40 protein-coding genes (2 of these 40 cut by a window edge) are annotated in these 57,671 nt (G+C 63.8%); 23 read left to right on the top strand and 17 right to left on the bottom strand.

Annotated features, from left to right (window positions below; translation table 11 throughout):
- The 3 genes from PAQ31011_RS19450 to PAQ31011_RS19440 form a co-directional block, all read left to right on the top strand.
- Nucleotides 1-214, top strand: partial view of a FecR family protein gene (locus tag PAQ31011_RS19450; protein ID WP_174990202.1) — the 3' end only. It extends 812 nt beyond the left edge of the window; 214 of the gene's 1,026 nt are visible here — the last part of the coding sequence; its start codon lies beyond the left edge, outside the window; its stop codon occupies nucleotides 212-214.
- Nucleotides 215-378: 164 nt separating this feature from the next.
- Complete coding sequence (locus PAQ31011_RS19445) at nucleotides 379-12,660, top strand: filamentous haemagglutinin family protein (RefSeq protein ID WP_150577371.1); 12,282 nt, start codon at nucleotides 379-381, stop codon at nucleotides 12,658-12,660.
- 190 nt (nucleotides 12,661-12,850) lie between these two features.
- A complete protein-coding gene (locus tag PAQ31011_RS19440) occupies nucleotides 12,851-13,498 on the top strand; it encodes an RNA polymerase sigma factor (protein WP_174990201.1) in 648 nt (215 codons plus the stop codon).
- 49 nt (nucleotides 13,499-13,547) lie between these two features.
- Here PAQ31011_RS19440 and PAQ31011_RS19435 read toward each other — a convergent pair whose 3' ends face one another.
- Nucleotides 13,548-14,183, bottom strand: coding sequence for a trimeric intracellular cation channel family protein (locus PAQ31011_RS19435; protein ID WP_039399799.1), 636 nt, complete (start codon nucleotides 14,181-14,183; stop codon nucleotides 13,548-13,550).
- 357 nt (nucleotides 14,184-14,540) lie between these two features.
- Here PAQ31011_RS19435 and macA point away from each other — a divergent pair, with 357 nt between their 5' ends.
- The 6 genes from macA to PAQ31011_RS19405 all read left to right on the top strand — a co-directional run bounded on the left by macA (nucleotide 14,541) and on the right by PAQ31011_RS19405 (nucleotide 21,401).
- Nucleotides 14,541-15,746: a macrolide transporter subunit MacA gene (gene macA, locus PAQ31011_RS19430; protein ID WP_150577369.1), complete on the top strand. Its 1,206-nt coding sequence runs from the start codon at nucleotides 14,541-14,543 to the stop codon at nucleotides 15,744-15,746.
- 96 nt (nucleotides 15,747-15,842) lie between these two features.
- Nucleotides 15,843-17,858 carry a MacB family efflux pump subunit gene (locus PAQ31011_RS19425; RefSeq protein ID WP_150577509.1) on the top strand — a complete coding sequence of 672 codons (2,016 nt, stop codon included), beginning with the start codon at nucleotides 15,843-15,845 and terminating at the stop codon, nucleotides 17,856-17,858.
- A gap of 20 nt (nucleotides 17,859-17,878) precedes the next feature.
- A complete protein-coding gene (locus PAQ31011_RS19420; RefSeq protein WP_425495121.1) occupies nucleotides 17,879-19,327 on the top strand; it encodes an efflux transporter outer membrane subunit in 1,449 nt (482 codons plus the stop codon).
- 62 nt (nucleotides 19,328-19,389) lie between these two features.
- Nucleotides 19,390-20,217 (top strand): AraC family transcriptional regulator, encoded by an 828-nt coding sequence (locus PAQ31011_RS19415; RefSeq protein WP_150577367.1) that lies wholly within the window; start codon nucleotides 19,390-19,392, stop codon nucleotides 20,215-20,217.
- An 82-nt stretch (nucleotides 20,218-20,299) separates the two neighbouring features.
- A complete protein-coding gene (locus PAQ31011_RS19410; RefSeq protein ID WP_150577366.1) occupies nucleotides 20,300-20,725 on the top strand; it encodes a cupin domain-containing protein in 426 nt (141 codons plus the stop codon).
- A gap of 109 nt (nucleotides 20,726-20,834) precedes the next feature.
- Nucleotides 20,835-21,401, top strand: a complete 567-nt coding sequence (locus PAQ31011_RS19405; RefSeq protein WP_150577365.1) for a YdeI/OmpD-associated family protein — start codon at nucleotides 20,835-20,837, stop codon at nucleotides 21,399-21,401.
- A gap of 61 nt (nucleotides 21,402-21,462) precedes the next feature.
- Here PAQ31011_RS19405 and PAQ31011_RS19400 read toward each other — a convergent pair whose 3' ends face one another.
- The 3 genes from PAQ31011_RS19400 to PAQ31011_RS19390 all read right to left on the bottom strand — a co-directional run bounded on the left by PAQ31011_RS19400 (nucleotide 21,463) and on the right by PAQ31011_RS19390 (nucleotide 24,104).
- Complete coding sequence (locus PAQ31011_RS19400; RefSeq protein WP_246179670.1) at nucleotides 21,463-22,518, bottom strand: alpha/beta hydrolase; 1,056 nt, start codon at nucleotides 22,516-22,518, stop codon at nucleotides 21,463-21,465.
- The gene (locus PAQ31011_RS19395; protein WP_150577364.1) at nucleotides 22,475-23,056 is read right to left on the bottom strand and encodes a TetR/AcrR family transcriptional regulator; all 582 of its coding nucleotides are present in this window, start codon (nucleotides 23,054-23,056) and stop codon (nucleotides 22,475-22,477) included. Before PAQ31011_RS19395 ends, PAQ31011_RS19400 begins: the two co-directional genes overlap by 44 nt.
- 157 nt (nucleotides 23,057-23,213) lie before the next feature.
- Nucleotides 23,214-24,104 carry a serine hydrolase domain-containing protein gene (locus tag PAQ31011_RS19390; RefSeq protein WP_150577363.1) on the bottom strand — a complete coding sequence of 297 codons (891 nt, stop codon included), beginning with the start codon at nucleotides 24,102-24,104 and terminating at the stop codon, nucleotides 23,214-23,216.
- Nucleotides 24,105-24,509: 405 nt separating this feature from the next.
- Here PAQ31011_RS19390 and PAQ31011_RS19380 point away from each other — a divergent pair, with 405 nt between their 5' ends.
- Nucleotides 24,510-24,947 carry a GNAT family N-acetyltransferase gene (locus tag PAQ31011_RS19380; protein ID WP_150577362.1) on the top strand — a complete coding sequence of 146 codons (438 nt, stop codon included), beginning with the start codon at nucleotides 24,510-24,512 and terminating at the stop codon, nucleotides 24,945-24,947.
- Between the two features lie 58 nt (nucleotides 24,948-25,005).
- Here PAQ31011_RS19380 and PAQ31011_RS19375 read toward each other — a convergent pair whose 3' ends face one another.
- Both PAQ31011_RS19375 and PAQ31011_RS19370 read right to left on the bottom strand, forming a co-directional pair.
- Complete coding sequence (locus PAQ31011_RS19375) at nucleotides 25,006-26,667, bottom strand: ABC-F family ATP-binding cassette domain-containing protein (protein ID WP_150577361.1); 1,662 nt, start codon at nucleotides 26,665-26,667, stop codon at nucleotides 25,006-25,008.
- A 105-nt stretch (nucleotides 26,668-26,772) separates the two neighbouring features.
- Nucleotides 26,773-27,330 carry a sugar O-acetyltransferase gene (locus PAQ31011_RS19370; protein WP_150577360.1) on the bottom strand — a complete coding sequence of 186 codons (558 nt, stop codon included), beginning with the start codon at nucleotides 27,328-27,330 and terminating at the stop codon, nucleotides 26,773-26,775.
- A 96-nt stretch (nucleotides 27,331-27,426) separates the two neighbouring features.
- Here PAQ31011_RS19370 and PAQ31011_RS19365 point away from each other — a divergent pair, with 96 nt between their 5' ends.
- Nucleotides 27,427-28,065, top strand: coding sequence for a LysE family translocator (locus PAQ31011_RS19365; protein WP_150577359.1), 639 nt, complete (start codon nucleotides 27,427-27,429; stop codon nucleotides 28,063-28,065).
- Between the two features lie 16 nt (nucleotides 28,066-28,081).
- Here PAQ31011_RS19365 and PAQ31011_RS19360 read toward each other — a convergent pair whose 3' ends face one another.
- Nucleotides 28,082-29,665: a sensor histidine kinase gene (locus tag PAQ31011_RS19360; protein ID WP_150577358.1), complete on the bottom strand. Its 1,584-nt coding sequence runs from the start codon at nucleotides 29,663-29,665 to the stop codon at nucleotides 28,082-28,084.
- A 48-nt stretch (nucleotides 29,666-29,713) separates the two neighbouring features.
- Nucleotides 29,714-30,316 carry a response regulator transcription factor gene (locus PAQ31011_RS19355; protein WP_150577357.1) on the bottom strand — a complete coding sequence of 201 codons (603 nt, stop codon included), beginning with the start codon at nucleotides 30,314-30,316 and terminating at the stop codon, nucleotides 29,714-29,716.
- 833 nt (nucleotides 30,317-31,149) lie between these two features.
- Between PAQ31011_RS19355 and PAQ31011_RS19350 the strand changes: the two genes are divergently transcribed.
- The 7 genes from PAQ31011_RS19350 to PAQ31011_RS19320 all read left to right on the top strand — a co-directional run bounded on the left by PAQ31011_RS19350 (nucleotide 31,150) and on the right by PAQ31011_RS19320 (nucleotide 40,481).
- Nucleotides 31,150-34,509, top strand: a complete 3,360-nt coding sequence (locus PAQ31011_RS19350) for an autotransporter outer membrane beta-barrel domain-containing protein (protein WP_174990199.1) — start codon at nucleotides 31,150-31,152, stop codon at nucleotides 34,507-34,509.
- A 335-nt stretch (nucleotides 34,510-34,844) separates the two neighbouring features.
- A complete protein-coding gene (gene cyoA / locus PAQ31011_RS19345; protein ID WP_246179693.1) occupies nucleotides 34,845-35,819 on the top strand; it encodes a ubiquinol oxidase subunit II in 975 nt (324 codons plus the stop codon).
- A 3-nt stretch (nucleotides 35,820-35,822) separates the two neighbouring features.
- Complete coding sequence (cyoB, locus tag PAQ31011_RS19340; protein WP_150577355.1) at nucleotides 35,823-37,829, top strand: cytochrome o ubiquinol oxidase subunit I; 2,007 nt, start codon at nucleotides 35,823-35,825, stop codon at nucleotides 37,827-37,829.
- On the top strand, nucleotides 37,829-38,464 hold the full coding sequence (gene cyoC / locus PAQ31011_RS19335) for a cytochrome o ubiquinol oxidase subunit III (protein WP_150577354.1): 636 nt from the start codon (nucleotides 37,829-37,831) through the stop codon (nucleotides 38,462-38,464). The genes cyoB and cyoC overlap by 1 nt, the downstream gene beginning before the upstream one ends.
- Nucleotides 38,461-38,832: a cytochrome o ubiquinol oxidase subunit IV gene (cyoD, locus tag PAQ31011_RS19330; RefSeq protein ID WP_150577353.1), complete on the top strand. Its 372-nt coding sequence runs from the start codon at nucleotides 38,461-38,463 to the stop codon at nucleotides 38,830-38,832. Before cyoC ends, cyoD begins: the two co-directional genes overlap by 4 nt.
- Nucleotides 38,833-38,834: 2 nt before the next feature.
- Entirely contained in the window at nucleotides 38,835-39,761 is a 927-nt protein-coding gene (locus tag PAQ31011_RS19325; RefSeq protein ID WP_150577352.1) for a LysR family transcriptional regulator, read from the top strand.
- A 153-nt stretch (nucleotides 39,762-39,914) separates the two neighbouring features.
- A complete protein-coding gene (locus PAQ31011_RS19320; RefSeq protein WP_150577351.1) occupies nucleotides 39,915-40,481 on the top strand; it encodes a hypothetical protein in 567 nt (188 codons plus the stop codon).
- Here PAQ31011_RS19320 and PAQ31011_RS19315 read toward each other — a convergent pair.
- The 3 genes from PAQ31011_RS19315 to hpnC all read right to left on the bottom strand — a co-directional run bounded on the left by PAQ31011_RS19315 (nucleotide 40,382) and on the right by hpnC (nucleotide 43,692).
- Entirely contained in the window at nucleotides 40,382-41,593 is a 1,212-nt protein-coding gene (locus PAQ31011_RS19315; RefSeq protein ID WP_150577350.1) for an NAD(P)H-dependent flavin oxidoreductase, read from the bottom strand. The genes PAQ31011_RS19320 and PAQ31011_RS19315 overlap by 100 nt on opposite strands.
- Nucleotides 41,594-41,707: 114 nt before the next feature.
- Complete coding sequence (locus tag PAQ31011_RS19310) at nucleotides 41,708-42,658, bottom strand: DMT family transporter (protein WP_246179669.1); 951 nt, start codon at nucleotides 42,656-42,658, stop codon at nucleotides 41,708-41,710.
- A gap of 179 nt (nucleotides 42,659-42,837) precedes the next feature.
- Nucleotides 42,838-43,692, bottom strand: a complete 855-nt coding sequence (gene hpnC, locus PAQ31011_RS19305) for a squalene synthase HpnC (protein ID WP_150577349.1) — start codon at nucleotides 43,690-43,692, stop codon at nucleotides 42,838-42,840.
- Nucleotides 43,693-43,921: 229 nt separating this feature from the next.
- On the opposite strand from hpnC, the gene hpnD reads away from it, so the two are divergent.
- The 4 genes from hpnD (at nucleotide 43,922) to PAQ31011_RS19285 (ending at nucleotide 49,004) form a co-directional block, all read left to right on the top strand.
- Nucleotides 43,922-44,770 (top strand): presqualene diphosphate synthase HpnD, encoded by an 849-nt coding sequence (hpnD, locus tag PAQ31011_RS19300; RefSeq protein ID WP_150577348.1) that lies wholly within the window; start codon nucleotides 43,922-43,924, stop codon nucleotides 44,768-44,770.
- A complete protein-coding gene (gene hpnE / locus PAQ31011_RS19295) occupies nucleotides 44,770-46,023 on the top strand; it encodes a hydroxysqualene dehydroxylase HpnE (RefSeq protein WP_150577347.1) in 1,254 nt (417 codons plus the stop codon). The genes hpnD and hpnE overlap by 1 nt, the downstream gene beginning before the upstream one ends.
- A 206-nt stretch (nucleotides 46,024-46,229) precedes the next feature.
- Nucleotides 46,230-48,194: a squalene--hopene cyclase gene (gene shc / locus PAQ31011_RS19290; RefSeq protein WP_150577505.1), complete on the top strand. Its 1,965-nt coding sequence runs from the start codon at nucleotides 46,230-46,232 to the stop codon at nucleotides 48,192-48,194.
- Nucleotides 48,195-48,308: 114 nt separating this feature from the next.
- Entirely contained in the window at nucleotides 48,309-49,004 is a 696-nt protein-coding gene (locus tag PAQ31011_RS19285; RefSeq protein ID WP_150577346.1) for a phosphorylase, read from the top strand.
- 141 nt (nucleotides 49,005-49,145) lie between these two features.
- Here the strand turns inward: PAQ31011_RS19285 and PAQ31011_RS19280 are convergent, their stop codons facing one another.
- The 5 genes from PAQ31011_RS19280 to PAQ31011_RS19260 form a co-directional block, all read right to left on the bottom strand.
- Nucleotides 49,146-50,348 (bottom strand): glycosyltransferase, encoded by a 1,203-nt coding sequence (locus PAQ31011_RS19280; RefSeq protein WP_150577345.1) that lies wholly within the window; start codon nucleotides 50,346-50,348, stop codon nucleotides 49,146-49,148.
- A complete protein-coding gene (gene hpnA / locus PAQ31011_RS19275; protein ID WP_150577344.1) occupies nucleotides 50,345-51,340 on the bottom strand; it encodes a hopanoid-associated sugar epimerase in 996 nt (331 codons plus the stop codon). The genes PAQ31011_RS19280 and hpnA overlap by 4 nt, the downstream gene beginning before the upstream one ends.
- Nucleotides 51,341-52,462, bottom strand: a complete 1,122-nt coding sequence (hpnH, locus tag PAQ31011_RS19270) for an adenosyl-hopene transferase HpnH (RefSeq protein WP_150577343.1) — start codon at nucleotides 52,460-52,462, stop codon at nucleotides 51,341-51,343.
- 23 nt (nucleotides 52,463-52,485) lie between these two features.
- The gene (ispH, locus tag PAQ31011_RS19265; RefSeq protein WP_150577342.1) at nucleotides 52,486-53,445 is read right to left on the bottom strand and encodes a 4-hydroxy-3-methylbut-2-enyl diphosphate reductase; all 960 of its coding nucleotides are present in this window, start codon (nucleotides 53,443-53,445) and stop codon (nucleotides 52,486-52,488) included.
- 360 nt (nucleotides 53,446-53,805) lie between these two features.
- Nucleotides 53,806-54,456 carry an MlaC/ttg2D family ABC transporter substrate-binding protein gene (locus PAQ31011_RS19260; protein ID WP_150577341.1) on the bottom strand — a complete coding sequence of 217 codons (651 nt, stop codon included), beginning with the start codon at nucleotides 54,454-54,456 and terminating at the stop codon, nucleotides 53,806-53,808.
- 253 nt (nucleotides 54,457-54,709) lie between these two features.
- Between PAQ31011_RS19260 and hpnN the strand changes: the two genes are divergently transcribed.
- Nucleotides 54,710-57,346: a hopanoid transporter HpnN gene (gene hpnN / locus PAQ31011_RS19255; RefSeq protein WP_150577340.1), complete on the top strand. Its 2,637-nt coding sequence runs from the start codon at nucleotides 54,710-54,712 to the stop codon at nucleotides 57,344-57,346.
- A gap of 104 nt (nucleotides 57,347-57,450) precedes the next feature.
- Here the strand turns inward: hpnN and dxs are convergent, their stop codons facing one another.
- Nucleotides 57,451-57,671 carry the 3' end of a 1-deoxy-D-xylulose-5-phosphate synthase gene (gene dxs / locus PAQ31011_RS19250; RefSeq protein WP_150577339.1) on the bottom strand. 1,684 nt of this gene lie beyond the right edge of the window, so the window shows 221 of its 1,905 coding nt (coding positions 1,685-1,905); its start codon lies beyond the right edge, outside the window; its stop codon occupies nucleotides 57,451-57,453.

Raw genomic sequence — 57,671 nt, 5'->3', positions numbered from 1 at the left:
GCTGATCTTCCGCGACACGCCGCTGTCCGACGTCATCGGCGAGATCAACCGCTATCGTGCGGGACGTGTGGTGGTGTTCGACAGCCACCTCGCGCAGAGCCGCCTGAGCGGGCGATTCCGTATCGATCGTCTCGACGAAGTCTTTGCGCAGATGCAGGAAGTGCTCGGTGCGCGTGTGACGCAGTTGCCGGGCGGCGTGGTCGTCGTGGGCTAGCAGAAGTTATAGGTCGGAGCGCGGCACGGGTTCGGAGGCGCAACAATTTCGAGTGCGGCTTTGCGGGTTTCGGAAATGAGCGTCGTCATCAAAGGGAAGGCCGCTTGCATCGATGCGATGGCAGCGGTCACTAACCGATTGCCGATTGCCACTGCAAACCCGACATGCAACCGAACCCTTTGCTTTCGCTCGCTCCGCCTGCTTCCGACGCCGCTGCCAACCCCAGTGCCGACGCGCCACGCAAGCCTCACCGGCTCGATCGCGTCATTCGCACGCTTCACCGCAAACCGCTCGTTCAGGCTGCCGCACTGACCCTGCTTGCCTCGTCGGCGGCGCATGCACAACAGGCGTTCAGCAGCGCGTGGTTCGCCGCACGCGGCGCAGCGCAAGCGACGGCAACGCAAACGGGTCGCCTGCCGAACGGCATGCCGGTGACGACGCTGATGGATCCGGCGGCGCAGCAGCAACAGGCCAACGCGCAGTTGCAACGCTCGATTGCGAACCTGAGTTCGGCGGCGCAGAACATAGCAGCGATGCAGGCGACGCAGGCGAATGCGCGCGCGGCCGCAGCTAACACCGACGCCACCATCCCCGACGGCCTTGCCGAAGGCGGTCTTAAAGTCGATACGAACAGCCTGACGAAAGGCTGGATCAACGCCAACGCGCCGACGCAATCTACCTCCAGCGGTAAGACCAACGTCAACGTCCAGCAGACGGCTGACAAGGCGATCCTGAACTGGGAGACGTTCAACGTCGGGCGCAACACGTCGGTCAACTTCGCCCAACAGAGCGACTGGTCTGTGCTCAATCGGGTGAATGATCCGAACGCACGTCCTAGCCAGATTCAGGGGCAGATTCACGGCGACGGCACGGTGCTGATCCTGAACCGCAACGGCGTGATCTTCGGCGGCACGAGTCAGGTCGATACACGCAATCTGGTCGTTGCTGCGGCGAAGATGACCGACGCGCAGTTCACCACCAATGGGCTTTACGGTGCGAACGGCACGACGCCGACATTCACCGATGCGCTCGGCAAAGTCGAAGTGCAAGCCGGTGCGAACATCGTCACGCGCACGCCGACGTCGGTCACGCAGGGCGGCGGTTACGTCATGCTGGTCGGACGTGAAGTCAGCAACGCGGGCACCATCGTCACACCGCAAGGACAGGTTGCGCTGGCTGCTGGCGACAGCTTCGTGATTCGCAAGGGCGTGGGGACGGATGCCAACACGCCGTCGACGACGCGAGGCAACGAAATCGCGCCGCAGTTCGTCACGCAAAGCGTGGCGGGCAAAGTCGTCAACACGGGCCTGCTGATGGCACCGGAAGGCGATATCACGATGGCCGGACGCGACGTGCAGCAACTCGGCACGGCGGTGTCGACGACGACGGTCAACACGCGCGGCACGATTCACCTGCTGAACTCCGCCAGCGACACGCTGGGTAAGGTGACGCTGGGCAATGGCGCGCTGACGTCGGTCCTTATCAGCGATAACGGTGCCACCGCACTCGACAGTCAGCGCACGGCACTGATGCAGGACTCGACGGCGCAGAACTTGCTGCGCGCGGGCGCGTCCTCCGGTCTGTTCGACAACCTCTCGAAGCTCTCGGATCGCCGCGATCAGTCGCGTGTGGAGATCGTCAGCGGCGGCAACGTCGAGTTTCAGGGCAACTCGCTCACACTTGCCACGGGCGGTCAGCTCGCCGTGAGCGCGACCGGTCGAAGCTTCGTCGCAAACGGTGCGCAGCTCGATGTGTCGGGCGCAGTCGGCGTGTCGCTGTCGATGGACAGCAACAACGTGAAGGTCAACGTTCAGGGCAACGAGCAGCGCGACGCCCCGGGCAATCGCGATAACGCGGCGCTGAACAACGCGAACGTCTACATCGACCGTCGTCGTCTGGTCTACGTACCGGCAAGCGTCGGCGGCTATGCGAACGAGCGCTGGTACACGCCGGGTGGCCTGCTCGAAGTCGGCGGCTATCTCGCCAATCAGGCGCACAGCATCGGCGAATGGGCAGCGCAGGGCGGCACGATCACGCTCGGCGGTAATGAGGTCGTGACGCAGACCGGTGCGGCCATCAACCTCTCGGGCGGCACGTACAACGTGCAGACCGGGTATCTCAATCAATCGTGGCTGCGTGGTGCCGACGGTCAGCTTTACAACGTCAACACCGCGCCGACGAACGTCCTCTACACCGGCGTCTACAACGGCTTCGAGGTGACGCACCCGCGCTGGGGAACGAGCGCGACCGAGTCCTACGCCAGCCCGCTGATCGCGCCGACCAGGGTGCTGCAAAACGGTTACACCGTAGGCCGCGACGCTGGCCGTCTGAACATTTCCGCACCGACCGCCGTGCTCGAAGGCGATGTGATTGCGAACGTCTACACCGGTCCGGTGCAGACGCAAGCGCGCCCGTCGGGCCTCACGGATAGCTACGCACTGAGCCAGTTCGCCGTCGCCCGCGCCGGTTCGCTCGCGCTGGGGCAGTACGGGGGCGCGGGGCGCACCGGTGCGTTCACGACCGATGTCGAGATCGGCACGTTCGACGACATCACATCGCGAATGGGCGTGACGGACGCCCTCGATGCCTCACGTGCAAACACCCTCTGGCTCGACGCGTCACGCCTGAACCGCACCGGCTTCGGCGAACTCGATCTCGTCTCAGCGGGCAATATCGCGGTCAAGCGCGACCTGACGCTTGATAACGGCGGCAAGCTGAGTCTTGTGGCTCCCGATGTGGACGTAAGCGGGACCATCACCGTGCCGTCGGGCACGGTCACCATCGCCAACACGTACCTGCGCGCAACCGATACGTATCCGATTGCGCTCTCGAAGCCGGACGGCACCGCGTCGCTGACGCTCGAACCCGGCGCGAAGATCGACGTGCGCGGCCTCTGGGTCAATGGCAGCACCGATCCCGATTCGCTATCGAAGACGGCGTTCCTGAACGGCGGCAACGTCACGTTCGATTCCACGCGCGACGTGACGATCAGCGAGGGCAGCACGATCGACGTCTCCTCGGGCGGTGCGGTGCTGGCGAACGGCAAGACGAAGGGCGGCACGGGCGGTAACGTCACGTTGATCGCCGGGGATTCGGCGTCGAACGTCAACATCAGCGCAGGCACGCTCATTCTGAACGGCAAGATCGTGGCGTATGGCGTGAACGGTGGCGGCAAGCTTACCGTCTCGACGCCGGACGCCATCATGATCGGCTCGAACGCGGAACTCGCCGGTGGCGTGCTCGCATCAGGTACGACGTCCAATGTCGCGGTCAAGCTCGCCGAGCCGTACACTGTACCGGCGGGCACGCCGCTGCCGTTCTCGTCGGTCGATGCGCACACGAAGCTGGTCATGGACGTGCCGTTGCCCGTCAACGTCACGGTCGACACGGGCCCGACGCTGCCCACCGCCGCGCCGTGGGTTGTCCCGACCGGCACGCAGGTGCTGGCTTACAAGACCGACGGTGGCTTCGGCTACACCTACTACAACCCGGGGCAGACGGTGCCGCAGGGCACGCGTGTCTTCACCGTCACCGGCTACAACAATAACAACGGCATTCCCGCCGGGACGGTGATTCCGTCCAGCGTCTTCCCCCAAGGCTTCGCGATTCAGCCTTACCGCGTGGTGTACACGGCGGGCACTATCAACACCGTGGACGTGACCTATCCGACCGGTTCGGTGGTCCCCGCGGGCACGAAGTTCTCCCGCGACGTGGCCGTCGCCCCGGTGCCGATGTTCAACGCCGGGGACTCGGGCAGCAACACGCCGTTCTTCGCGGCTGGCTTCGCCAACTACGACATCACGGGCGGTCAGGGTGTGCGTGTCGACAACGGCGTGGCGCTCGCCCCGGTGATGCCTGTGTATCGCTTCGGCGTGAACAGCTTCACTGCGCCGACCGGTACGGATCCCGCAAGCGCGTTGGCGCTGGTCTTGCCGCCGCTCTTTGCCGAGAACGCACAGTCGGCCACGCTGACGCAACGCGCCGGCGCCAGCATCGCGCTGCGCTCAAGCACCAAGGATTATCAGGGCAACAAGGCGGGCGGCGACGTGTCGATCGGACGCGGCGCATCGGTCGTCGTGGACCCGGCACAGAACATCACGCTCGACTCGTTCGGCCAGATCACGGTGGACGGCTCGCTCACAGCGCGCGGCGGGAAGATCGCGCTGATCTCCGAGGCGGACAACGTCTTGCCCAGTGCGCGCAACTTCGACGCCGTTGGCAAGAACCTCGGCATGTCGATCTGGCTCGGCCCAACGGCCAGCCTCGACGTCTCCGGATTCGGCTACACCGCCATTGACGCTTCCGGCCGTACCTACGGCAAGGTGTCCGACGCGGGCAGCATCGCGCTGAACGGCGGGCCGTCGTTCGTGATCGTGCGTCCCGGGGCCGAGCTGAATGCCGACGGTGCGGCCATCACCGTGGACACCGCGACGGTGTCCGGGCAACCGTCGAACGCCGCTGGCCGCACGACGCTCGCCTCCAATGGCGGTGCGATCTCGCTGAGCACGACCAGCGGTCTGATGCTCGACGGCAACGCACACGCCTTTGCCGGTGGTGCGGGGGCGCTGGGCGGCGATCTGTCGCTCTCGCTCGTCTCCGCACAGTTTCAGGATCCGGCAGGCCAGATTCCGGGCAATGTACTTCCGCCGTCGCAATTCACCGTGACGCAGGCACGCAGCACACCGGTCGTGCTCGCGGGCCCGTCGGCCGTGTCGACGTTGGCGTTCGGTCAGGCGACGGTAAGCGCCGATCAGATCCGTGAGGGCGGCTTCGCATCCGCTTCGCTGTCGTCGACGGACTTTCTGACCTTCAAGGGCGATGTGTCGCTTGCGCTCGACAAGCGTCTTTCGATCATGGCCAACGCCATCACGTCGGGCACGCCGATGGCCGGGACACAGACGCCGACGACCAACACGGTCCGTCTGTCTGCCCCCTATGTGAGCTTCTCTGCCACGCCGTCGGTGTATCGCGACGGCTATCGTTCCGGTGCGATCGGCAATGCGTTTCCGAACAGCGTGCCGACCAGGGCGACGTTCGAAGTCGACGCCGATCTCATCGACATTCAGGGGCCGATCAGCTTCGGCGCGAACACTTCGTATTGGGACAACACGATCTTCCAGAACGTCTACACGCCTTCGCAAGGGTTCAAGACGGCTCGCTTTGTGAGTCAGGGCGACATTCGCTTTCTGCCGACGCCTGCGTTACAGGGCGGCACGTCCGTCATCTCCGGCTGGGATATGACTTTCCTGGGCGCGCAGATTTACCCGACGACCGGGGCGACGGCCCAGATCGTCGCCGGGTCGGGCAATCTCAGTTACGACGCAACGCTCACTTTCGGCCGCACGACGGCTGACGTGCCGGATGTCCCGATGTCGGTATTCGGCACGCTGTATGTTGCCGCACCGAACATCATGCAGGGCGGTGTGCTGCGCGCGCCCTTCGGCATGTTGATCTTCGGGCAGACCAATAATGCCCCGGGATCGGTGCCCGGTGCGAAGCGTGTGGAGTTGCTCCCGGGCAGCATGACCTCCGTGTCGACGAGCGGCCTGACGATGCCCTACGGCGGTACGTTCGACGGCGTGACTTACAACTACAACGGTGCGAGCATCGCCGCGCTGGGCGCAGGCGGTTTCACGATGGGCGGTGCCGGCATCAGCTCGGGGATTCGCCTGGAAGGAGAGTCGGTGGCCGTGGACAGCGGTGCGGTGCTCGATCTCTCGGGCGGTGGCTCGCTCACCGGCGCGGGCTTCGTGACGGGCCGGGGCGGCTCGGTCAACGTGCTGAACACGCCGCTCGTCAACGCGAATCCGACCATGACGCTCAGCAAGGCGGGCAACAAGGTCTACGCGATTGTGCCGGGCTACGCGTCGGACTACGCACCGGTCTCGCCCGAGAACGGCGCAGGCGATCCAGCCATCGGACAACGCATCACCATCGGCGCGGGCGTGCCCGGACTACCGGCGGGCACCTACACATTGCTGCCGTCGAACTACGCGCTGCTGCCGGGCGCATTTCGCGTGGAAATCGGCGGCACGGGACAGAACCTTCCCGCCACCGCGACGGCGGCGGGCAACGGCACCTATCTGACGTCGGGTTACACGAGCATCGCGAACACGTCGGGGCGCAGTCAGTTGCCGAGCACGGTACTCGTGACGTCGGCCGACGCCGTGCGTAGGTACTCTCAGTTCAACGAGCAGAGCTACACCGATTTCCTCACGAGCCAGGCGGCGCAGTTCGGCAACATCGCTCCGCTGTTGCCGCGTGACGGCAAGGCGCTCGACATCCAGTTCGATACGCCGTCGCAAGTGCCGACGACGCCGGCCTTCACGTTCGACGGCACGGCGCGCTTTCAGGCCGCGCCGGGTGGCGTCGCCGGGCAGGCGGCCGTGGAGCGCATCGGTGAAATCACGGCAGGCAATCGCACGGCGGGCTTCACGGGTGTGTCGGTGTCGGCCGATGCCTTGAGCGCCATCGACGCGCCGCGTCTGAGCATCAACGGGACGGCCGCAGTCAATCTCGGGCAGCAGTACGTGTTCATCGGACGCGGCAACTCAGACCTTTTCCTGCGCGACGGCATCAAGTTGTCCGCTGGCGAGATCTATCTGATCGGCACAAACATCACACTCGGCAACAACGTCACGCTGACGACGATTGGCAAGGGACCGGCACCGTTCGACACGGCGACGACCGGCCTGCCATACGCGCCTATCTCCAACACGGTGCTGGCGCTGTCGAACGGCGACATCGAGTTCTCGGGGCAGCAGGGCAGCAACGGCACCATCACGATCGGGGCCGGATCGGGCCTGTTCTCCGAGGGCACGCTGGCGTTTTCGACGAACGGTGCTTCGAAGCTCGACCCGACGGCGCGCTTCGGCGCACGCAACATCTCGCTGGCCGTGGGATCGCTCAACGTCGGCGACGCAGCGCAGGTCATGGCAGCGGGCAATCCGGCGGGCATGCTGTTCAATCAGGCGATGCTCTCGACGCTGATGCAGGGCGACCCGACGAGTGGTGCACCGGCGTTGGAAAGGATCACGCTGGGCGCTGCGAATGCGATCAACGTGTTCGGCAGCAGCAGCCTCGACACGCGTGGGTCCGGCGTGGAGGTGCTGCTCAAAGCCCCGGCCATCTATGGCTACGGCGGCAGCGCGGATCACGCGACCGTGGCGGCCGACCGGTTGACGTGGAACGGTGTGGCGGGTGCATCGGCACCGGCCATCGCAGCAGGTGGCCCGGGCACCGGGTCCGGCACACTGAGCCTCGTTGCCAAGGAAATCGACCTCGGCCAGTACTCGTCGACGGACACGACCAACGTCACGCGCACGGTCTACGGTTTCGGCAACGTCGATCTGACGGCCAGTGACCGCATTGTCTCGGCGGGCCACAGCACGCTCTTCGTCTATCAGGCCCCCAGCACGCAGAGCGGTGCGGTATTCGGCCAGAGCGGCACGGGCGGTAACCTTACGCTCGCGACGCCGTTGCTGACCGGCACGCAAAAGTCCGTCACCGGTTATGTGACGGGCGGCGCGCTGAACGTCGTTGCGCCGGACGGCACGACACCGAGCGCGGCGACGTCGACCATCGCAGGCGCGGAGATCGATCTGACGGGCGACAGCGTGCGACTCGGCAGCACGGTGCTGCTGCCCAGCGGCAAGCTCGCCGTGAACGCCACGAACGACATCGTGCTGACCGACGGCAGCCGCATCGACCTGAGCGGACAGAAGTCGACCCTTCAGGACGCGACTGTGTACGGTTTCGGCGGCACGTTGCTGCTGACGAGCGCGCAGGGCAACGTCACCCAATCGACGGGTTCGGTGATCGATGTCTCGGCGCAGAACAACAACGCGGGCGACATCGTCATCGATGCGGGCAACGGCACGGTTGCGCTGAACGGACAGTTGCGCGGCGCGGCCAACACGGGCTATCTCAGCGGCGACTTCGGCGCGTCCGCAGGCCGCTTCGCGGACTTTGCTGGCCTCAATGCGTCGCTTACGACGGGAGGCTTCTTCGATGCGCGTAGCTTCGTGCAGAAGCATGGCGATCTGAGCGTCGGCGATGGCGTCAAGGCGCACAACGTCAACATCTCGGTCGACGGTGGCAGTCTGACGGTCGGCGGGACCATCGACGCTTCGGGCAGTGCGCCGGGCACGATTCGTCTGTCGGCGGCTAACGGGCTGACGCTGGGTAGAGCGTCCGTGCTTGATGCGCACGGCACGAATCTGCAAGTCGACAGCTACGGCGCACCCATCGAAGCGAAGAATCGCGGTCACATCGAGCTGACGACCTCGGGCGGCACGATGACGCTCTCGCCGGGCGCGACACTCGATGTGAGCACGCCGGGCGCTACGAACTACGGCGAGATCATCCTGAACGCCGTGCGCACCGCCGAAACGTCGGGCGACATCGCTATCAACGCCTCGGGGCCGCTCAACATTCGCGGTGCGAACAGCGTGGCCCTCAATGGCTTCTGGACGTACAACCTGCCGGCGGGCAGCGTGATTTCGCAGGCAACGCTCGACGGCTACGACGCGGCCAGCACCTCGTTCATGAATGCAGCGGCGGGCAACGGCGCGCTGGCGGCACGCATGGCGGGTTTGTCTGCGCTGGGCAGCGCTTACCACCTGCGTCCGGGCGTGCAGATTGCCTCCGTCGGTGATCTCTCGACGATCGGCAACATCGATCTCGCCAAGTACCGCTACGGTCCGAACGCGAATCGCGATCCGAATACGGCGTCGTACGGGGCAGGCGAGCCGATGGATCTGGTGGTGCGCGCGGGCGGCAACCTCACCATTGGCGGCAGCATCTCGGACGGCTTCCGTGCCTCGGCCGGCGCACCGGCGCAGTTCTCTCCCATCGATGTGACGACCGCACCGTACTTCAAAAAGCAGACCAATGTGGTCGGCGGCAACACCTATACCTACTGGTTCGACGAGAACAACGACCTCTATCTGGCGAACGCGTGGACGGTCCCGAACAATGCGTTCTACAACTGGTGGACGATCAACTGGTGGGGGCCGTTCGTCGACAACCACGGCAACTCATACAACCCGGGCGACACGATTCCGGCAGGTACCACGCTTAGCGCGAGCAACAGCTACGGTTTCGGGTTCGAAGTGGGCAATATGCCGGTGCTCTCCGCACTGACCAGTCCCGCCGTCGCCCCCAGCCCGGCCACGTCACCGGGTGCGGCGATGCTCGCGGCAGGCTCGCTCTCGACGTCGTTGCGTCTGGTCGGCGGGGCCGACCTCGCGTCAGCCGACCAGCGCGCGATGCAGACGACGCGCGCCCTCGCCGGACAAGGCAACGTCACGCTGAGCGACGCGTCGTACAGCAACAGCCAGCGCGCCACGACGTTCAGTCTGCTGCGCACCGGCACCGGCAATCTGGACATCCTCGCCGGTGGCAGCTTCAGCGAAGCCACGCCGTTCGGCGTGTACACGGCGGGGACGACGTCTGCGCCGATACTTGCGGCGAACGGCACCGATCCGTACAACCTGCCGAACACGTCGTCGGCGGGTGGGGTGAATGTCTGGTATCCGGAGCATGGCGGCGACGTGCTGATCTCGGCGCAGCAGGACGTGACCGGCAACATCCAGATGAACGACAACGCGTCGCGCTACGTCGACAGCAACATCACGTCGAACTGGTTGTGGCGGCAAGGCGGGGCGGGGCTGACGACCGATCCGACCGCGTGGGGCATCAACTTCGGTGCGATGGTGAAGGTGAACCCGTACAACACGACGCCGGGCATCGTCGGCTTCCAGGGCATCGGCACGCTGGGCGGCGGCAATCTGACCGTGATCGCCGGGCGCAATGCCGGGGTGATGGCGTCGAACAGTGTCACCCAGTCGACGGGCCTTGATCTGGCGGTTGCCTCGACCGGCCGCGTGCTGGCCGACGGCACCGTGGTGCAGACGGGCGGCGGCGACCTGACGGTGAAGGTCGGCGGCACGCTCAACGGACGTCCGTCGGTGGGGCAGTCCGACCGTCCCGGCGATTACTTCGGTTCGGTGACGGCGCTGCGCGGCGACACGACCATCGACGCGGGCTCGATCGGTGCGACCGCACCGTACGGCAACGGTGCGTACTGGAAGTCGTACGATCCACGGGCGCAGCCCATCACGACGATCAAGGGCGTGACGGTGACGCGCGGGCCGATGATCGTGCCCGGCGACGGCGTAGTGAACGTGAGCGCGCGCGGCGACCTCGTGCTCGGTGGCGTGGGCGACGCAGGCATGACGCTCAGCACGGATGTGGACGGCTCGTACTACACGAGCGCGAACGGCACGGTGAGCAAGGGCGGCAACACGCGCTTCACGCTCTATCGTCCGGAGACGGGCATTCGTCTGTTCACGGCGGGGGGCGATGTGGTGCCGCTCGACGGGGGCGTCGGCACCGACGGCACCATGTCCACCAACGGCACTTCGTTTCTGCCGGGCAGCCTGAGCGTGGTGGCCGCCAATGGCGATATTCGCTTCAACACAGCGCTCTCGCCGAACGATCCACGCGGCAACATCGAGCTGATCGCGTCGCCGGTCGGCCAACTGGACATGCTCGCCGCCGGATCGATTTACGGACAGGGCGCGACGGTCGCAATGTCCGGTGCCGACATGGCGAGCCTCGCCACGCCGCAGCATCCGTTCTTCCAGGCGCTCAAGGTGTCGAGCCTGAACAGCGCATCGGTGGACGCCGCCATTCTGCGGACCAACAACAACCCGCTCGCTTATGGCGAAGACACCGTCACGTCGCGGTTGCATGCACAGGACGGCGTTGCGGCGCGCGTCTACGCGGGGATCGATATCGACGATCTGAGCCTGGGTGTGACGACGAAGGTGTTCAACGATCCCGTGGCAGGTTTCATACCGACGCACAGCACGTGGTACATCGCCGCCAAGCCGTTCGATGTGATGGCCGGGCGCGACATCATCGGCGTGGGGGCGACGCCCGACACGTTCATGAACCTGACGGGCAGCGATATCAGCCGGATGCAGGCCGGGCGCGACATCCTCTTCCAGTCGGCGAACATCGTCGGACCGGGCCTGTTGCAGATGCAGGCGGGACGCAATCTGTATCAGGGCTACTACGGCATGCTAACGAGCGTGGGCGACGTGATTCATCCGTCGAATACGGCAGGGGGCGCGGACATTTCGGTGCTCGCCGGCGTGGGCGCGAACGGTCCCGACTATGCGAGCTTCGCCAAGCTGTACTTCGATCCGGCGAACCAGTTGTCGGCCGGGGCGACGCTCGCGGGCAGTGGCAAGGTGGCCCACGCCTACGGGGACGAGCTGGTCAAGTGGCTGACCGATCGCTTCGGCTATACGGGGACGGCGAGCGACGCGTTGGCGTATTTCCTTGCACTGCCGTCGCCGCAGCAGGGCGCGTTCGTACGGCAGGTGTACTTTAAGGAGCTGCTTGCTGGTGGACGCGAATACAACGACACCAGCAGCTCGCGCTACGGCAGCTATCTGCGTGGGCGCGACGCCATCGCGACACTGTTCCCGTCGCTCGATGCGCAGGGGCAGCACATCGACTACAACGGCGCGATCACGATGTTCAGCAGCGTGACGGGGATGAACAACGTGAATGGCGTGAACATCCCGATCACGGCCGACGCCGGGGTGCGGACCAACTTCGGCGGCAGCATCCAGATGCTGAACCCGGGCGGGCGCACGCTCGTCGGCGTCGAAGGTGTGACGCCAGGTGCGACGGCCGGTGTCGTCACGCAGGGCGAGGGCGATATCGCGCTCTACAGCCGCGACAGCATCCTGCTGGGTCTCTCGCGCATCATGACGACCTTCGGCGGCAGCATTCAGGCTTGGTCGGCCGAGGGCGACATCAACGCGGGGCGCGGTTCGAAAACCACGGTGCTCTACACACCGCCCAAGCGCGTGTACGACAACGTGGGCGATGTGACGCTTTCGCCGGCGGCCCCGTCGAACGGTGCCGGTATCGCCACGCTCGCCCCGTTGCCGGAAGTGCCGCCGGGCGACGTCGATCTGGTCGCGCCGCTGGGCACGATCGATGCGGGCGAGGCCGGGGTGCGGGTGTCGGGTAACGTCAACTTCGCGGCGCTGGCGGTGGTCAATGCGGCCAACGTGCAGGTGCAGGGCAAGTCGACGGGCCTGCCAGTGATCGCGGCGGTCAACGTCGGTGCACTCACGAATGCGAGCGCCACGGCGTCGCAGGCGGCGAACGCGGCGCAGGACGCCATGGCCCGCGAGCGCGTCTCGCAGCGCCAGAACGCCCCGTCGATCTTCTCGGTGCGGATGCTGAGCGCCGGTGACGGGAGCGGCCCGGCGGCCGATCAGAAGGGCGCTGCGGCGGGTGGTGCCACACCGGCGAAGGTCAGTTACGACCCGTCCAGCGCATTCCAACTGGTTGGGAATGGCGAGTTGACCGAAGCTCAGAAGATGCAGCTCACGCGGGAGGAAAAGGCACATCTGTGACACGCGTTGGCCCGTTACAAAAAATAGTCTGCGGATTTGCCCTCCGACATCCGTCATGTCTATGAGGCTAGCAAATGCAGCGAGGGCCGACGCAAGCGTTCATGGGTATCGGGGGGCACACAATGTTCGCGCAGTGGTATTACGGGGAAAGCAGAAAGGGCGAGTGCGGCAAGGCACCGGGAGCGACGACGTGGATCTGACCAATGTCAGTGTCGAAGCTGCGGTGCGTGCCGCGCAGGCGCAGGAAAGCAGCGTGGGCACGGCCACGCAGGTGTTGAGGGAGTGTCTGGAAGCGAACTACGACCGGTTGCTGCGCCGTCTGTCGCGCAGCATCGGCTGCCACGATACGGCCAGCGACAGCCTGCACGAGGCGTGGGTGCGCCTGGGCAGCGCCACGTTGCCCGAGGCCGTGCACAAGGGCGAGACGTATGTATTTCGGATGGCTTACAACCTCGCCGTCGATCAGATGCGGGGTCGGCGGATGTGGGAGTCGCTGGCGGACGAGAACGAGGTGTTCGACGTGCTGCCCGACCATGGCCCCGGCCCTGAGGCGGTTGCGGGCGCACGCTCCGAGCTGGCGGCGCTCGCACGGGCCCTTGGCGAGATGTCGGGGCACCATCGCCGGGTGCTGGTCGAGTTGCGCATCGACGATCTGACGCGCGAGGAAGTCGCCGCCCGTCACGGCCTGTCGCTGCGCAAGGTCGACACGTTGCTGCGCCAGACGCTCGATTACTGCGCCGAGCAGACCGGCCGTCAGGCCGCTGGCGGGATCACGGAGTCGCGTCGTCCGGCGCGGCTGCCGGAGGTGTCGGAAGTGGCGGAAGCGTTCAAGCCCTGAACATCGCATGATGGATGTCCGGCGCGCGCCCGTTGCGCCGGCTAAGGCCTTAGTGCAACGGCTCCGACGGCGCTTCGTCCTCGAACGTGCGAAAGCGCCAGCCGAACCACACCGCCAGCATGCGGATGACGAAGCCCGCAACGAAGCCCACGCCCGTCGCAACGCCGTTCGGCACGCCGAAATGCAGCATCGCCACGTACATCGCGCCCGCGATGCACGCCACACTGGCATACATCTCGCGGCGCAACACCAGCGGCACTTGTCCGCACAGCAGATCGCGCAGCATACCGCCGCCAATCCCCGTCAGCACCCCGGCGAGCACCACGATGACCGGGCTCGTGCTCACGGTCATGCCGATATCGCACCCCAGAATCGTGAAGGCGGCCAGACCGATGGCGTCGACCGTAATGAACGTCATGCGCAGCCGGTGAATGTGGCGCGCAACGATGGACGCGAGCGTGGCCGCGCCGAGCGTGAGCAGCAGGTACTCCGGGTGCGCGATCCAGACGAGCGGATGGCGGCCGAACAGCACGTCGCGAATGGTGCCGCCGCCAAGCGCCGTCACCATGCCGACGAAGGCGAGCCCGAAGCGGTCCATGCCGCGCTGCATCCCCATAATGGCCCCCGACATCGCTTCCGTGACGATGGCGATGAGGTACAGGGCGTAGAAGATTTCTGTTTTCATGATGTCCCTTGCAATGCCGGGCGAATATATCACTTCATGTGCTTTTTCCCGTGTTTTACCGCGCAAAGGGGACTGAAACTGTGATTTGTACAAGTTTTCAGCACCGGTTGCGGGTGCGACACTGCCTGCAACGAAACGACAGACGCGGGAAAGCCGCCCCACCCGTCATGCAAACCCCTTAAAATCTCATCCTTTTGTGCTCCGAAGCGTGCCCGTCGCGCCCGGTGCGGCGAACTGGCAGGTAGATCGACCGATCTTCCGGTCGACAGACCGACCGGCCCACCGGCCCGAATGCGCTACGAGTGAAGCCCTTTTGACGTGTCCCGGACGTGTCTTTTTGATCGCCAACTTCGTTCCATGATCCAGTTCATTCGCCGCCGGCCCTACCTCGTTACCAGCCTCGTTGTGCTCGTCGTTCTCGTGGCGCTCGGTCTGCGCAGTCTCGCGACCCCGAAGGTGCCGCAGTACCTGAGCGCCAAGGTCGAGCGCACCGACCTCGAAAACACCGTGCTCGCCACGGGCACGCTGGGCGCGTTCCAGCAGGTCGACGTGGGCGCGCAGGTCAGCGGGCAGTTGAAGTCGCTCAAGGTCAAGCTGGGCGACAAGGTGACGAAGGGGCAGTGGCTCGCGCAGATCGACCCGGTGCTCGCGCAGAACAGCCTGCGCCAGGCCGAGGCCGAAGAGCAGAACCTTCAGGCGCAAAAGCGCTCGACGGCGGCGCAACTCAAGCAGGCCGAACTGACGTTTGCCCGTCAGCGTCAGATGCTGCCGGACGACGCAACGTCCCGTCAGGACTTCGAATCGGCGCAAGCCAATCTGGACGTGCAGCGCGCCTCGCTGAACGGACTCGACGCACAGATTCGCAAGGCGAGCGTAGCCATCGAATCGGCGAAGGCGAACGTGGGCTATACGCGCATCGACGCGCCGATCGACGGTCAGGTCGTCGCCATCGTCACGCAGGAAGGCCAGACCGTGATCGCGCAGCAGCAAGCGCCGGTGATTCTGAAGCTGGCCGACCTGGACACCATTACCGTGAAGGCGCAGGTCTCGGAGGCCGACGTCATCCGTATCTCGCCGGGACAGACCGCTTACTTCACGATCCTGGGCGATCCGGACAAGCGTTACTACGGCAAGCTGCGCGCCATCGAACCGGCTCCGCAGAACTTCCTCGATACGCAAAGCACGCTGGGCGGGGGCGCGACGCGCAACAACACGGCCGTGTTCTACAACGCGCTGTTCGAAGTGCCGAATCCTGACCATCGTCTGCGCATTTCGATGACGGCCCAGGTCAACGTGCTGCTCGGCACCGCCAAGCAGGCGCTCAGCGTGCCGGTGGCGGCGCTGGGCAAGAAGGTCGGCGCGGACCGTTACGAAGTGCGCGTGCTGCCCGCCGAGGGCAAGGGCGATGGCCGTGCGGTGACGCGTCAGATCGTCACGGGACTGAACAACAACGTGCGGGTCGAGGTGAAAGTAGGTCTGACGGCTGACGACCGCGTCGTGATCGGCGAGGCGGGCGACAGCACGCAGGCCTCGACGGACGCCTCGCCCGGTGCGTCCCAATAACGGGAGGCGAGCGCCATGACTCAAACAGCCGATACGTCTTCTGTGCCACAAGCGTCGCAAGCGGGCGCGCAGGTTGACGACGTTCGTCCGCACCCGATGCTGGAACTCACGGGCATTACCCGGCGTTTTCCGGCGGGCGAGCGTGACGTGACCGTGCTGCGCGACGTCAATCTCACCATCGAAGAAGGCGAGATCGTCGCGATCATGGGGGCGTCCGGCTCGGGCAAGTCGACGCTGATGAACATTCTCGGCTGTCTCGATCATCCGAGCGACGGCAGCTATCGCGTTGCGGGGCGCGAGACGCGCGATCTCGATGCGGATGCGCTGGCGCAACTGCGTCGGGAGCACTTCGGCTTCATCTTCCAGCGCTACCACCTGCTGCCGCACCTCGACGCGGCGTCGAACGTGGAGATGCCGTCGGTGTACACCGGCACGCCGCATGCGGCGCGTCGGGCGCGCTCGGTGATGCTGCTGGAGCGGCTTGGACTGGCCGACCGTACGGAGCATCGGCCGAGCCAGTTGTCGGGCGGTCAGCAGCAGCGCGTGAGTATTGCGCGCGCGCTGATGAACGGCGGCGACGTGATTCTGGCCGACGAGCCGACCGGCGCACTCGATACGCGCAGCGGCCGCGAAGTCATCCGCATTCTCAAGGAACTCAACGCGCTGGGGCACACGGTCATCATCGTGACCCACGATGAGAAGGTCGCCGCGCACGCGCGCCGCATCATCGAGATTCGCGACGGCGAGATCGTGGCCGACCGTGAGAACACGCCGGTGGAGATCGAAGCGGATGCGCCGTCGCCGGAAGAGGCCGCCGAGGAAGCTGTGGTTGCTTCGACTGCCCCGGCTGCCGATCCTGCGTCGGTGAACGCCAGTCACGGCGGTGCGATTCCGCCGCGCCGCTGGACCGGAGGCATCGACCGCTTTGCCGAAGCGTTCCGCATGGCGTGGATCGCACTGATCTCGCACCGTCTGCGCACGTTCCTGACGATGCTCGGGATCATCATCGGGATTACGTCGGTCGTCTCCATCGTGGCCATCGGGGAAGGGGCGAAGCGTTACATGCTGGCCGAGATCGGCAGCATCGGCACGAACACGATCAACATCTATCCCGGCAAGGACTGGGGCGACAACCGGGCGACGGCGATTCAGACGCTCGTGCCTGAGGACGTTCACGCGCTCTCAGAGCAGATTTACGTGGACAGCGCGACGCCCGAGACGGCCCGCAGTCTGCTGCTGCGTTACCGCAATGTCGACGCGAGCGCGATGGTCACCGGTGTGGGCGAGCACTTCTTCCAGGTGCGCGGCATGAAGATCGGGCAGGGCATTGCGTTCGGTGCGGACGAGGTGCGGCGTCAGGCGCAGGTGGCCGTGATCGACCAGAACACCCGTCGCAAGCTTTTCGGTGCGAACCCGAATCCGCTGGGCGAAGTGATCTTCGTGGGCAATCTGCCGTGCGTGGTGATCGGTGTGACGGTGGAGAAGAAAAGCGCGTTCGGCGACACCAAGAGCCTGAACATCTGGGTGCCGTACACCACGGCGGCGGGGCGTCTGTTCGGTCAGCGCAACGTCGACAGCATTACGGTGCGTGTGCGTGACGGTCAGCCGAGCAAGGCCGCCGAGAAGAGTCTGGAAACGCTCATGACGCAGCGTCACGGCCGCAAGGACTTCTTCACGTACAACATGGACAGCGTGGTGAAGACAGTCGAGAAGACGAGTCAGTCGCTCACGCTGCTGCTGTCGCTGATCGCGGTGATTTCGCTGGTCGTGGGCGGTATCGGCGTGATGAACATCATGATCGTGTCGGTGACGGAGCGTACGCGGGAGATCGGTATCCGCATGGCGGTCGGGGCGCGTCAGAGCGACATCATGCAGCAGTTCCTGGTGGAAGCCGTCATGGTGTGTCTGATGGGCGGCGCGATCGGGATTGCGCTTTCGTTCGGGGCGAGCTTCCTGTTCTCGCTGTTCGTCGAGAAGTGGAAGATGGTGTTCTCGATGGGCTCGGTCGTCACGGCGTTCCTGTGTTCGACGCTCATCGGCGTGGTGTTCGGGTTCATGCCAGCGCGCAATGCCGCGCGGCTCGATCCGGTCGAAGCGCTTGCACGCGATTGAGGTATTGCCAGATGACCAGAATGAAATCTACAACTTGCCATTCGTTCGCTTCGTCCGATTTGTTCGACACGTCGACGGTGCTGCGTCGTACGGTCCTCGCGCTGGCGAGCGCCGCAGTGCTGCTGACGGGCTGCGCCGGCGTGCGTCACGATCCGCTGCCGGCGGTGCCGGTGCCCGCGCAGTGGGCGACGTCGACTGCCGCTGCCGGCAACGCCGCAACGATTGCTCCCGACTTCTGGCGCGCATTCGGTGACCCGGTGCTGGACCGTCTGATCACCGATGTGCTGGCCGTCAACAACGATCTGGCCGCTGCGGGGATCCGCGTCTATCGTGCGCAGTTGCAGGCCGGCCTGGCGGACACGAATCTCACGCCGTCCGTCACGGTTGGTGGAAACGCCTCCGTACAACGCACGCTCGACACGCATGTGATGGGACGCAAGAGCAATCTGAGCGCGTCCGCATCGTACGAGCTGGACCTGTGGGGCAAACTCGCGGCCCAACGCGATGCGGCGCGCTGGGAGTACGAGGCGACCGACGCCGACCGCGAGGCGGCGCGTCTGTCGCTCATCGGTACGACGGCGCAGTTGTACTGGACGATTGGCTTCCTGAATCAGCAGATCGCCAACACTGAAAGCAACATCGCTTACAGCGAGCGGATTCTGGCGCTCGTGCGCTCGCGCTATGCGGCGGGGGCGGTGTCCGGGCTGGATGTGGCGCAGACGGAGGGTAATCTGGCCGATCAGCGCGCGGCGCTCACGCAGTTTGTGCAGCAACGCACGGAGAACCGCAACGCGCTGGCGATTCTGTTTGATCGTCCGCCGGAGCAGGCGGCGGCCGAGCCGTCGACGCTGCCGACGCAAGCGTTGCCGGTCGTGCCGGCGGGATTGCCTGCGGAGTTGCTGGGCCGTCGTCCGGACTTGCGCGCGGCGGAGTTGCGTTTGCGTGAGACACTCGCCAACGTCGACATCACCCGTACGAGCTTTTATCCGACGTTCACGCTGACCGGTCAGGTGGGGACGACGAGCGCGTCGTTGGAGCGTGTGCTGCAAAACCCGATCGGTTCGCTGGGCGTGGGACTGGCATTGCCGTTCATCCAGTGGAATACGATGCAGTTGCAGATCAAGGTGTCGCAGACGCAGTACGAGGAAGCGGTGGTGAACTTCCGCAAGAGCCTCTTTACGGCGCTGAGCGAAGTCGAGAATGCACTCTCCGCCCGCGAACAACTGACCCGCGAGGGCGAGCAACGTGCGCTGTCGCTCGTGCAGGCGCAGCGTGCCGAGACCCTGCTGCGTTTGCGTTATCAGGCGGGCGCGATCGACGTGCAGCAGTGGCTGCAACAGTTGCAACTGTTGCGCACCGCGCAAACGGCTGACGCGCAAACGCGGTTCAACCGGTTGAACAACCGCATGGTGCTCTACAAGGTGTTGGGCGGGGCAGGGAACGCGTCGGATGTGAATCCGCCCGCTTGAGTGAGTTCTGTGGCGTTAGCGAATCACTACGTGACGCGTGAGGTCATCCGAGGCCATCCATCATGAATCGACGGACATCCGCTTTGCCCCCCGACTGGGTCAAGCATGCGCAACCGATAGAAGGCGTGGAGCGCTTCGAGGCGTGGTTTCGCGGTAATGCTTATTCGATGCATCGCCACGACACCTATGCGATTGGACGCACGCTCGCGGGTGTTCAGAGTTTCAGCTATCGGCGGGGGCAACGAAACAGTCTGCCCGGCAACACGATGGTGTTGCATCCCGACGAACCGCACGATGGTCAGGCGGGCACCGACGAAGGCTTCCGGTATCGCATGATCTACGTGCATCCGTCGTTGTTTCAGGATGTGCTTGGCGGGCAGGCACTGCCGTTCGTCGAAGGGGGCGTGACGACGGACCCGCGTCTGGCGGCGGCGACGGAGACGTTGCTGCAACACGTGAGCCACACGCTGGAGCCGCTTGAGCAGAGCGACGCGCTGACCGAACTGGCCCATGCGCTGGCGGCCGTCTCCGGCGCGCCTGCACGGAAGACGAAAGGCGATTATCAGGCTGCGCGGCGCGCGCGAGACTTTCTGCATACCCATAGTGCACGGGTCGTCACGCTGGACGAACTCGAAGCGGCGACAGGGCGGGACCGGTGGAGTCTGTCGCGTGACTTTCGCACGTTCTACGGCACGAGTCCGTACCGGTATCTGACGATGCGGCGTCTGGATGACGTGCGTCACCAGTTGCTTGCGGGTACATCGCTCGCGGATGCCGCCGCGACGGCGGGCTTTGCCGATCAGAGCCATATGACGCGCCATTTCTCGAAGACCTTCGGGCTGACGCCCGGCCGCTGGCTTCAGGTTGCGGGCGGCATTCTGCCGGGCTAGCACCACCACGCACAATCGTTCAATACGGCCGTGAAGGGGCATGCGTATCCTCGACGCATTACCCCCACAAACGGAGAGAACGATGTCCCAATTTCCCACGCATCCCAACGCCCCGGCGGATCGCGGCCAGTGCAAAGCCATCGATCCGGTCCGCAAGATCGCGCTGATCGACGGTCACTGGCAACCCCGCGTGGTTGCTGAGATGAACGACTACCAGTTCAAGGTCGTCAAGGTCATCGGCGAGTTCCAATGGCATCGGCATGCCGATACCGACGAAACGTTCATCGTGCTGGAAGGCGAGTTGCGGATCGATTTCCGCGACGCGACGACCGGCGACGGTGCCATCTTGCTGCGTGCTGGTGAGATGGCGGTGGTGCCGAAGGGCATCGAGCACAAGCCGTTCGCAGAGACCGAAGCAAAGCTGCTACTCATCGAGCCGCGAGGCGTGGTGAATACGGGGGACGGTGAGGCAGGCGATCGGACGGTGGCTAACGATCAGTGGATTTGAGTTGAATTGAGCTGAATATTCGCAGGGGCGTTTCGCGCGCGTTACGATATGTCGACATCGTAGCGGCGCAAAAGCGCCACTGCCCGGATATCACAATCAAGTTCGCGCTATGACAGAGTCTTGTCTGACATTCCCTGATCAGAGTGAATGGGAAAGCTGGTTGACGCAAAACGGTGGAACATCCGCCGGAGTATGGCTGCGTCTGGCGAAGAAGGGCGCGCCGCAGCCGACGTTGAGCTACGCACAGGCGGTGGAAAGCGCGCTCTGCCACGGCTGGATCGACGGGCACAAAAAGAAGGAAAGCGACGAACACTGGTTGCAGCGCTTCACGCCGCGCACGGCGAAAAGCATCTGGGCCAAGCTGAATACGGAGCGAGCAGAAGCGTTAATCGCCGCAGGCAGAATGCGCCCGTCAGGGATGCGAGAAATCGAAAAAGCCAAAGCGGATGGGCGGTGGCAAGCGGCTTACGATTCCCCACGCACCTCAGTAGTCCCCGATGATTTGCAAGCTGCGCTCGACGCGAACCCCGAAGCCAAAGCGTTCTTTGCGACGCTAAATGGCCGGAATCGCTACGCCATCTTGTTTCGGATTCAGAACGTCAAAAAGGCCGAGACGCGGGCGAGGAAGATTGAGGAGTTTGTTGGGATGTTAAGTCGTAGGGAGACTATTCATTGATAAAACGAATATTCCGGGAATACGGATGAAGTCGGGGAGTGTGGCGCTGCCTGTTTAAAGGTCAACCGGGGGCCGGCAGATGCGCGTGGACAAAGCGAGCCACTTCCGCGCGCAACTCTGAGTCTTCTGGCGCGCCCATGAAACCGCCATGGGGCATTGCTTCGAAGATGTGCAGCTCGCAGGGGACGCTGACGCGGCGCAGGGCGCGGTGCAGGCGAACGGCGTTCGACAGGAACAGGTCGCGCGTGCCGCTCTGAATAAAGGTCGGCACAAAACCCCGGGAGAAATCGCCGAACAGCGGAGATAGATAGGGATGAGCCAGATCGGCATCCGCGGCATACAACAGGTTGTTAGACATAAGCGGTCTGGGCAGCAAAACGTCGACGAGCTGGTTGAGTGCAAAGCTGTCGCCCGACTCGGTCAGATCCACTTCCGGCGATAGCAGCACCAGCGCCGCTGGCAGTGGCAGACCTTCGTCGCGCGCACGCAGCAACATGGCTGCGGCTAGATTGCCACCGGCAGACCGACCGCCGACGACGATATTTTGCGGCGAATACTGTTGCAGCAGGCGCCGGTACACCGCCAGGCAGTCGTCCAGCGCGGCCGGATACGGGTGCTCCGGTGGCATGCGGTAATCGATGCCCCAGCAGCGCAGGCCCAACTGGTCGGCCTGCATTTGCGCACCTATACGGCAGACTGCGCCACCGCCGAAGACCATGCCGCCGCCATGCAGATCGACATAGATCGCATCCTCGGCCAGAGGGCTCGTCGGTATGGCGATGTGTACTGTTGCGCCACCAACCTCCACGGTTTCCACGCTCGCGCGCAACTGGCCGGCCATCTGAGCCATCGCGGCCTCGTATTGCGCGTCGGCGGCGGCCTTGAGGCGCATCCAGCCGTTGAAGTCCTCCGGGTGGGGCGGGCAGTGCAGCGCATTCAGCGGCATGCCGTCGGCGTTGACCAGGCGGCGCAGCGCGGCTTGGGCCTCGATGCTGATGCTCTGAGGAAAGGGGATGACACGGGCCGGAACTCGGACTCCGTCGGCCGGGATGGTGTTCATGGCAAAGCTTTCTTTAAAGTGCGTCAGGGCTGGACGGCCAGTGCTGTAGCGCCACATGCAGGGCCTCCAGACTTCGCCGCCACGAGGTCTCGGCATCGGGCGCGCTATGCGCGAATGCGGTCGACAGTTCGAGCGTTGCGTAGCCCATAAAAAAACTGCCGAGAAAGCGGATGGCATGGACCTGCTCGGCCTCGGGCAACGCGTAGCCACGCAGCACCGCACGACTCAACTGTGCCAGTTGCGGGCCAGCACTGGCGGCAGCGAGTTCAGGCGCTAGTTGGTAGCGGGCGGCGGCGAAGCGGCCGGGGTGTCGAAGCGCATAGTCGCGATGGACATCGGCCAGCGCCCACAGCGCGTCCTTGCCAGCACGGCCAGCGATAGCCTCGGTGGCGGCGTCGGCAAGTTGCCGTAGCGCGAACAGAGCAATCTGGCATTTCAACGCGTCCAGATTTTTTACGTGGGAGTAGAGGCTGGCGAGCCGGACATTGAACCTGCGCGCCACCGCGGCGCCGGTCAGTTGTTCGAAGCCGATTTCGTCGGCCAGTTCGGCCCCGCCTTCTACCAGCCGCGCAACCGTCAACCCTGTCTTGACCATTGAGTTCCTTGGTATAAACCTAATTAGTTATTTGGCTAATTATATTAGGAAGCGATGTAGAGTCAAGTTGTGCGGAGATACATGCGACCGACGGCGGTCGACCCGAAGTGGACATCGAAGCGTGTGGACAAGTGATGCTGGCCGAGAGCCGCGAACCTCAGAGCGCTGTTCCGAGTGCCTCGCGTATTGCCTTTACGGCTAGCGCCTCGACACTGCCCTCATCTGCACCCGTTGAAAAAACGGCGCTGCAGGCTGCCGCACCGTCGACCGCACATCGATAGACAGCCACAACGCTGCCTGGTCCACGTCCGGTATGTCCCGCCAGCGTTGAACCGTCTTCGACTGTGCCGCGCATAAGGCCCAGCGCATATCCTGGCGTGACCCACGGTCGGCCGATCATCGGGCCACCTAATACCTTCGTCGCCAGCATTTCATCAAGCAGATTGGATGGCAGAAGTTTTCCGGCCAGCAAGCGATCCAATAGAAGCGCTGCTTGAAAAACCGGGCCGATAAGGAGGCCGTGATAAACCCAGCCGGGGTCGTAGCTCAACGCATTGCCGAGATACTCGCCACAGAGTTCTGAGCGTTCCGTTGCGAAGCGAACCGTCGAGATGCCGAGCGGCGTAAAGACTCGCTGCTTGATGGCGGCTTCAAGCGGCATATCGGCTGCCCGCTCAATTAGTCTGGCAACAAACATGAAACCAACATTCGAGTAACGCCAAGCGGTGCCAGGGGTGTAGCGAAGCCGGGAACCGTCCAGACGCTGCATCATTTCGTCCGCATGCCATGCCTGTTCCTGATTCGCGACAGCAGCGTGATACTCGGGAAGCTCGCCATAGTCAGCGAGGCCAGCCTCATGGTGCAAGAGTTGGCGCAACGTGAACGCCTTTTCAGGGAGCTGAGTGTCCAGAACGAGTCGACCGTCACGTACCAATGTCAGCGCGGTCGCAGCCAACACCGTTTTAGTGAAACTCCACCAAGGCACAATGGGTTCGGATTGCCGGGATGGCCCTACTGATTGACCGTTGAGGAGCGTTGAAATCAACATTGAAGACTCGACTGGTAACAACTGGCAGCAGCATATCCCACAACCAGCGCGACTACTTTCCCCCAGAGCAACCTTCTTCCACGTGGCCGGTGGCTTCGCGAATTCCGAAGTGAGTGACGTAGACGTGGATCAAACGAATCAACGCTGCTGATGAGAAAATCCGAAACTTCAAAGCAAACGAGACGGCTCGATCCGAAGACCAACCAACAAGACATACCGGACCAGGAAGCATGGGAGGCGTGGCACCCGGCCGAACTGGCGCAACGGTTGCGCGATATCAGTTTGCCTTGGTGCGTAGTCGGTGGATGGGCGCGAACGCTGTAGAGCGCTATTGTCGAATCACAACTGAAACGTTGCTCGCCACGTGCAACAATCTGGGCTCTTAAAGTGCGATCGACTTGAGACATGACCGAACATCGTAACCGCGCGTTGGAAATCAGAAGACTGTCGCCACCGGAGTGGATGCTGGCATACCCAGTCATCGCTCAACTTCGGTCCCTTGACGCTCCCGTCTTCCTGGAGCGGACCCGCCGGCAATCGCATTCGGGTTACGAGCTTGTGGCGGCGTTCGACGATGGAACGATTATCGGGGTGATGGGCATGAGACCCGTCCACACCCTCGCGCGCGGGGCACACCTTCATATCGACGACCTTGTGGTCGATGCGGCGGGTCGTGGGACAGGTGTCGGACGATCCTTGATGGCGTACGCCGAAGCCGACGCGCGTGCTCGCGGTATGACCGCGATATTTCTTGATGCGCGTCCGGACGCTATCCCGTTCTATGAGCGAGAGAGCTTCGTGCTACACCCCGCGCCGTCCATGAAGAAGGTCCTGTCGACCTAAGGCCGGTCGAGGCAAGCCGACGGCGGTCGACGTGTAACGCCGACCGTCAGGAAGCTAATCAGGCCGCAGCCTGCTCGCGCAGACGACGTGCTTCGTCGCGCAGGAACTGCTGGTAGTCGTCCAGATCGCCGTCGAAGGGCTCGACGCCGCCGTTGGTGACCAGCCAGAACTCGTCACAGACGGCGCGCAGCAGCGCGCGATCGTGGCTGACCAGCATCACAGTGCCTTCGAACTCATTGAGCGCCACCGCCAGCGCCTCACGTGTGGCCAAATCGAGGTGGTTGGTCGGTTCGTCCAGCAGTAGCAGGTTAGGACGCTGCCACACGATCATGCACAACACGAGCCGCGCCTTTTCGCCGCCGCTCATCGTGCCGACCGCCTGATGGACCATGTCGCCGCTAAAGTTGAACGTCCCTAGGAACGTGCGCAGCGATTGCTCCGTGCCGCTCTGGCCGGGTGCGCGCATCTGAGGTGGCGTGTCCCGCGCTAGGCGGATCATGTGTTCCATCGGCGTGTCGAGCGGACGCAGCACGTCCAGCTCCTGCTGGGCGAAGTAGCCGATGTTCAGTCCCTTGCCTTCGCTGATCTCGCCGGCAATCGGCGCGAGCGCGTGCGCGACCGTCTTCACCAGCGTGGACTTGCCCTGACCGTTGGCACCGAGAATGCCGATACGCTGCCCGGCCAGTACGGAACGGCTGATGCCTTTCACAATGACGGTGGGCGGTGTGTCCGGCGGCGCGTCGGTCGGCGCGGGGTAGCCGAAACTCGCGTCCAGCATGGACAACAGCGGGTTCGGAACGCTGAGCGGTTCCTTGAATTCGAAGTTGAATTCCGCTTCGGCAAGCACCGGCGCAACCTTCTCCATGCGTTCGAGTGCCTTGACCCGGCTCTGTGCCTGCTTCGCCTTCGATGCCTGCGCCTTGAATCGGTCAATGAACTTCTGCAAGTGGGCGATCTTTTCCACTTGCTTCGCCATCGCGGCCTGCTGCAAGACGAGCTGCTCGGCGCGCATGTCTTCGAACTTGCTGTAGTTGCCGCCGTAACGCACGAGCTTGGCGTTGTCGACGTGCACCGTCACCTGTGTCACCGCGTCGAGGAATTCGCGGTCGTGGCTGATCACGACCAGCGTGCCTTGATAACGCTTGAGCCACGCTTCCAGCCAGACCAGTGCGTCGATATCCAGGTGGTTCGTCGGTTCGTCGAGCAACAGCAGGTCGGACGGGCACATGAGCGCACGCGCCAGTTGCAGTCGCATGCGCCAGCCACCCGAGAAGCTGTTGACCGGCTGATTCAACTGCTCGGCACTGAACCCGAGACCCTGAATCAGCGCTTGGGCGCGGGCGGGGGCGTCGTGTGCTCCGGCATCGTGCAGGTTCATGTAGGCGTGCGCCATGCGCATGCCGTCGTCGCTGGCTTCGGCCGCGGCGACCTCCGCATGCGCGGCCATCAGCACGGTGTCACCCTCGACAACGAAGTCGGTCGCTCCCTGCTCGGTCTCCGGCATATCCTGCGCGACCTGGCCCATCTTCCAGGCCGCCGGAATCGAGAATTCGCCGCTATCTTCGTGCAGCGTGCCGTTAAGAAGGGCGAAAAAGGACGACTTGCCAGCGCCATTGCGGCCGACAAGACCAATCTTTTCGCCAGGAGTGAAGGTAACGGACGCGCTATCGAGCACGACGTTGACGCCGCGACGCAGCGTGAGATTACGGACGGAAATCATAAGGAGCTACCGCTAAGAAGACTGGCATGATAGCCGACCGGACGCGCGGGGCTGTCATTTTCATTCGGCGCCAGCCTTCTTGTGGGCGTTACGTGGGGTGTTCCGCTAGTCGGCAATCGACCGAATAACCTTCGCCGGATTCCCGCCGACCAGCGAGTTCGGGGGGACGTCTTTTGTCACGACTGCACCGGCCGCGACCACCGAGTTCTCGCCGACGGTGACGCCGCCGATAATGATGGCGCCCGCTGCGATCCAGACGTTCTTCTCGATCACGATAGGTTTTGCGATGACGCCCTCGCGCCGCTGGGACGGGGCTAGGGGGTGGCCGGTCGTGATGAGACTCACGTTCGGCCCGATCATCACATCGTCACCGATGTCGAGCCCGCCGAGGTCATAGAAGGTGCAATTCTGATTGACGAAGACGTTGCGCCCGACGCTGATATCGACGCCGCAGGCGGTGTAGAACGGCGGTGCCAGCATGAAACTGTCGTCCACCTTCTTGCCGATCAATTCGCTGAACAACGCCCGGACTTCATCCGCATCGTTGAACGTCAATTGGTTCAGCGTCGCGGTGATCGCCATCGCTCGCCTGACGTTTGCCGTCATGGCTGCCGATTCCGGCGTTTTTCTGGGAATTGTTCTGGTCCGGTCATCGTTCGCCATTCGTTATATTCCTCCGATTTTTAGTCTCCACCCGCTCATCGGCGATCGTGCGAGAATCCGTGCTTACGGGGCAAATTCTATGCCGAGGAGTGTCCGATGACTGCTACATCTGCTGTTTTCGCCGTTCTGGTCGCGCTGTGGTTGGGCGCCATGATTCCCGGGCCCAGCTTCGTGTTGGTCGCGCGTAACGCGATCGGTCTGTCGCGCCGTGATGGGCTGGCGACCGCTTTTGGCATGGGCGTCGGAGGCATTTTCTTCGGCGGCGTTGCGCTCGCCGGGCTTTATACGCTTTTGCAGACGGTCGAATGGCTCTATATCGGCCTGAAGGTCGCGGGCGGCGCTTACCTGATTTACGTCGCGTCGAAGATATGGCGCGGTGCCGGGAATCCGATTACGGTCGACGCCACGCTGACGGCTTCCTCCGGCAGCGTGCGCAAATCGTTCTGGATTGGCCTCAGCACGCAATTGAGCAATCCCAAGACGGCTATCTGGTACGGCAGTATCTTTGCCGCGCTGTTGCCGCAGCATCCGCCGCTGTGGTGCTATTTTGTGCTGCCACCACTCGTTTTTGCCATCGAATTCGGTTGGTACACCATCGTCGCCCTGTGCTTTTCGAGCAAAGGGCCGCGCGAAGTGTATCTGCGTGCGAAGAAGTGGATCGACAGAATTGCCGCCGCCGCCATTGCAGCGCTTGGCTTGCGACTAATTCTTAACGCATCCAAAGCCGGTATTTGACTTGGACGCCAGCCGCTCAGGCTGGCGTAGCTTCCACCACCGGCGCCTTAGGCAACGTAATCGTGAACGTCGTCCCCACCCCCACCTGACTTGCGACGTCGATGGTCCCCTTATGGAATTCGATGGCGGCGTAGACCACCGCCAGTCCCACGCCGGAGCCATCTTCCAGCACTGCATTACTGCGCGAGCGGAAGGACATCTGGAAGATCTCCTTCAACTCGTCCGCCGGGATGCCGGTGCCGTTGTCTCGCAACACCACCTGGAATGCCTCAGCCATATCCGTCACGCTCATATCGATGGCGGGTTGCGCCATCGTGTACTTCGTCGCATTGCTGATGAGGTTGATGAACGCGTGGAACAGCACGTTGCTGTCGCCGATCATCTTGCTGTCCATGCCCGACGGTGCCTGCACCGTGATCGTCGCGTTCGGGAACATGTCGGAGCCGACGCCGCGCACATCCTCCAGCAACGCCACCAGCGACAACTCCGCTCGCTTGCCGAACTTCGGATCGTCCAGCGACGCGCTTTGTGCCGCATCCAGCCAGTTCTGAATCAGGTTATTCAGCTTCGCCACCGCCTCGCGAATCTTCGTATAACGCGGCGTCGAATCCGTCTCCTCGTTACGCGGATTCAACAGTCGTTGCGCGTGTCCATCGATCACGCTGAGCAACGTACGGAACTCGTGCGTGGCCATCGAGCGGAACGTCTTCTGGAAGTTATTGAGACGCTCCTCGTTCGCCAGCGCGCGCTGCAAGATCGTGTTCTTTGCCGTCGCGAGCTTCTGGTTGCGCACCAGCGACGCCGTGCTTTCCTGAATCTTCGACAGTGTCCGGGAGAGCGTGCCGATTTCATCGCCGCGCGAGAGCCACGGCAGACGCAGCTTGTCCTTGCCCGACATCGTGTTGCCCGCCATCCGGATCAGACGCGTCAGCGGACTGAGAATCACGGTATCTACATAAATCAGACACAGCATCGTGACGACGATCATCGCGGCGATCAGCGCATCGATTTGCAGCAGATGCTTGCGCGCCGCGCTGTTCTTCACCTCCACCTCCTTGATCAGCGACTCGGTGCTGCGAAACACCAGCGAGCCGAACGTGCTGTTCGCCTGCGTGTACTTATTGTTCGAATCGCCGCGATAGAGCTTGGCGGCATCGCTCAGCTTACCGGTCTGCGCAAGCTGAAACACCTGATTCGACGCACGACGGTACTGTGCCCATTGCGACTGAAACTTCGAGAATGCGAGACGGAATTCGTCGTGGACCAGCACCTTTTGATAACGGTCCGACGCCGACTTGATCTTGTCGTCGAACTCGCCCGCCGCCGTGCGAATGTCCGCAAGTGCCTTGGGCGACATCGGCGCAAGGGCTTCGGATTCGACCGTCCGGAAGTCGGAGATGTAGTCGTTGAGCTCTTCGAGCAGGCTCAGATTCTCGATCTGCGTGCGCTCGGCAGCGATAGCGCGCTGCTGGGACGAATCGACCTGATGGTGCACCGCGATGCCCACAGCGATCATCGCCACGAGACACAGTGCGAGCAGGAGATACATCCGCCCCCGGATAGGGAGCGACTTGGGCGGTGTAGAAGACGCTTTCGACATGCGATGTCAGCAGTAGATCAGCAGGTGTGGCCCGGCGCGGCGACGCGCTCAGAGCTGGATGATATTGAGCAGGGCGGCACGCACCACGGCTTCCGTGCGGGTGGCGACGTTCAGCTTCTCGCGGGCATTGTCGATGTGGAAGTCGACCGTGCGCTTGCCCAGGTCGAGAATGATCGCGATTTCGGCCGACGTCTTGCCCTTCGCCGACCATTGCAGCACTTCCACTTCGCGCTTCGAGAGACCGAAGGGCAGCGGGGTGCCTTCTTCCGGCTCTTCGTGTTCGGTGTACTTGCGGATGACGGTGTCGAGCACGTCGAAATCCACCGGCTTGAGCATGTACTCGTCCGCACCGGTGCTGTGCCCGCGCATGATCGATTCCTTATCGGCGTTGCCGGTCAGGAAAATGAACGGGATCTTGCGTTCGCCCTGAATGATGCCGCGGGCGCTTTCCAGAAACTCGAAGCCGGTCATGCCCGGCACGTTGACGTCGCACACGATGATGTCCGGCATGAACGCGGCGAGCGTCGCCAGAGCGGCCGAAAAATCGTGTGCGACTTTGACGACATAACCGCGATCCGTCAGATCTTCACGAATCAGATCTGCCGAATCTACGTCGTCTTCAATGCAGAAAACTTTGGTGGGAGATGACATCCCGCTGGCCCCGGTTTTTTATGGAATAGACAAATCGTACTAAAAAATCACCGGACGACGAAATTTCGCCGAAGTACATGCGCATGACACGTCTCGCCTAATCCGGTTAATTCGTTCTCGCACAATAAGAAAAGGACCGCTGGGCGGTCCTTTCTGGCGGGAAGTCTTCCATGGGTGCCCGATCAGGCAAAGAGGGCCGGGCAGATCTCAAATGCGAGCCGCATGCCGATCAATGCCATGTTTTGGAGGTTTTCGATCATGACGTGTTCTCCGTCGTTCATGAGGTTGGGGGCTGTGGGGCCGGTGAAGTGGCTTAGTAGCCGAACACATGCCCGACATGGATGGCGCATTGCATGCCGGTTTCGATGCAGGTTTCGTTGTAGAAGAGGCTATCGACGAGGTTGAGGATGAGGCTCATGGTGGTTTCTCCGGTGTTGGGTGCGATTTAAGTGAGTCGGCGGCGATCAGGCAAAGGCCGAGACGATGGTGCCGACGAGGCCGAGGATCGAGGCGAAGCCGTAGGTGACGAGTGCGGGCATGGTGTTTCTCCTAAAGTCGGTTTGTCTGGTTGGGCGGCTTTCGCTGTGTTGCGTTAGCCGATGAGTGAAGTATCGTCATCGCCCACTCGCCGCGAAACTGTGATTAATACAGGCCGGCCCGATTTCGGAGGAATTGGCGGTCATCGGATAGAAAAAGTGCTTATTTCATGAGGGGTTACGGGCGATCACCGTAAAACCCCGTATAAATCGCAGTGACGTCGTTCAGGGTGCTCCGTACCATTCGCTTCGCATTACAAAGCCTTACAGAAGCGAAATAGAACAATGGAGTACTGAATGAGGACGATTAGGATGACCTGCGTCGCATTTGCGGCGCTTTGCACAATCACATCGGCCGCGCAGGCCTATACGACGATCGACATCGCCGACCGCTACGGCACGCCGTTCATACAAGCGCGGCTGTTTTCCCCGACGGATGGCGCTTATGCCACCGACCCCAACAATCGAGACCAGTTTTCGACGGGCACGCTCTCGCCGCTGCAAACCGATCAGATACGCAGCGCCCTGAACTACTGGGCGGAAGTCATCAAGGTGGCACCCGGCAGCTCACCCGCGATCATCAACGTGGGCATGAGCACGGAGGAGGGCGCGCACGCTTACAGCCCCTACGTGTTCGAGGCGGGGGACCCGACGGCCACCGGCGGGCAGAACCCCACGCGCGTGCAGGCGGCGCTGCAAAACAATCCGCTCGCCCGTAGCGACTATCACGGCGCGCACGGCGAGATCACGCTGGGCGATATGGCGTTTTCGACCGCGTCCCCGGTGGCATCGCAAATCCCGCTCAACAGCACTGCTGACCTGCCTGCCGTCATGCTGCACGAGGTGGCGCATGCGCTGGGCGTGGGAACCAACATCATCGAGACCGAGCTGCCGTCGAAGTTGCACACGACCCAGTTTGCGACGGTTCTCGACGGCTGGTCCGCGCACCTGTACGACGACAACGGTCGTCAGGCGCAGCCGGGGCAAATGATTCTCACGCCGGAAGACGCGGGCACGGTGGCCGACCCTGCCGCCTTCGACGCCCGGAAGGACACGGCGTATTTCTCCGGCGATCATGTGAAGGAAGTGCTCGGGGATTCGATGAAGGGCCTTCCCGTGAAGGCGATATTCGACGGGCGAATCTACGATTCGCCGGTCTTCTCGCACATCGAGCTGAAGAACAGCCTGATGAGTCACCAGACGTACCGCAACTACACGGCATTCATGGAGGCAGAGCTGGCCGCGCTGCAAGACCTCGGCTACGACATCGACCGGCGTAACTTTTTCGGACGTTCGATCTACGACGACGGCAAGACCCTCGTCAACGACAATCCGTTCTTCGGCCGCAACGCCGATGGCACGGCCTACATCCCGAACACGTACAACACGGCGACGCTCGGTCTCGGCCTGCACATCTACGGCGGCGGGAATACCGTCGCGCAGCGTGCCGACCTTCTGAGCATCGGCGCGGGTGGCGCGGGCATTCGGGTAGACGGCGTCGGCAACAACGTGACCGTGCTGCCGGGCACGCGCATCTATGCGGATGGCAGCAACGGGCGCGGCGTGATGTTTACGTACGGCAAGGACCATTCGTTCGTGCAGCGCGGCGACGTGCAGGCGCTTGGGGCCAACGGCATCGCCGCCAGTTTCGATTTCGGTCATAACGCGCTGGGCGACGGTGGCGACTATCGCGGGTCCTACATCTATACGCGGCTCGACCCGGTCTCCAAGCTACCCCTGCCGCTGCTCGACGAACTCGACGGCCCGCTCGTGAGCCGCGTCGACATTACCGGACGTCTCGCGGGCTCGTACGCGTCGCTGTACATGTCGGAGAACGGTTACGTCGGACAGATCAACATCATGCGCGGGGCAGCGCTGTACGGCGACATCATCTCGAAGTACACCCAATATGACAGTCAGGGCGCATTGCGTCTCACGCAACTGAACTTCGGTCTGACGCCCGACGCGAACGGCGTCGCAACGAGTGCGGCGGACCCCACGTTCAATCTGCGCTACGACGGCAATATCGTCGGCGGCAATCTGGCGCTGACGATGGCGGGCGGCACCACGCAGATCAACGGCGATCACACGGTGCACGATGTGGCCGTGCTCAGTGGCGCGACGCTGACCGGCAATAGCCGTTACGCGCTCGATCCCGCTGGGGCTTTTGTCAACGCGGGCACCGTCGTGCCGTCGCTGGCGGGCAGCTTCATCAGCATCGGTGGCGATTACACGCAGACGAGCACCGGCCGGTTCGTCTCCTCGCTGTCCGGCGACGGGACGTTCACCAAGCTGATCGTGACCGGCCACGCGGCGCTCGACGGCACGCTCGCCATTGCGCCGCAGCGCGGCTGGTACGCAAGCGGCATGACGGTCACGTCGGATCAGTGGCTGAACGCGTCGAGCATCGGCGGCGCGTTCGCCAACGTGACGACGCTGCTGTCGTCGCCCACGTTGCTCGCTACCGCGAGTTCGCTCGGCAACAACACGTACCGGGTGCAAGTCGCTCGCGCCAGTAACGCTTATTCGCAATACGGCGTCGACGGCAATAGCCGTCGCGTCGGTGCCGCACTCGACCGCATCGCGGGCGGTGTAGGCAAGGACTTGCAACCGCTCGTCGCGGCGCTCGACTTCTCGGCCGCCGACGGCAGCGACATCGCCCGCGCATTGCCGCAACTGACGCCCGCCGCCTACGGCGCAATGTTCACCGGCGGGCTGCTGCGGGAGCGTCAGTTGACGGACATGGTGGCCACCGCCGTCGGCGCGGATGGCAGCCAGAACACCGGTAACGGTGCGCTCACCGGCAATTGGCGGGGGTTTGCCGTGCCGTTCGGCAGCGGTTACTGGCGCGGACGCAGCGGTGACATGGCGGGTGCCAGCGGCAATACGTACGGCGTGGTGTTCGGCGTCGAGAAGGTGGCGGGCGACGGGCGCGACTGGACGATCGGCGCGCACGGCGCGGTCAGCGGCCAGTCGACCCGTCTGGACGGGCAGACGCCCGGCTCGGGCAAGACGACGGCGTTCGACATCGGTGTGCATGCGCGCTACGCCCCGTCGCTGAGCGCTGGCCCGCACGCGTTTGCCCTGCTGCGTTTCGGTGTCGAGGACGGCCGAGTCGACCGGACCATCGCCGTGAACGGGTACTCGGCTACACCACGCGGCACGTGGACCGGCGCGACGGCCTCCGCGAGCGTCGGCGGTGGTTGGCGCTGGCAGTTGAGCAGCACCACGAGCGCAGGCCCGGTAGCAGCGCTGGACTACACCGCGCTGTATCGTCCGAGCCTCACGGAGGACGGCGGCGCAAGCCTGCATCTCGACGGCAAGACGTTCAACTCGCTGCGCACCCGCGTGGGCGGTGAGTTGCGCTTCGACCTGCCAATGATCTCGGGCAACGCGCTGACGGCCAATCTGCAAGCGACGTGGAACCACGAGCTGACGAGTGGTGCGATCAACCAGACGGCCAGCTTCGCGGGCTATCCGGGAGCGTCGTTCACGACGCGCAGCGAGGTCGTCGGGCGCGACAGCCTCGGCCTGCAAGCCGGGGTGTCGTATCGAATGGCCCGCAAGATCGTGCTCGGTGCGGCCGTGTCGAGCAATGTCTATAAAGCCGGAAATGCCGACATAGCAGGTTCGGTGTCAGCAACATGGAGATTCTGATGTATGTAATTACATCGGTATCGAAGTGATAGGCAGGGATGTCACCGGAAAGACCGAAAAACGCCAGGAATTTGCCATTTCTGGCGTTTTTGCATTTGGCGCGGCATCGCTTAACGATGAATTCGACGCGCGAAACCTCAGTTCCCGAGTGCGTCATTATGTCGCGATGTATGGAATATGTACATGCGTAGCATTCGTCACGCAAATAGTGTATCCATACATAGAGGCTTAAGATGTCCATGCATAACGTCTCGCCCACCCGCAGAGGCAGGGCAGACACGACACCCGGCGCGCGTTGGCGCACGTGGTGTGCGCGCGTCGCCGCTGCGGCAGCGATGGTGCCCATGAGCGGCTGCACGATGGAGCTGCTTGACCCCAAAGGCAGTGTCGGCGAGCAGGAAAAGCACCTGATCCTGATCGCGCTCGGCGTCATGTTGCTTGTCGTGATCCCGGTCATCGTGCTCACGCTTGTGTTCTTCTGGCGCTACCGCGAGACCAACACCGCGGCGACCTACTCGCCGAAGTGGTCGCACTCCACCAAGATCGAAGTCGTCGTGTGGACGATTCCCGTGATCATCGTCGTGGCGCTTGCCGTGATGATCTGGGAGACGACGCACAAACTCGATCCCTACCAGCCCATCGAACCCATTGCCACCGACAAGCCGCCGGTGCGTGTGGAGGTCGTGGCGCTGAACTGGAAGTGGCTCTTCATCTACCCGGACTACAAGGTCGCCACCGTCAACAAGCTGGTGCTGCCGGTCGACACGCCCGTGGAGTTCAAGATCACGGCCGAGTCGCTGATGAATGCGTTCTTCATCCCGCAACTGGGCAGCATGGTCTACGCGATGTCGGGCATGCAGACCAAGCTGCACCTGATCGCCAACGAGACCGGTACTTACGCGGGGATGTCGTCTGCCTATAGCGGCCCGGGCTTCTCCGATATGCACTTCAAGGCGCACGTCACGTCGCAGGGCGACTTCGACAAGTGGGTCAAGGAAGCGCAGGCCGTGCCCGACACGCTCGACGCACCGACCTACGTGAAGCTCGAACAGCCGGGCACTGCTGCGCCGGTCGCCATCTACGCCAACGTCATGCCGGGCCTGTTCGACGCGGTCGTCGGCAAGTACATGGGGCCGATGGACGGAGGAACGCAAGGCATGCGTGTCTCGGGCAACAGCGCCATCGACGACATCATCGCCGCCGCCAATTGCCGCGTGGACGGCCAACTGGACAGCCGCGCGCTCCTCGCGCAGCGTCCCGAGCGCGAGGCCGGTGCACAACCCGCATCGCAGCGCGCGCTCACGGAGTAAGTCATGTTCGGAAAACTCGATCTCGACGCCATCCCACTGCACGAGCCCATCATCATGGGCACGCTCGTTGTCGTGCTGCTGGGCGGCGCGGCGCTGCTCGGCGCCATCACGTACTTCAAGAAGTGGGGCTATCTCTGGACGGAGTGGATCACCTCCGTCGACCACAAGCGCATTGGTGTCATGTACATCATCCTCGCGCTCGTCATGATGCTGCGCGGCTTTGCCGACGCGATCATGATGCGCGCGCAGCAAGCCATCGCCGCCGGTGGCGAAGCGGGCTATCTGCCGCCGCATCACTACGACCAGATTTTCACGGCGCACGGCGTCATCATGATCTTCTTCGTGGCCACGCCGCTGGTGCTGGGCCTGATGAACGTGATCGTGCCGTTGCAGATCGGTGCGCGCGACGTGGCGTTCCCGTTCGTCAACTCGCTGTCGTTCTGGCTCTCGGCCATGGGCGCGGTGCTCGTCATGATGTCGATGTTCGTCGGCGATTTCGCCGCGACGGGCTGGGTCGCCTATCCGCCGCTCTCGGAGCTGGGGTATAGCCCGACGGTCGGGGTGGATTACTACATCTGGTCGTTGCAGATATCGGGGCTGGGCACGACGCTCACCGGCATCAACTTCATCGTCACGATCCTGCGCATGCGTGCGCCGGGCATGAACCTGATGAAGATGCCGGTGTTCACGTGGACCGCGCTGATCACCAACATCCTGATCGTTGCCGTGTTCCCGGTGCTGACCGCCACGCTCGCGCTGCTCACCGCCGACCGTTACCTCGGCATGCACTTCTTCACGAACGAACTCGGCGGCAACGCCATGATGTACGTGAACCTGATCTGGATCTGGGGCCACCCGGAGGTGTACATCCTGATTCTGCCGGCGTTCGGTGCGTTCTCGGAAATCATCGCCACGTTCTCGCGCAAGCCGCTGTTCGGCTACAAGTCGATGGTCTACGCCACGTCGTCGATCGGCATTCTGTCGTTCTTCGTCTGGCTTCACCACTTCTTCACGATGGGCTCGGGCGCGAACGTCAATGCCTTCTTCGGCATCATGACGACGATCATCTCGATCCCCACCGGCGTGAAGCTGTTCAACTGGCTGTTCACGATGTATCAGGGCCGTATCCGTTACCACTCGGCCACGCTCTGGACCATCGGCTTCATGGTGACGTTCGCCATCGGCGGCATGACCGGCGTGCTGCTGGCCGTGCCGGGCGCGGACTTCGTGCTGCACAACTCGCTGTTCCTCGTGGCGCACTTCCACAACGTGATCATCGGCGGTGTGGTGTTCGGCTGCCTCGCCGGCATTACGTTCTGGTTCCCGAAGGTCTTCGGTTTCACGCTCAACGAACGTTGGGGCAAGTTCTCGTTTGCCTGCTGGCTGATCGGCTTCTACCTCGCGTTCATGCCGCTGTACGTGCTCGGCTTCAAGGGCATGACGCGCCGCATGAACCACTACGTGCAAGCCGACTGGCAGCCGTACCTCATCGTGGCGGCGGTCGGTGCTGCGGTGATCGGTCTGGGCATTCTGTCCTTCGGCGTGCAACTGGTCGTGAGCATTCGCGATCGCAACGCCAACCGCGACCTCACGGGCGATCCGTGGGACGCGCGCAGCCTGGAATGGGCGACGTCTTCGCCCGCGCCGTTCTACAACTTCGCGCACGTGCCGCACATCGATTCGCTGGAGCAGCATTGGGACGACAAGGAGCGCGGCCTCGCCTACGTGCAGCCGACGCACTACGAAGATATCCATATGCCGCGTAATACCGGCACCGGGTTCATCGTCTCGGCGTTCAGCTTCGTGATGTGCTTCGCGCTGATCTGGCACATCTGGTGGCTGGCCGGTGCGAGCCTGATCGCGACGATTGCCACGTTCCTGTGGCGCACCTACGACCGCGACGTCGATTACTACGTGCCGGCGGCCGAAGTGGAGCGTATCGAAAACGCCCGCTTTGCCGACCTGCGTGCCGCGCATCGCGCGCATCAATCCCTGCAAAAGGCCGCCTGATGTCCTCGGCATCTATTCATACTTCACACGGTCACGGCGCTGCCGCCGGCGCCGACGCCCACGCTCACGGGCACCATGACGCCGGCGCCACGACGACGCTCGGCTTCTGGATCTACCTGATGAGCGACTGTCTCATCTTCTGCGTGCTGTTCGCGACGTTCGGCGTGCTCGCGGCGAACACGGCCGGCGGGCCGACCGGCCGCGAACTGTTCGAGCTGCCGTTCGTGCTCGGCGAAACGATGCTGCTGTTGCTCTCGAGCTTCACGTTCGGGCTGGCGTCGCTGTCGATGCGTCCGGGCAACGAGGGCGTCGTCCAGCGCTGGCTCTGGATTACGTTCGCACTCGGCGCGGCGTTCGTCTCGATGGAAATCTATGAGTTCTCGGCACTGCTGCACGAAGGCGCAGGCCCGGGGCGCAGCGCGTTCCTTTCGGCGTTCTTCACGCTGGTGGGCACGCACGGTCTGCACGTCACGTGCGGCTTGCTGTGGCTTGCGGTGATGATCCATCAGATCGACCGCTTCGGCTTCGATCCGGTGGTGCGTCGTCGTCTGCAATGCCTGAGCCTGTTCTGGCACTTTCTGGATCTCGTCTGGATCTGTGTCTTCACCTTCGTCTATCTGCGGGAGTTCGTATGACGAGCGCGCAAGTTCACGACCACGGCGCGTACGCCTCGCAGAGTCATCTGCGCGATTACATCGTCGGGTTCTTTCTGTCGCTGGTGCTGACGTTCGCGTCGTTCGGCGCGGTCATGCTCAAGCTCGTGCCGTCGGGCTGGGGGTTGGCCACCATCGTCGTGCTGTGTGTGGCGCAGCTGGTGGTGCAATTGGTGTACTTCCTGCACATCGGCGCGAAGCGCAGCCAGCGTCAGAACTCGGCCATCTTCCTGTGCACGGCCGGGCTGATTGCGATCATCGTCGCGGGTTCGTTGTGGGTGATGCATAACGCCAACAACAACATGATGCCGACACACATGTCCATCGACCGGGCGAAGCTGCGCGACTGACCATGGACCGCCTCAAATGCATGGAGGTGTTCGTGCAGGTCGTGCGCGCCGGCAGCCTGTCTGCCGGTGCGGCGGCCTGTGGCATGTCGGCCGTGACGGCCACGCGCCACGTGCAGGCGCTCGAAGCCCGGCTCGGCCAGCCGTTGCTGCGCCGTAGCGGGCGGCGTCAGGTGCCCACCGAACTCGGCGAGCGCTACTACACCGAGTGTGCCGAAGTGCTCGCGCGGGTCGAGACGGCCGACGCTTTGGGCGACGGCCGTCCTGCGGGCGCGTTGCTCGCGTCGGCGATCTCACGGCCCGTCGGTCAGATTCGCGTGAGCGCGCCCACCACTGTCGGCTCGCATCTGCTCATGCCGATCTTTGCGGAGTACTTGCAGACGCATCCGGACGTGGCGCTCGACCTTGCGCTCAAGGACCGGGCCGTCGATCTGGAGGAGGAGGGCATTCACGCCGCGTTTCAAGCGGGCGGTAATCCCGAACCGGGGCTGGTCGCGCACACGTTGCGTGGCGTGACGCGCGTGGCGTGCGCGTCGCCCGGCTATCTCGCGCGACGCGGTGTGCCCCGTCAGCCCGCCGATCTGGCCGGGCACGACTGTCTGGGCTTTCGTTACGACGAGGTGCTGGGGCGCTGGGAGTTTGCGCCTGCCGGGGCGTCGGGCGATGTTCGTCTCATCGCGCACAATCCGCTCGCGCAGCTTCAGGCGGCGGTGCACGGCATGGGCATCGCGCTGTTGCCCGAGTATCTGCTCGCGCCTGAGGTGGAGGCCGGACGCCTAGTGCGTGTGCTCGAAGCGCAAGCGCAATTGAGCGAGCCGATGCATCTCGTGCATCTGGCGGGGCGCTATGTGTCGTCGAAGCTCGACGACTTCGTGCGCTACATGGTCGAGAAGCTCGGGCCTGACGCCTGTCCGGTGGCTTCGTCGGTTTGATATCCGTCTGATGCCGGTCTGATCCGGAGATGTCGACGGCGAACCGTCGGCTGTCACTAACTTCGGCTAAGATGCTCCCATCGACATTGTGGCCGATGCGAAATCTCCAAGAGCGGGGCCTTCCGAGCCCGCCATCTTTTTGATCCGGCAATCATGCTATCTGGCAACGCATTGCGACGCCTTTTCGCCTGCACCTTGGCGGGTACGGCGCTTGTCTGGACGACGGTGGCGCTCGCGCAACCGCCGCAATACAAGAACGACGCTGAGTTGATGGGCGCGGCGATTGCGTCGCCCGAGGGCGTCGGTCAGGTGCTCGACCGGCTTGTGCAGAAGTGTGGGTTGTATAGCGAGGCGACCAAGGCGCACGGCAACGCCGCGTTGCGCGCGTGGCAGGCGCGGCATCGCGACTATCTCACCGAGGGCCAGCGCGTGCGCGACGAACTCCGTGCCGTCTACACCGACCCCGAGGCACGTCAGCGCTTCGACGATCTCCTGACCAACGAGTTTCCGAAGCTCGTCGAACGCCAGTTCGTCGTGTACTCGAACACCATCGACGATCAGCCGACGCAATCCGCCAAAGCCGAGATGTGCGACGGCTATTTCAACGCGGTGGACGAGCGTCAGTTCGATCTCAAGGTGAACGACCCGGCGCTCGCGGCGTTTTTCGACAAGCGGATGGCTGAGCGGACGTCCTCCGGTAATTCGCCCGTCAGCAAGTAGCGCATCAAGTCCGCTACCGGACGAATGCGCTCACCGAACGGCAGCGGGTCGCGACCCCGGAAGAAGAGGCCGCGCGCCACGTCGCCACGCACAGCTTGAGCAAGCTTCAGGTCGATGCAGAACTGACCGATACGCGCGACGCCATCGCGCAAGCCGCATGCCTGTAAGCAATCGAATCCCTCCAGACACTCACGCACTTTCGCCTTCGCCTGCAAGGCCGTCTCACGTGACAGGTACTTCTTGAGCCACGGCGTGAGCACTGCTCGCGCGGGCAGCCCCGCGACACTGGTGAATTCGGCGATGTCTTCCGGCCGCGCGCTCGCTAGCACGTGCTTGAAATCGGGATGTGCGTCGGATTCTTCGGTCACGGCGAAGGCCGTCCCCAGTTGCACGCCCGCAGCACCTTGCGCGAGCCAGTGCCGCACCTGCTCGTGACGATGAATGCCGCCCGCCACGATCAGCGGCACCTGCGTCCACTCGATGTCCAGCGAGGCGTAGATCTCGCGGCATTCCGCGAGTACGCGCTCGAACGAGAAGCGCGCGTCGCCCAGATCCTCGATGCGCGACGCACCGAGGTGGCCGCCCGCGTGCGCCGGGTGCTCGATGACGATGGCGTCCGGCAACCGGCCTTTCTTCATCCACTTACGCAGCACGAGACTGACGCCACGCGAGTCCGACAGAATCGGGATCAGGGCGATGTGCGGATGCGCGGCGGTGAGTTCGGGCAGGTCGAGTGGGAGACCTGCGCCCATGACGATGGCGTCGGCACCGCTCTCGCAGGCCTGACGCACGAGCGACGCATGCGCGCTCACCGCTTTCATGACGTTGACCGCCACGAGACCGTTGCCGTCGGCAATCGCCTTGGCCGCGCGGATTTCGCGGTCGAGCGCAATCAGGTTGACGGCTTCGATGGCCGCTTTGTCACGTGTACCGGCCACCTGAGCGAGCAGATCGGGGTGATGGTGACGCAGGTCGATGCTCGCAATCGTCCCCATGCCGTTGTGCTTTGCCACCGTGCCCGCCAGCCGGTGCGCGGAGATGCCGATACCCATGCCGCCTTGCACCACCGGCACCAGCCGGCGGCCGGCCAGCGTCAGCCATTGCTCGTTCATGTCAGATCCGTTCGTCGAAAATTGCCGGCGCACGAAGGCATGCGGCGCAGCAGTTCCGACAGTCTGGCATTCGCTTCGCGAACGGTTCTTGCGATGGGTCAAGCGCGAGTGCGCTCAGGCCGGGTCTTCGGTGCGGCATGGCGTCGCAGCGCGCGGCACGGTGCCCAGTGCGATGCCGCCGACGATCAGGGCGAGGGCAATCCAGACGTCCAGCCCGAGCGACTCGCGCAGGATCAGCGCCGACGCCAGCGTGCCGACCACGGGCACACCGAGCAGGCCGAGCGACGTCACGCCTGCCGGCAACTGACGCGTGACCATACCGGCCAGCCAGTAGGCGATACCGCCGCCGACCACGCCGCCATACGTCATCAATGCCGCGAATCCGGTCCAGCCGGTCACGCGCGGTGCGCCATCGACGACGAACGCGATCGTGCACAGCATGACGCTCGCGAGCAGCAACTGCCACGGGCTGAGTTCGAACGGACCATTGACCCAGCGGTGCGCGCGCATGTGCACGATGGCGATCGCCCACACGAACGCGGACAGCAGCACGAGCGCATTGCCGAAGATGGCGTTGCGGTCGTGCCAGTCGAACGCGATGGGGTTGAACATCACCAGCAGGCCGAGCAGGCCGCACGCCAGCCCGAGCAGGCGTCGCGGGGTGAGCGCTTCGCCCAGCCACAGGCGCGCGGCGGGCATCACCCAGAGCGGCGTGGTGTAGGCGAGCACGGCGGAGCGTCCGGCGCTGACGTATTGCAGGCTGAGCGCGACGAGCAGCGAGAACGCCGTCATGTGCAACAGGCCGACGCTCAGGATCACCGGCAAATCGCCCCGGCGCGGCAGCACGAGACGGCGGCTCAGCGCGCAGATGACGAACAGCGTCGCCATGCCGATGACCGAACGAAGCGCAGTGCTCCACCACGGCGAGACGTGGGCGAGAAGGGCTTTGCTGACCGGCCAGTTCACTCCCCAGGTCACGATGACGATGGCGAACAGCACGCCAGCGTGCGAGCGCACCGGCGAACGGTTCGAGGCTAGGCGTTGCAAGCTGGCCGGCAGGTTCACGTGCCCGGACTCCGTGAGGGGATGGACGGGCGTTCTGCGGCGGGTGACCTGAACGAGATCGTCTCGTCATCCAGCGGGCAGAACGCGCTATCCCATCACGTTAAGGTAGGCGTGGAGGGTAGAGAAGCGCCAGCGCCGAGGTATTCGGTGGTGCCACGGCGCTGAACAACCTGAGCGGGTCAGGCTTTCGGCGGCCGGCCGCTCAGCTTCATGCAGAGGCCGCGCAGGAAGACGCGGATGCCGTCGCTCTTGCCCAGTTGAGGGCGATGACGGAAGACGTCGTAGTCGACGGCTTCGATCATCTCGAGAATGCGCAGGCCGCCGTGCACGACGCAACACAGTTCCAGCCCGAAGCGACCCGGCACGCGGTTCGCCAGCGGTGCGCCGCGCAGCATCATCTTGCGGGCGAAGTCGACTTCGTAACGCATCAGCGCGCGGAACTTGTCGTCGTACTTGTGCGCGCCGATGTCGGCGTCCGTCACGCCGAAGCGGGCCATGTCGTCCTGCGGCAGATACACGCGCGCCTTGCGCCAGTCGACCTCCACGTCCTGCCAGAAGTTGATCACTTGCAACGCCGAGCAGATGTCGTCGGAGCAGGCGATGTTTTCCGGCGTGTCGAGCTTGAACAGGCCGAGCATGATGCGACCGACCGGATCGGCCGAGCGGCGCGTGTAGTCGCGCAGGTCGGCAAACGTGGCGTAGCGCTTGGTCTCGATGTCCTGATCGAAGGCGGAGAGCAGGTCGGAGAACGGTTGCACCGAGAGCTGGTGCTCGGTGATCACCTGGGCGAGGGCGGCGAACAGCGGCATGTCGGGCGACGTCGGCTGCCCGGCGGCGATCTTGTCGAGTTCGGCCTGATAGGCGGCCAGCCCGGCGTGGCGCTCGGTGTTGGTGGCGTCGCCCTCGTCGGCGATGTCGTCGGCAGTCCGGGCGAAGTTGTAGATCACGCCTACCGGCGCGCGCATTTCGCGCGGCAGCAGGACACTGGCGACCGGGAAGTTCTCGTAATGCTCGATCTTGGCGTCGGAAGTCATCGGGTGATGCGTGTGAGGCGAGTGTGAAGCGGATGAGGGCCATGCCGCTTCCACGTCTGGTTTTGAGGATCGAAACCACGGAGCGGCGCGCAATGCCCCGAGATTCTATGCCATCGCCCCCCATCCTGTCGGGAAAGTCGCGCCAATCCCCGGTATACTTCTCCCTTTGCCCGGATTCTCCAGGCCCTATAGCAGTGTCACCCTGTTCCCCTGTACGACGAGGAGCCTCGTGAGCGTCGCCGAACCGATCGAAATTTCGCCTGAGCAAAGCAGTGCACGCGTGGCGTCGGGCAGCAGCTTTTACGCTGCCATGCGTATTTTGCCGCCCGCGCAACGCGAAGGCATGTTCGAGATCTATGCCTTTTGCCGTGCCGTGGACGATATCGCCGACGACGGCGACGACACGTCTGCGAACCGCATGGCGCGTCTGGCCGTGTGGCGGCGCGATCTGGCCGATCTTTACGATGGCCGTCCGACGCCGTCGCTGGGCAACCTCGCACGCGCCGTCAAACAATTCGGTCTGAAGCACGAAGATTTCCTCGCCGTCATCGACGGCATGGAAATGGATGCCTGCGGCCCCATCGTCGCCCCCGATCTGCCCACGCTCGACCTGTATTGCGACCGTGTGGCGAGCGCCGTCGGCCGTCTGTCGGTCAAGGTGTTCGGCATGCCCGAGCAGGACGGCATCGATCTCTCGTATCACCTGGGCCGTGCGCTCCAGTTGACGAACATTCTGCGCGATATCGACGAAGACGCCGGCATCGGCCGCGTCTATCTGCCGCGTGAAACGCTCGCAGACGCCGGTATCGTCGGCGCGACGCCCGACATGGTCGTCGCTGCCCGTCTCGACAAAGCGTGTGCGCCGCTCGTGGCGCAGGCGCGTGAGCATTACGCCCGCGCCCGCACGATCATGGCGCGTCATCCGCGACGTGTCGTGGTGGCACCGGCCGTCATGGCGAAGGCATACGGCGCGATTCTCGACAAACTTATCGCGCGCGGCTTCGCCGTGCCTCGCGAGCGCGTGCGTGTACCGCGCTGGCGTCTCATTCTGATGCTCGTGCGGCAGATGGTTTTCTGATGGCGGGGACTGTTCACGTCATTGGTGCCGGCCTGGCCGGGCTGGCCGCTGCGGTCAGACTCGCCACGCGCGGCGTTGCCGTGGTGTTGCACGAAGCCGCACCGCAGGCTGGCGGACGTTGCCGCTCGTACTTCGACAAGCAACTGAACGCCGTGATCGACAACGGCAACCATCTGGTGCTCTCGGGCAACACGACGATGCGCGAGTTCACGCGCACCATCGGCTCCGAGCACACGCTGACCGGCCCGGATCGCGCCGAGTTCGCGTTCGTCGATCTCGAGAACGACGAACGCTGGACGGTGCGGCTCTCCGAAGGGCGTCTGCCGTGGTGGATCTTCGATAAGAACGCTCGTGTGCCGGGTACGAAGTGGTCGGACTATCTGTCGCTCGCGCCGCTGTTGCGCGCGGGGCCGGACGCCACCATGACCGACGCCATGAATTGTCCGCCGATGCTGTACAAGCGGCTGATTCATCCCCTGTTCCTCGCGGTGCTCAACGCGGATCCTGCGGAGGGCTCGGCGCAGATGGCCGGTGCGGTGCTGCGCGAGACGCTGGTGCCGGGCGGCAAGTCCTGTCATCCGCTGATCGCTACGGAAGGGCTGGACGTCTCGTTCGTGACGCCTGCGCTGGCGTATCTGGAAGCCAAGGGTGCGCGCGTGATGATGCAGCACCGGGTGCGCGAATTGCACTTTGCCGCCGACGGTAGTCGCGTTGACGCCATCGATTTCGGCGACGGGCCTGAACCGTTGGCCGCTGAGGATTCGGTGGTGCTGGCGGTGCCGCCGAACGTGGCAGCGTCGCTGGTGCCGTCGCTGACGACGCCGGACGAGTACCGCGCCATTGTCAACGCGCACTACCAGGTGCCGCCGCCGCCGGGCTGCCCGCCGATGATCGGCGTGGTGAACGGCGTGAGCGACTGGATTTTCGCGTTCGACGGTCGCCTCTCGGTCACGATCAGCGGGGCCGATCATCTGCTCGACGAGTCGCGCGAATCGCTCGCGCTTCGCATCTGGGAAGAGGTCGCCAGCGCTTGCAAGATTCCGTCCACGCCGATGCCGGTGTGGCAACTGGTGCGCGAGAAGCGCGCCACGTTTGCGGCGACGCCCGCGCAGGACAAGCGTCGCCCCGGTGCGAAGACGCGCTGGCGCAATCTGCTGCTGGCTGGCGACTGGACGGCCACCGGCCTGCCCGCGACCATCGAGGGCGCGCTGCGCAGCGGGAATCTGGTGGCCGATTTGCTGCACCGCGCCTGACAGTTTGCGACTGTCATTGGGCACGTAACTGCGACTGCAATTGTTTAACCGGCGCTTAACGCGCGCCGCTCTATCGCCTTTGAATAGGCAAGAACGCCATGGATACGATACGCGATGCTTCCGAAAAGGAGGCGCGACGCACGGCCACTGCCACGGCCGTGGACCTCAAACTGCACACTGAACTCGCTCAAAAGGTGAGTACGGCAATGGCGACGCAGACGCTGGAAACCGGTATCGACCGCTCGATCACGGCGCTGCTCGATCTGCAACAGGAAGACGGTCACTGGTTGTTCGAACTGGAAGCCGATGCGACGATTCCGGCCGAGTATGTGCTGCTGCGTCACCATCTGGGCGAGAAGGTCGACGCCGAGCTCGAAGCGAAGGTCGCCGCGTATCTGCGTCGCATTCAGGGCGAGCACGGCGGCTGGCCGCTGTTCCACAACGGCAAGTTCGATATGAGCGCGAGCGTGAAGGCGTACTTCGCGCTCAAGATGATCGGCGAGCCGATCGACGCGCCGCACATGGTGCGCGCGCGCGAAGCCATCATCTCGCGCGGCGGCGCGCAGAATTCGAACGTTTTCACGCGCATTCTGCTGGCGCTCTACGGCGTGCTCGAATGGAAGGCGGTGCCGATGATGCCCGTCGAAATCATGCTGCTGCCGCAGTGGTTCCCGTTCCATTTGTCGAAGGTCTCGTACTGGGCGCGCACGGTGATCGTGCCGTTGCTCGTGTTGCAGGCCAAGCGTCCGCTCGCGCGCAATCCTAAGGGCGTGACCATCGACGAACTGTTCATCGGCAGCCCGAAGGATGTCGGTCCGCCCAAGCGCGCCCCGCATCAGAGCCGCTTCTGGTTCACGTTCTTCTCGGGTGTCGACCATGTGCTGCGTGCGCTCGATCCGTTCTTCCCGAAGAAGCTGCGCGAGAAGTCGGTCAAGCGTGCGGTCGAGTTCGTGGAAGAGCGTCTGAACGGTGAAGACGGTCTCGGTGCGATTTATCCGGCGATGGCCAACGCCGTCATGATGTACGACGTACTCGGTTACCCGGAAGACCATCCGAGCCGCGCGATTGCCCGCAAGTCGGTCGAGAAGCTGGTGACGCCGGCCGATCACGAGACGTACGTCCAGCCGTGTCTGTCGCCGGTGTGGGACACCGCGCTGTCGGCCCATGCCTTGCTCGAAACCGGCGACAAGCGCGCTATCGAACTGGCGGGCAAGGGGCTGGAATGGCTCATCCCGTTGCAGATTCTCGACGTGCGCGGTGACTGGATCTCGCGTCGTCCGAACGTGCGTCCGGGCGGCTGGGCCTTCCAGTTCGCCAACCCGCATTATCCGGACGTGGACGACACGGCCGTGGTCGCGATGGCCATGGATCGCTACGAGAAGCTCGCGGGTACCTTCGAGAACGACAAGGTCGATGCGAGTGCGCGTCCGATGCGTTACGCGATCGATCGCGGCACGGAGTGGGTCATCGGCATGCAGAGCAGCAACGGCGGCTGGGGTGCATTCGAGCCGGAAAACACGCATCTGTACCTGAACAACATTCCGTTCTCGGATCACGGCGCGCTGCTTGATCCTCCGACGGTGGACGTCTCCGCACGTTGCCTGTCGATGCTCGCGCAACTGCCGCAGTCGCCTGAGCGTCGCGCGTCGGCCGATCTGGCGTTGAAGTACATCCTCGACGATCAGGAAGCCGACGGTAGCTGGTACGGCCGCTGGGGTATGAATTTCGTGTACGGCACGTGGTCGGCGATGTGCGGTCTCGCAGCGGCGGGCATTCTGCCCGAGCATCCGGCGATGGCCCGTGCTGCGCAGTGGCTGCTCTCGATTCAGAACGCCGACGGCGGCTGGGGCGAGGACGGCGACAGCTACAAGCTCGAATACAAGGGCTATGAGGCCGCGCCTAGCACGTCGTCGCAAACGGCCTGGGCGCTGCTCGGTCTGATGGCGGCGGGCAAGGCCGATCATCCGGCGGTCAAGCGCGGCGTCGACTATCTGCTGAACACGCAGAACGACGAAGGGCTGTGGGACGAAGATATCTATACGGCGACAGGCTTCCCGCGCGTGTTCTATCTGCGCTATCACGGCTATCGCAAGTTCTTCCCGCTGTGGGCGCTCGCACGTTTCCGTAACCTCACGGTGCGCAACGATTGCCCGGTGCCTTGCGGGATGTAAGTTCGACATCCGCAGTCCGCATCAGACATCCATCGCCCCGGCATCGACCGTTTTCGTGTTGATCGCCGGGGCGATTCGTTTTACCGTTCGCTGTCGAATTCGTTCAAGGTATCCATGAATCCCCCCATCATCGTCGTGACCGGTATGCCGTTCGAGGCTCGCATTGCCAAGGGGGACGGTGTGCGTGTCGTCTGCGCACAGAACGCCACACTGGCGGCGGAGCTGGAGGCTGTCATCGCCTCAGAGGGCGCGCGCGGGCTGGTGAGCTTCGGCACGGCGGGCGGGCTGATTCCCGGGGTGAAGCCGGGGCAGTGGGTCATCGCGCACAAGGTGCTCGACATGCCGCAGCAGGCGCGTGAGTCCGTCACGTCGATCCCGTGGGCCGAGGCGTTGCGTCGTGCCATTCCTGCGGCGCTACGGGCCGATCTGGCCGGCGTGACGGCACCGGTGGTGACGGCGCAGGACAAGGCGGCGCTGTTTCGCGAGAGCGGGGCAGCGGCGGCGGATATGGAGTCGCATATCGTCGCACGTGTGGCACAGGCGCACGGGCTGCCGTTCGTCGTCGCGCGCGTGGTGATCGATCCCGCAGAGCGCTCACTGCCCCCGGCGGCGCTCGCTGGTATGCGCAGCGATGGCTCGACGGACATCCTCGGCGTACTGCGCTCGCTCGCGGGCAATCCGCTTCAGTTGCCTGCGTTGCTTCGCGTGGGACAGGACGCAGGCCGTGCGAAGAAGGCGATGCAGTACGGGCGGCAGATCGTTGCCCTGAAGCTCGGCGAAGGGTTTGGCGCGAAGGCCGCTGGGATCTGATTCGTCCCGCTTCGTCTCGCTATTTCGCCGGTGCCCTCCACAGCACGTTGCAACAAACCCCGGCACCCAACAAAAATGCCAGCGTGTCTTCGCAGACAGGCTGGCATTTTTGCTTAACGACAGACGTAGCGCGTTAGCGGCTTAAACGTCCGACGACTGCTGTCCGCGCGCTTGTGCGCGACCCTTCCACATCCCGCCGCGACCGCGCCAGTGTTGCAGCGCCGAGTCGAACGTGAAGACGGTATAGAGCGCGGCCACGAGCGGCAGCATCGGCCCGAAGCTCGACGGCTGACGGTAGAAGCGCAGCATCGGCAGATACGAAATCGTCATCGCGATCCATGCGAAAAGACCCAGCCACTGACCAATGCCCGAACCGAAGATCGTCATGACCGGCGGCACGATGAACGTCAGCAGCAGCGACACGATCGTGCCCGCCAGCAGCACCGGCGAGTACTGCAATTGCGCGTAAGCCGTGCGCGACACCATCTTGCGAATCTCGCCGAGGTTGTCGTACGGACGCACGCTCACGGCGCGCTCCGTCAGTCCCAGCCAGATCGGACCTTGCTTCTTGAGCATGCGTCCCATCGCGCAGTCGTCGATGATCTCGTCGCGAATCGCTTCGATGCCGCCACCGGCTTCGAGCGACGGCCGATGGATCAGCATGCAGCCACCGGCGGCGGCCGCCATCTTCTTCTTCGGATCGTTGACCCACGCGAACGGGTACAGCATCTGGAAGAACAACACGAACGCCGGAATCAGCGTGCGCTCGAACCAGGCCGTGCAACGCAGCTTCGCCATGAGCGAGACGAGTACGCGGTTGTCGCCCGTCGCACGCGTCACCAGACGGCGCACGTTATCGGGCGAGTGCGCGATGTCGGCGTCGGTGTGCAGCAGGTATTCGGGGCGGATGCCGTCGTCGTTGGTTGCGGGATCACTTGCGAACGCGACGCCCTGACGCACGGCCCACATCTTGCCGGTCCAGCCGCCGGGCAGCGGTTGACCCGAGAGAACATCCACGCGACGCGTCAGACCGTCGGCGGCGGCGCGGGCCGCCGCTTCGCGTGCGAGGTCCGCCGTGCCGTCATTGCTCTGATCGTCGACGACGACGATACGCAGGCGTCCGGCGTAGTCCTGACGGCAAAGCGATTCAACCACCTGACCGATCGATTCGGCTTCGTTTCGCGCCGGAATGACGACGGCAACGGGAGGCCACACGGCGGGGGCGGGCAGACGGTCTTCGTTCAGATCGTCGCGCTCACGCGCACGCCAGAAATCGCCTTGCGAGATCAGCAGATAGATCCAGATGGCCAGCGACAACGCGGCGATCCAGGCCAAAACAGTCATGAGAGATATCCGGCAGAACCAAACCAGGCGAGCGCGTCGCGCAGGCCTTCGGGATAGGCGCGGGCGGTGTAGCCCAGCTCGCGTTTGGCCTTCTCCGAGGAGAAGAACATGTGATAGCGCGACATCTTCAGGCCGTCGACCGTGACGAACGGCTCTTTGCCGGTGAAGCGCGCCACGCCCTGTGCTGCCATCGCAAGCGGGTATAACGGCCAGCGCGGCAGCGCGATCTTCGGTGCCTTGCGGCCGACCATGCCGGCGATGCTGGCGAGCATGTCGCGCAGCAGCACGTCGTCGCCGCCGAGGATGTAGCGCTCGCCGATGCGCCCACGCTCAAGCGCCAGCAAATGGCCTTCCGCGCAATCGTCGACGTGCACGAGATTCAGCCCGGTATCGACGAACGCAGGAATCTTGCCTTGCGCGGCTTCGACGATGATGCGCCCGGTCGGCGTGGGCTTGATGTCGCGTGGACCGATGGGGGTGGACGGATTGACGATCACGGCAGGCAGGCCGTCGTTCGCAATCATCCGTTCGACCAGACGTTCGGCCGCGACCTTGCTGCGCTTGTACACGCCGATGGTCGTGGCTTCGTCGTTCGGGGAGGTTTCGTCGACAGGGCCGGTCGCGTCGTGCACACGCAGCGTCGCAACGCTGCTGGTGTACACCACACGTTCGACACCTGCACGCAGCGCGGCTTCCATCACCGTGCGCGTGCCGTCGATATTGGCCCGCATGATGTCGTTGGGATCTTTCGCCCAGAGGCGGTAGTCGGCGGCCACGTGGAGCAGGGCGTCCACGCCTGTGAGCGCGCGCTGCATCGATGCCGCGTCGCGCATGTCGCCTTCCACGACCTCGACAGGCAGGTCGGCGAGGTTCGCCCGAGGGCTGGTGCCACGCACCAGCAGGCGAACCTCATGACCGCGCGCGAGCGCCGTACGTGCTACCGCAGAACCGACGAACCCGGAGGCGCCGGTGACCAGCACTCGCGACGGCATTTACGCCTTGGCCCGGCGCAATTCGTCGAGCTTGATCTCGACGTGCTTCGAGAACACGAACTCGGCCGGACGCTGCTTGGCGAACGAGATGTCGTCTGCCATCTTGCCTTCGGTGCGAACGCCCTTGAGCGCCACGCCCAGCGCACGCAGCGGATGCGAGATCGTTTCGTTCACAGCCGTGGCTTCGAAGCCGCTGTGCACCATGCAGTCGGCGCACTTCTCGTAGTTGCCCACACCGTACTTGTCCCAGTCGGTGGTGTCCATCAGTTCCGTGTACGTCTTGGCATAGCCTTCGCCGAGCAGGTAGCACGGACGCTGCCAGCCGAACACCGTACGCGTCGGGTTGCCCCACGGCGTGCAGTGGTACGAACGGTTGCCGGCGAGGAAGTCCAGGAACAGGCTCGACTGGCTGAACGTCCAGTTCTTGCCGCCGTTGCCGCGCTTGAGAATGTCGCGGAACAGTTGCTTGGTCTTCGAACGGTTCAGGAAGTGCTGCTGGTCCGGAGCGCGCTCGTAAGCGTAGCCCGGCGACACGGTGATGCCGTCGAGGCCCAGGTCCTTCGTCGAATCGAAGAACTTGGCGACCTTTTCCGGATCGGCGTTGTTGAACAGCGTGCAGTTGATGTTCACACGGAAGCCGCGCGACTTCGCCAGCTTGATGGCGGCCACGGCGCGGTCGTACACACCTTCCTGCGACACGGCGGCGTCGTGCATTTCACGGTCGCCGTCGAGGTGGATCGACCACACGAAGAACGGGCTCGGCTCGTAGTCGTCGATCTTCTTTTCGAGCAGCAGGGCGTTCGTGCACAGATAGACGAACTTCTTGCGCTCGATGATGCCCTTGACGATCTGCGGCATTTCCTTGTGCAGCAGCGGCTCGCCGCCGGCGATCGAGACGACCGGTGCGCCGCACTCGTCCACGGCGTCAAGGGAGTCCTTGAGCGAGACGCGCTGGTTCAGGATGGGGTCCGGATAGTCGATCTTGCCGCAGCCCGAGCAAGCCAGGTTGCAGCGGAAGAGCGGTTCGAGCATCAGCACCAGCGGGTAGCGCTTGTTGCCCTTGAAGCGTTGCTTCATCAGATAGGCGCCAACATACGCCTGTTGCAGGAAGGGGATGGCCAAGTTCGGCTCCTGTTCGTATAGCGTTAGCCAGCGACCGCGTGTTGTGCGGCGACCGGCTCGTCTTTGGTCAATTCCGACGGCAAGCGGAACTGGATGGTTTCCTCGATGCCGTCCATGAGAGTCACTTCGACCGTGTCGATGCGACGCAGCGCATCGATCACGTCTTCGACCATGCGCTCGGGCGCGGACGCCCCTGCGGTAATGCCGATGCGGGCTTTGCCGCGCACCCATTCCGGATTTACCTCGGAGCCGTCGGCCACGAGATAGCTCGGCAGCCCCATTTCGGAGCCGATTTCACGCAGGCGGTTCGAGTTCGAGCTATTCGTCGCCCCGACCACGAGCAGTACGTCCACACGCTCGCACAGCTCGCGCACGGCGGTCTGGCGATTCTGCGTGGCGTAGCAAATGTCTTTGGTGTTCGGGCCGACGATATTGGTAAAGCGACGTTGCAGCGCAGCAATGATACCGCGAGTCTCGTCGACCGACAGCGTGGTCTGCGTGACGTACGAGACCGGCGTGTCAATGGCGAGCGGCAGGGCGTCGACATCGGCCTCGGTCTGTACGAGGTGAACCGGACCGTCGATCTGGCCCATCGTCCCCTCGACTTCCGGGTGCCCGGCGTGACCGATCAGAATGACTTCACGGCCGGCAGACACGTAATTCTTGCCTTGAATGTGTACCTTGGTGACAAGCGGGCAGGTGGCATTGAGCACCTTCAGACCGCGAATCTCCGCTTCCTGCTCGACGACGCGTGCGACGCCATGGGCGCTGAAAATGGTGACAGCGCCCGCAGGGGCTTCGGACAACTCGGCGATAAAGCGCGCACCCTTCGCCTTGAGCGAATCGACCACATGCTTGTTATGGACGATCTCATGGCGAACGTAGACCGGTGCGCCGTATTTCTCCAGCGCACGTTCTACGATCTCGATGGCACGTATGACACCCGCACAAAACCCGCGGGGTTGGGCAAGTAAGACTTGCATTCAGCTCTCCGGCTCAGGTCGGCCGGGATGGCGGTTTCTATCGGGCTTCCATGCGCCAGTGATCAAGGCGCACTGAAGAGTACGGGGCCAGTTTCGATGGCAAATCGTACACACCCGCGGGGGGACCGCCGTCCGGTCGTTTGACAAGCAGCGATTGTAACCGTGGCTGCCAAATATTGCTGGCGACCCCCGGTAGGAGAGCGCCCGCAAGTGTTGCATAAATGTTGACGAATCGGCGCCGATCTGGATGAGTTCTGCGCCGATCCTGCTGCCATTCTCCGGAAATCTCGGCGAACGGTCATTCAATCTGTCCGGCTGGAAGCGAATGGGTTCCGACTGGCCTTGCTTAAGTCGTTGATTTTATTTGCCGAAACGGTCGTTCTTCTCGCGCAGGTAGGCAATCAGGCTGTCGATGCCGCCCTGAGCGATGCGCGCCTTGAACTGCGGCTGGTACAACTGGATCAGCCAGGCGTTGGCCACGTTCTCGCCCATCATGTTGATGTCGTAGATCTTCCAGCCCTTGTCGGTCTTCGTGAGACGGTAAGCCACCGACAGGTTGTCGCCCGTGCCGCTGACGGTCGCACCGACCACCACGTCGCTGCTGTTTGCCGTGAGCTTTGCCGGATCGAACTTGAACGTCAGGTCGTTACCGCGCACTTGCGAGAGTTGCAGTGCAAAGGTGTTCACCAGCAGTTGCTGGAACTGCTCGAAGACTTGCTGCTGCTGGGCGGGCGTGGCGGCGTCGAAGGCTTTGGGGCCGACGGCGAAGCGCGTGGTGCGCTGGAAGTCGGCGTACGGCAGGAAGTCGCGGGCGACGACGCGCGCCGTGGCGGTGACGTCACCGGTCTTGGCTGCCGGATCGGCCTTCACGCCCTTGACGACCGTCTCGACGGCCGTCTTCACCATGTCGTTCGGATTGGCGCTTGCCTGGGCCCAGGCACTGGATACGGTCGCTACGCTGCCGATACCGCTCAATGCGACGGCAGCCACCGTCATCAGGAATTTATTCATGCCAGCTTGTCTGAATAGGTTGGATTCGGGGGTAGGCCGTAGTGTAGTGCACGTGACGCACACCCGGCCCCTGTATACTGCTGCGATTTTGTAAATTCACTGTTCTCTGCGCATTCTGTGGCTGATCGACGGATTTTCTGCGCGATTGGTTCCTGATGCCCGCTAATGTTTAACCTTTCGTTACGTGTTGAGGGGCGGTGGGCCATGCGTCGGACGTCACAGTGAGACTTCCACTTTCTTCCGGAACCGCTTCATGCTGACTTCGCTCGTCGTGCGCATCGTCCGTTTTTCGGCGAAGCACGCGTACCCGGTCATCTTCGCTTCGCTGCTGCTCGTGGTCGCCAGTTGTGTGTATGTCGCCAAGCATTTCGCGATCAACACCGACGTGTCCAGCCTGATCGATCTGAATACCCCGGCCGCCGAACGCGGTCGTGAAATCGACCGTGCGTTCCCGCAGAAGACCGACCTGACGCTGGCCGTCGTGCAGGCTCCCGCCGCCGAGTTCGCCGACAAGGCCGCTGCCGAGCTGGCGGCCAAGCTCGAAAGCGAGACGGATGTGTTCCGCGCGGTGAGCCGTCCCGGCGCGGGCGATTTCTTCGCACACAACGCATTACTTTTCGCGTCGACGGGCGACGTCAAATCGCTCACCGGCAAGCTCGAAGACGCCAAACCGTTGCTCAACCGTCTCGCGCAGGACCCGAGCCTCGCCGGTCTGTCGAACCTGCTGTCGGTGACCTTGCAGACGCCGTTGCTCACCGGTCAGGTGAAACTCTCCGATATGTCGCGCTTGCTGGGCAACGCGGCAGACGCCTCGGAAGCGGTACTCGCGAATCGTCCGGCCGCGATGTCGTGGCGCGCACTGGTCGCGCCCGATACCGTCGCGCGCAGCTACGTGCAGGTGCAGCCGGTGCTGGATTACGGCGCGCTCGAAGCAGGTGCTAACGCGGCCACGCGCATTCGCGATGCGGTGGCCGACCTGAAGCTCGCGGAGCGCTACGGCGCGACGGTGCGCCTCACCGGCCCGCGTCCGCTGTCGGACGAGGAGTTCGCGTCGGTGCGTCAGGACGCCGGGCCGAACGCCGTCATCACGCTGCTCGCCGTACTTGTGGTGCTGTGGTTGGCCGTGCGCTCGGGCAAGATGATTCTCGCGGTCTTCATTACCTTGCTCGCGGGGCTTGCCGTCACGTTTGCGCTCGGTCTGATGATGGTCGGCGCGCTCAATATGATTTCCGTCGCGTTCGCGGTGCTCTTCGTCGGCATTGGGGTGGACTTCGGCATTCAGTTCGGTGTGCGTTATCGGGAAGAGCGTCATCGACTGGAACATGACGAAGGCAAATCGGGCGACGAGGTGTTGCGCGGCGCGTTGGGTGGCGCAGGCAAGCAGATTGCCATGCCGCTCACGCTGGCTGCAGCGGCCACGGCGGCCAGCTTCTTCTCGTTCCTGCCGACGGACTATCGCGGCGTGTCCGAGCTGGGCCTGATCGCGGGTGTGGGCATTCTGTGCGTGGCGTTCCCGTCGGCGATCACCTTGCTGCCGGCGCTCATCAGCGTGTTCAAGCCGAAGGGTGAGCCGAGCCCGCCCGGGTTCCGCAGCCTCGGGCCGGTCGACGATTTCACCGAGAAGCACCGCAAGCCGTTGCTGTACGGCACGCTCGCGCTGGTCATTGCCGGGTTGCCGCTGCTCGCGCATTTGCATTTCGATTTCAATCCGCTGCATCTGAAAGACCCGCATACGGAGTCGATGGCGACGCTCATCGATCTGTCGAATTCGCCGGAAGCGGGCGTCAACGATGTGCAGTTGCTCGCGCCGAATCTGGCGGATGCCGATGCCGAAGCCGCCAAGCTGCGTGCGGTGCCGGAAATCGGCCGCGTGGTGACGCTCACCACGTTCCTGCCGTCCGACCAGCCCGCCAAGCTGGCGATGATCGGCACGGCGGCGAAGTCGCTGCTGCCGGTGCTCACGCAAACACCGTTGGCCGCTGTGCCGGATGCCACGCGCGTCTCGGCGCTCAAGACGGCCGCTGGTCAGTTGGAAGATGCCGCACTCGATTACCCGGGCGAGGGCGCGAAGGAAGCGCAGCGTCTGGCAGCGGCGATGCGCAAGCTCGCTGCGGCTGATCCGGCCACGCGCGACCGTGCAGACCGCGCGATTGCCGACCCGCTGAAGCTGGCGCTCGGTCAACTGCGCGACGCCTTGCAGCCGCAGTCGGTCACGCGCGAATCGTTGCCGAAGGACATCGCGTCGCAGTGGGTGGCCGCCGACGGACGCGCCCTCGTCAACATCTCGCCGCGCGTGGAGAAGGGCGCGGACCCGAGCGACGACGTGATGCTGCGCAAATTCACCGAGGCTGTCCTGCGCACGACGCCGGACGCGGTCGGCGGTCCGATCTCGATTCTGCGCTCGGCCAACACGATCATTCGCGCGTTCATCGAGGCGGGCGCGTGGGCGCTGCTGTCGATCACGGTCCTGCTGTGGCTGGCGCTGCGCAACTTCGGCGACGTGCTGCGCACGTTGGTCCCGCTGCTGGTCTCGGCGGCCGTGACGCTCGAAGTGACGGTGCTGATCGGACTACCGCTGAACTTCGCGAACATCATCGCGCTGCCGTTGCTGCTGGGCGTGGGGGTGGCGTTCAAGATCTACTACGTGATCGCTTGGCGTCACGGACAGTACCGCTTGCTGGCGTCGGGGCTGACGCAGGCGATCGTGCTGTCTGCGGCAACCACGGGCATCGCGTTCGGCAGCCTCTGGCTGTCGCATCACCCGGGCACGTCGAGCATGGGCAAGCTGCTGGCGCTCTCGCTCGTGTGCACGCTCATCGGCGCTGTGTTCTTCCAGCCGGTGCTGATGGGCCGGCCGCGCGAGAAAGCCGTGCCGCCGAAGCAGTCCTGATGCGTTGAATCCGAAAGCAATGAAAAACGGCACCGAAAGGTGCCGTTTTTCTTGGGGGCGACGGACTGTGATGTCGATGCGCCGCGAACGCCGTCAAAGGCGCACTACACCGCCTCGACAGATCCACCGAGACGCTCAGCCATCGCCCGGCGAATCGAGGCCGTGACGCCCGGCACATCGAGGCCGACGGAGGCCAGTTGCTGCGCGGGCGTGCCCTGATCGATGTACGTGTCCGGCAGACCCAGTTGCAGCACAGGGACGAGCACGCCGTTGGCGTTGAGTGCTTCCACGCACGCCGTGCCCGCACCGCCCATCACCGACGCTT

The sequence above is a fragment of the Pandoraea aquatica genome (assembly GCF_902459565.1).
Taxonomy (GTDB): domain Bacteria; phylum Pseudomonadota; class Gammaproteobacteria; order Burkholderiales; family Burkholderiaceae; genus Pandoraea; species Pandoraea aquatica.
The sequence above is the reverse complement of the archived record's forward strand: the minus strand, read 5'-3'. Positions and strand labels throughout refer to the sequence as shown.

Coding starts and splice junctions, on each gene's coding strand:
- PAQ31011_RS19360 (WP_150577358.1), bottom strand. CDS start 29,665: ATGTCGAAAGCGTCTTCTACACCGCCCAAGTCGCTCCCTATCCGGGGG.
- PAQ31011_RS19320 (WP_150577351.1), top strand. CDS start 39,915: ATGCTATCTGGCAACGCATTGCGACGCCTTTTCGCCTGCACCTTGGCG.
- cyoD (WP_150577353.1), top strand. CDS start 38,461: ATGACGAGCGCGCAAGTTCACGACCACGGCGCGTACGCCTCGCAGAGT.
- hpnC (WP_150577349.1), bottom strand. CDS start 43,692: ATGACTTCCGACGCCAAGATCGAGCATTACGAGAACTTCCCGGTCGCC.
- PAQ31011_RS19260 (WP_150577341.1), bottom strand. CDS start 54,456: ATGAATAAATTCCTGATGACGGTGGCTGCCGTCGCATTGAGCGGTATC.
- macA (WP_150577369.1), top strand. CDS start 14,541: ATGATCCAGTTCATTCGCCGCCGGCCCTACCTCGTTACCAGCCTCGTT.
- PAQ31011_RS19435 (WP_039399799.1), bottom strand. CDS start 14,183: ATGAAAACAGAAATCTTCTACGCCCTGTACCTCATCGCCATCGTCACG.
- PAQ31011_RS19285 (WP_150577346.1), top strand. CDS start 48,309: ATGAATCCCCCCATCATCGTCGTGACCGGTATGCCGTTCGAGGCTCGC.
- PAQ31011_RS19375 (WP_150577361.1), bottom strand. CDS start 26,667: ATGATTTCCGTCCGTAATCTCACGCTGCGTCGCGGCGTCAACGTCGTG.
- hpnA (WP_150577344.1), bottom strand. CDS start 51,340: ATGCCGTCGCGAGTGCTGGTCACCGGCGCCTCCGGGTTCGTCGGTTCT.
- PAQ31011_RS19280 (WP_150577345.1), bottom strand. CDS start 50,348: ATGACTGTTTTGGCCTGGATCGCCGCGTTGTCGCTGGCCATCTGGATC.
- PAQ31011_RS19355 (WP_150577357.1), bottom strand. CDS start 30,316: ATGTCATCTCCCACCAAAGTTTTCTGCATTGAAGACGACGTAGATTCG.
- shc (WP_150577505.1), top strand. CDS start 46,230: ATGGCGACGCAGACGCTGGAAACCGGTATCGACCGCTCGATCACGGCG.
- PAQ31011_RS19395 (WP_150577364.1), bottom strand. CDS start 23,056: ATGGTCAAGACAGGGTTGACGGTTGCGCGGCTGGTAGAAGGCGGGGCC.
- PAQ31011_RS19415 (WP_150577367.1), top strand. CDS start 19,390: ATGAATCGACGGACATCCGCTTTGCCCCCCGACTGGGTCAAGCATGCG.
- PAQ31011_RS19315 (WP_150577350.1), bottom strand. CDS start 41,593: ATGAACGAGCAATGGCTGACGCTGGCCGGCCGCCGGCTGGTGCCGGTG.
- PAQ31011_RS19410 (WP_150577366.1), top strand. CDS start 20,300: ATGTCCCAATTTCCCACGCATCCCAACGCCCCGGCGGATCGCGGCCAG.
- PAQ31011_RS19405 (WP_150577365.1), top strand. CDS start 20,835: ATGACAGAGTCTTGTCTGACATTCCCTGATCAGAGTGAATGGGAAAGC.
- ispH (WP_150577342.1), bottom strand. CDS start 53,445: ATGCAAGTCTTACTTGCCCAACCCCGCGGGTTTTGTGCGGGTGTCATA.
- hpnN (WP_150577340.1), top strand. CDS start 54,710: ATGCTGACTTCGCTCGTCGTGCGCATCGTCCGTTTTTCGGCGAAGCAC.
- PAQ31011_RS19425 (WP_150577509.1), top strand. CDS start 15,843: ATGCTGGAACTCACGGGCATTACCCGGCGTTTTCCGGCGGGCGAGCGT.
- PAQ31011_RS19370 (WP_150577360.1), bottom strand. CDS start 27,330: ATGGCGAACGATGACCGGACCAGAACAATTCCCAGAAAAACGCCGGAA.
- PAQ31011_RS19400 (WP_246179670.1), bottom strand. CDS start 22,518: ATGTGGCGCTACAGCACTGGCCGTCCAGCCCTGACGCACTTTAAAGAA.
- hpnE (WP_150577347.1), top strand. CDS start 44,770: ATGGCGGGGACTGTTCACGTCATTGGTGCCGGCCTGGCCGGGCTGGCC.
- cyoC (WP_150577354.1), top strand. CDS start 37,829: ATGTCCTCGGCATCTATTCATACTTCACACGGTCACGGCGCTGCCGCC.
- cyoB (WP_150577355.1), top strand. CDS start 35,823: ATGTTCGGAAAACTCGATCTCGACGCCATCCCACTGCACGAGCCCATC.
- PAQ31011_RS19445 (WP_150577371.1), top strand. CDS start 379: ATGCAACCGAACCCTTTGCTTTCGCTCGCTCCGCCTGCTTCCGACGCC.
- cyoA (WP_246179693.1), top strand. CDS start 34,845: ATGGTGCCCATGAGCGGCTGCACGATGGAGCTGCTTGACCCCAAAGGC.
- PAQ31011_RS19350 (WP_174990199.1), top strand. CDS start 31,150: ATGAGGACGATTAGGATGACCTGCGTCGCATTTGCGGCGCTTTGCACA.
- PAQ31011_RS19420 (WP_425495121.1), top strand. CDS start 17,879: ATGAAATCTACAACTTGCCATTCGTTCGCTTCGTCCGATTTGTTCGAC.
- PAQ31011_RS19365 (WP_150577359.1), top strand. CDS start 27,427: ATGACTGCTACATCTGCTGTTTTCGCCGTTCTGGTCGCGCTGTGGTTG.
- PAQ31011_RS19380 (WP_150577362.1), top strand. CDS start 24,510: ATGACCGAACATCGTAACCGCGCGTTGGAAATCAGAAGACTGTCGCCA.
- PAQ31011_RS19390 (WP_150577363.1), bottom strand. CDS start 24,104: ATGTTGATTTCAACGCTCCTCAACGGTCAATCAGTAGGGCCATCCCGG.
- PAQ31011_RS19325 (WP_150577352.1), top strand. CDS start 38,835: ATGGACCGCCTCAAATGCATGGAGGTGTTCGTGCAGGTCGTGCGCGCC.